The organism is Arenibaculum pallidiluteum (assembly GCF_017355985.1).
GTDB classification, from domain to species: domain Bacteria; phylum Pseudomonadota; class Alphaproteobacteria; order Azospirillales; family Azospirillaceae; genus Arenibaculum; species Arenibaculum pallidiluteum.
Genome location: NZ_JAFIQU010000001.1, coordinates 1 through 55,627, shown reverse-complemented (window position 1 = coordinate 55,627; position 55,627 = coordinate 1). Strand labels below are relative to the sequence as shown.

General features: G+C 69.5%; 51 protein-coding genes, 1 tRNA gene, 1 rRNA gene and 1 pseudogene (1 of these 54 cut by a window edge). 29 read left to right on the top strand and 25 right to left on the bottom strand.

Features of this window, described 5'->3' with window-relative positions:
- Window positions 1-1,648, top strand: the 3' portion of a protein-coding gene (gene aspS / locus JUB13_RS00270; protein WP_207477387.1) for an aspartate--tRNA ligase. It extends 167 nt beyond the left edge of the window; 1,648 of the gene's 1,815 nt are visible here — the last part of the coding sequence; its start codon lies beyond the left edge, outside the window; the stop codon is at window positions 1,646-1,648.
- 39 nt (window positions 1,649-1,687) lie between these two features.
- On the opposite strand, the gene JUB13_RS00265 is transcribed toward aspS, so the two are convergent.
- Window positions 1,688-2,356 (bottom strand): GGDEF domain-containing protein, encoded by a 669-nt coding sequence (locus JUB13_RS00265; protein ID WP_207476196.1) that lies wholly within the window; start codon window positions 2,354-2,356, stop codon window positions 1,688-1,690.
- A gap of 128 nt (window positions 2,357-2,484) precedes the next feature.
- Entirely contained in the window at window positions 2,485-3,471 is a 987-nt protein-coding gene (locus JUB13_RS00260) for a 2-hydroxyacid dehydrogenase (RefSeq protein WP_207476194.1), read from the bottom strand.
- Between the two features lie 85 nt (window positions 3,472-3,556).
- Here JUB13_RS00260 and JUB13_RS00255 point away from each other — a divergent pair, with 85 nt between their 5' ends.
- Window positions 3,557-4,375 (top strand): cell envelope integrity EipB family protein, encoded by an 819-nt coding sequence (locus JUB13_RS00255; RefSeq protein WP_328702832.1) that lies wholly within the window; start codon window positions 3,557-3,559, stop codon window positions 4,373-4,375.
- Window positions 4,376-4,388: 13 nt separating this feature from the next.
- On the opposite strand, the gene JUB13_RS00250 is transcribed toward JUB13_RS00255, so the two are convergent.
- Window positions 4,389-5,660, bottom strand: coding sequence for a DNA polymerase IV (locus JUB13_RS00250; RefSeq protein WP_207477385.1), 1,272 nt, complete (start codon window positions 5,658-5,660; stop codon window positions 4,389-4,391).
- A gap of 185 nt (window positions 5,661-5,845) precedes the next feature.
- Here JUB13_RS00250 and JUB13_RS00245 point away from each other — a divergent pair, with 185 nt between their 5' ends.
- Both JUB13_RS00245 and JUB13_RS00240 read left to right on the top strand, forming a co-directional pair.
- Window positions 5,846-6,259: a response regulator gene (locus tag JUB13_RS00245; protein WP_207476192.1), complete on the top strand. Its 414-nt coding sequence runs from the start codon at window positions 5,846-5,848 to the stop codon at window positions 6,257-6,259.
- A gap of 32 nt (window positions 6,260-6,291) precedes the next feature.
- Window positions 6,292-7,689 (top strand): PleD family two-component system response regulator, encoded by a 1,398-nt coding sequence (locus JUB13_RS00240; RefSeq protein ID WP_207476190.1) that lies wholly within the window; start codon window positions 6,292-6,294, stop codon window positions 7,687-7,689.
- A gap of 116 nt (window positions 7,690-7,805) precedes the next feature.
- Here JUB13_RS00240 and rpmG read toward each other — a convergent pair whose 3' ends face one another.
- The 11 genes from rpmG to JUB13_RS00185 form a co-directional block, all read right to left on the bottom strand.
- Window positions 7,806-7,973 carry a 50S ribosomal protein L33 gene (gene rpmG / locus JUB13_RS00235; protein ID WP_207476188.1) on the bottom strand — a complete coding sequence of 56 codons (168 nt, stop codon included), beginning with the start codon at window positions 7,971-7,973 and terminating at the stop codon, window positions 7,806-7,808.
- A 199-nt stretch (window positions 7,974-8,172) separates the two neighbouring features.
- Window positions 8,173-8,571, bottom strand: a complete 399-nt coding sequence (locus JUB13_RS00230; RefSeq protein WP_207476186.1) for a DUF2852 domain-containing protein — start codon at window positions 8,569-8,571, stop codon at window positions 8,173-8,175.
- A gap of 112 nt (window positions 8,572-8,683) precedes the next feature.
- Entirely contained in the window at window positions 8,684-9,340 is a 657-nt protein-coding gene (locus JUB13_RS00225) for a TetR/AcrR family transcriptional regulator (RefSeq protein WP_207477384.1), read from the bottom strand.
- A gap of 146 nt (window positions 9,341-9,486) precedes the next feature.
- Window positions 9,487-11,025 (bottom strand): S41 family peptidase, encoded by a 1,539-nt coding sequence (locus tag JUB13_RS00220; RefSeq protein ID WP_207476184.1) that lies wholly within the window; start codon window positions 11,023-11,025, stop codon window positions 9,487-9,489.
- A 209-nt stretch (window positions 11,026-11,234) separates the two neighbouring features.
- Complete coding sequence (gene rnr, locus JUB13_RS00215; protein ID WP_207476182.1) at window positions 11,235-13,493, bottom strand: ribonuclease R; 2,259 nt, start codon at window positions 13,491-13,493, stop codon at window positions 11,235-11,237.
- A gap of 34 nt (window positions 13,494-13,527) precedes the next feature.
- A complete protein-coding gene (topA, locus tag JUB13_RS00210; protein ID WP_207476180.1) occupies window positions 13,528-16,353 on the bottom strand; it encodes a type I DNA topoisomerase in 2,826 nt (941 codons plus the stop codon).
- A gap of 41 nt (window positions 16,354-16,394) precedes the next feature.
- Entirely contained in the window at window positions 16,395-17,543 is a 1,149-nt protein-coding gene (gene dprA / locus JUB13_RS00205; RefSeq protein WP_207476178.1) for a DNA-processing protein DprA, read from the bottom strand.
- Window positions 17,544-17,617: 74 nt separating this feature from the next.
- The gene (plsY, locus tag JUB13_RS00200; RefSeq protein WP_207476176.1) at window positions 17,618-18,235 is read right to left on the bottom strand and encodes a glycerol-3-phosphate 1-O-acyltransferase PlsY; all 618 of its coding nucleotides are present in this window, start codon (window positions 18,233-18,235) and stop codon (window positions 17,618-17,620) included.
- The gene (gene pyrC / locus JUB13_RS00195; protein ID WP_207476174.1) at window positions 18,235-19,530 is read right to left on the bottom strand and encodes a dihydroorotase; all 1,296 of its coding nucleotides are present in this window, start codon (window positions 19,528-19,530) and stop codon (window positions 18,235-18,237) included. Before pyrC ends, plsY begins: the two co-directional genes overlap by 1 nt.
- Window positions 19,527-20,480, bottom strand: coding sequence for an aspartate carbamoyltransferase catalytic subunit (locus tag JUB13_RS00190; RefSeq protein ID WP_207476172.1), 954 nt, complete (start codon window positions 20,478-20,480; stop codon window positions 19,527-19,529). The genes pyrC and JUB13_RS00190 overlap by 4 nt, the downstream gene beginning before the upstream one ends.
- Before the next feature lie 112 nt (window positions 20,481-20,592).
- Window positions 20,593-21,021 (bottom strand): VOC family protein, encoded by a 429-nt coding sequence (locus JUB13_RS00185; protein ID WP_207476171.1) that lies wholly within the window; start codon window positions 21,019-21,021, stop codon window positions 20,593-20,595.
- Between the two features lie 136 nt (window positions 21,022-21,157).
- On the opposite strand from JUB13_RS00185, the gene gcvA reads away from it, so the two are divergent.
- Window positions 21,158-22,048 carry a transcriptional regulator GcvA gene (gene gcvA / locus JUB13_RS00180; protein WP_207476170.1) on the top strand — a complete coding sequence of 297 codons (891 nt, stop codon included), beginning with the start codon at window positions 21,158-21,160 and terminating at the stop codon, window positions 22,046-22,048.
- A 262-nt stretch (window positions 22,049-22,310) separates the two neighbouring features.
- Window positions 22,311-23,129: an alpha/beta fold hydrolase gene (locus JUB13_RS00175; RefSeq protein ID WP_207476169.1), complete on the top strand. Its 819-nt coding sequence runs from the start codon at window positions 22,311-22,313 to the stop codon at window positions 23,127-23,129.
- Between the two features lie 54 nt (window positions 23,130-23,183).
- Here the strand turns inward: JUB13_RS00175 and JUB13_RS00170 are convergent, their stop codons facing one another.
- Complete coding sequence (locus JUB13_RS00170; RefSeq protein WP_207476168.1) at window positions 23,184-24,074, bottom strand: transcriptional regulator GcvA; 891 nt, start codon at window positions 24,072-24,074, stop codon at window positions 23,184-23,186.
- Window positions 24,075-24,205: 131 nt separating this feature from the next.
- Here JUB13_RS00170 and JUB13_RS00165 point away from each other — a divergent pair, with 131 nt between their 5' ends.
- Window positions 24,206-24,412 carry a DUF1127 domain-containing protein gene (locus JUB13_RS00165; RefSeq protein WP_207476167.1) on the top strand — a complete coding sequence of 69 codons (207 nt, stop codon included), beginning with the start codon at window positions 24,206-24,208 and terminating at the stop codon, window positions 24,410-24,412.
- Between the two features lie 6 nt (window positions 24,413-24,418).
- Here JUB13_RS00165 and ruvX read toward each other — a convergent pair whose 3' ends face one another.
- Window positions 24,419-24,898 carry a Holliday junction resolvase RuvX gene (gene ruvX, locus JUB13_RS00160; protein ID WP_328702831.1) on the bottom strand — a complete coding sequence of 160 codons (480 nt, stop codon included), beginning with the start codon at window positions 24,896-24,898 and terminating at the stop codon, window positions 24,419-24,421.
- Window positions 24,899-25,113: 215 nt separating this feature from the next.
- Between ruvX and gatC the strand changes: the two genes are divergently transcribed.
- Genes gatC through JUB13_RS00135 form a run of 5 tightly spaced genes read left to right on the top strand, consistent with a single transcriptional unit; the run spans window position 25,114 to window position 30,276 of the window.
- A complete protein-coding gene (gene gatC, locus JUB13_RS00155) occupies window positions 25,114-25,401 on the top strand; it encodes an Asp-tRNA(Asn)/Glu-tRNA(Gln) amidotransferase subunit GatC (protein WP_207476166.1) in 288 nt (95 codons plus the stop codon).
- Window position 25,402: 1 nt separating this feature from the next.
- Entirely contained in the window at window positions 25,403-26,977 is a 1,575-nt protein-coding gene (locus JUB13_RS00150) for an amidase family protein (RefSeq protein ID WP_207476165.1), read from the top strand.
- Between the two features lie 16 nt (window positions 26,978-26,993).
- Window positions 26,994-28,442, top strand: coding sequence for an Asp-tRNA(Asn)/Glu-tRNA(Gln) amidotransferase subunit GatB (gene gatB, locus JUB13_RS00145; RefSeq protein WP_207476164.1), 1,449 nt, complete (start codon window positions 26,994-26,996; stop codon window positions 28,440-28,442).
- Window positions 28,443-28,472: 30 nt separating this feature from the next.
- Complete coding sequence (locus JUB13_RS00140; RefSeq protein WP_207476162.1) at window positions 28,473-29,633, top strand: trans-sulfuration enzyme family protein; 1,161 nt, start codon at window positions 28,473-28,475, stop codon at window positions 29,631-29,633.
- A gap of 22 nt (window positions 29,634-29,655) precedes the next feature.
- The gene (locus JUB13_RS00135; protein ID WP_207476160.1) at window positions 29,656-30,276 is read left to right on the top strand and encodes a glutathione S-transferase N-terminal domain-containing protein; all 621 of its coding nucleotides are present in this window, start codon (window positions 29,656-29,658) and stop codon (window positions 30,274-30,276) included.
- A 43-nt stretch (window positions 30,277-30,319) separates the two neighbouring features.
- On the opposite strand, the gene JUB13_RS00130 is transcribed toward JUB13_RS00135, so the two are convergent.
- A complete protein-coding gene (locus tag JUB13_RS00130; RefSeq protein ID WP_207476158.1) occupies window positions 30,320-31,510 on the bottom strand; it encodes an MFS transporter in 1,191 nt (396 codons plus the stop codon).
- Window positions 31,511-31,635: 125 nt separating this feature from the next.
- Here JUB13_RS00130 and JUB13_RS00125 point away from each other — a divergent pair, with 125 nt between their 5' ends.
- The 4 genes from JUB13_RS00125 (at window position 31,636) to JUB13_RS00110 (ending at window position 34,865) form a co-directional block, all read left to right on the top strand.
- The gene (locus tag JUB13_RS00125) at window positions 31,636-31,959 is read left to right on the top strand and encodes an ArsR/SmtB family transcription factor (protein ID WP_207476157.1); all 324 of its coding nucleotides are present in this window, start codon (window positions 31,636-31,638) and stop codon (window positions 31,957-31,959) included.
- A gap of 147 nt (window positions 31,960-32,106) precedes the next feature.
- Window positions 32,107-32,199 (top strand) — tRNA-Ser (locus JUB13_RS00120).
- A gap of 191 nt (window positions 32,200-32,390) precedes the next feature.
- Complete coding sequence (locus tag JUB13_RS00115; RefSeq protein ID WP_207476156.1) at window positions 32,391-33,020, top strand: NnrU family protein; 630 nt, start codon at window positions 32,391-32,393, stop codon at window positions 33,018-33,020.
- Window positions 33,021-33,173: 153 nt separating this feature from the next.
- Complete coding sequence (locus JUB13_RS00110; RefSeq protein ID WP_211115439.1) at window positions 33,174-34,865, top strand: methyl-accepting chemotaxis protein; 1,692 nt, start codon at window positions 33,174-33,176, stop codon at window positions 34,863-34,865.
- Between the two features lie 69 nt (window positions 34,866-34,934).
- On the opposite strand, the gene JUB13_RS00105 is transcribed toward JUB13_RS00110, so the two are convergent.
- From JUB13_RS00105 to JUB13_RS00080, 6 genes are all read right to left on the bottom strand, one after another.
- The gene (locus tag JUB13_RS00105; protein WP_207476155.1) at window positions 34,935-35,222 is read right to left on the bottom strand and encodes a DUF1858 domain-containing protein; all 288 of its coding nucleotides are present in this window, start codon (window positions 35,220-35,222) and stop codon (window positions 34,935-34,937) included.
- 51 nt (window positions 35,223-35,273) lie between these two features.
- On the bottom strand, window positions 35,274-36,479 hold the full coding sequence (locus JUB13_RS00100) for an NnrS family protein (RefSeq protein ID WP_207476154.1): 1,206 nt from the start codon (window positions 36,477-36,479) through the stop codon (window positions 35,274-35,276).
- 103 nt (window positions 36,480-36,582) lie between these two features.
- The gene (locus JUB13_RS00095; RefSeq protein WP_207476153.1) at window positions 36,583-37,314 is read right to left on the bottom strand and encodes an amino acid ABC transporter ATP-binding protein; all 732 of its coding nucleotides are present in this window, start codon (window positions 37,312-37,314) and stop codon (window positions 36,583-36,585) included.
- A complete protein-coding gene (locus JUB13_RS00090) occupies window positions 37,292-37,951 on the bottom strand; it encodes an amino acid ABC transporter permease (protein ID WP_207476151.1) in 660 nt (219 codons plus the stop codon). Before JUB13_RS00090 ends, JUB13_RS00095 begins: the two co-directional genes overlap by 23 nt.
- Entirely contained in the window at window positions 37,948-38,619 is a 672-nt protein-coding gene (locus JUB13_RS00085) for an amino acid ABC transporter permease (protein WP_207476148.1), read from the bottom strand. Before JUB13_RS00085 ends, JUB13_RS00090 begins: the two co-directional genes overlap by 4 nt.
- A 66-nt stretch (window positions 38,620-38,685) precedes the next feature.
- Window positions 38,686-39,471 (bottom strand): transporter substrate-binding domain-containing protein, encoded by a 786-nt coding sequence (locus JUB13_RS00080; RefSeq protein WP_207476147.1) that lies wholly within the window; start codon window positions 39,469-39,471, stop codon window positions 38,686-38,688.
- Between the two features lie 413 nt (window positions 39,472-39,884).
- On the opposite strand from JUB13_RS00080, the gene JUB13_RS00075 reads away from it, so the two are divergent.
- Window positions 39,885-40,781, top strand: coding sequence for an NAD(P)/FAD-dependent oxidoreductase (locus JUB13_RS00075; RefSeq protein ID WP_207476145.1), 897 nt, complete (start codon window positions 39,885-39,887; stop codon window positions 40,779-40,781).
- A 52-nt stretch (window positions 40,782-40,833) separates the two neighbouring features.
- Here the strand turns inward: JUB13_RS00075 and JUB13_RS00070 are convergent, their stop codons facing one another.
- Window positions 40,834-41,757 carry a LysR family transcriptional regulator gene (locus JUB13_RS00070; RefSeq protein WP_207476143.1) on the bottom strand — a complete coding sequence of 308 codons (924 nt, stop codon included), beginning with the start codon at window positions 41,755-41,757 and terminating at the stop codon, window positions 40,834-40,836.
- A 104-nt stretch (window positions 41,758-41,861) separates the two neighbouring features.
- Here JUB13_RS00070 and JUB13_RS00065 point away from each other — a divergent pair, with 104 nt between their 5' ends.
- From JUB13_RS00065 to JUB13_RS00055, 3 genes are all read left to right on the top strand, one after another.
- Window positions 41,862-42,788, top strand: a complete 927-nt coding sequence (locus JUB13_RS00065) for an SDR family oxidoreductase (RefSeq protein ID WP_236024637.1) — start codon at window positions 41,862-41,864, stop codon at window positions 42,786-42,788.
- 125 nt (window positions 42,789-42,913) lie between these two features.
- Window positions 42,914-43,309: a hypothetical protein gene (locus tag JUB13_RS00060; RefSeq protein ID WP_207476141.1), complete on the top strand. Its 396-nt coding sequence runs from the start codon at window positions 42,914-42,916 to the stop codon at window positions 43,307-43,309.
- Window positions 43,306-44,208 carry an alpha/beta fold hydrolase gene (locus tag JUB13_RS00055; RefSeq protein ID WP_207476139.1) on the top strand — a complete coding sequence of 301 codons (903 nt, stop codon included), beginning with the start codon at window positions 43,306-43,308 and terminating at the stop codon, window positions 44,206-44,208. Before JUB13_RS00060 ends, JUB13_RS00055 begins: the two co-directional genes overlap by 4 nt.
- 121 nt (window positions 44,209-44,329) lie before the next feature.
- Here the strand turns inward: JUB13_RS00055 and JUB13_RS00050 are convergent, their stop codons facing one another.
- Entirely contained in the window at window positions 44,330-45,049 is a 720-nt protein-coding gene (locus JUB13_RS00050) for a Crp/Fnr family transcriptional regulator (protein WP_207476137.1), read from the bottom strand.
- Between the two features lie 226 nt (window positions 45,050-45,275).
- Here JUB13_RS00050 and nirK point away from each other — a divergent pair.
- From nirK to JUB13_RS00005, 9 genes and pseudogenes are all read left to right on the top strand, one after another.
- Window positions 45,276-46,274, top strand: a pseudogene (gene nirK / locus JUB13_RS00045) (copper-containing nitrite reductase); the annotation flags it as partial.
- A 229-nt stretch (window positions 46,275-46,503) separates the two neighbouring features.
- The gene (locus JUB13_RS00040) at window positions 46,504-48,780 is read left to right on the top strand and encodes a nitric-oxide reductase large subunit (RefSeq protein ID WP_207476135.1); all 2,277 of its coding nucleotides are present in this window, start codon (window positions 46,504-46,506) and stop codon (window positions 48,778-48,780) included.
- Between the two features lie 51 nt (window positions 48,781-48,831).
- Window positions 48,832-49,035 (top strand): (2Fe-2S)-binding protein, encoded by a 204-nt coding sequence (locus JUB13_RS00035; RefSeq protein ID WP_236024635.1) that lies wholly within the window; start codon window positions 48,832-48,834, stop codon window positions 49,033-49,035.
- Window positions 49,036-49,218: 183 nt separating this feature from the next.
- Window positions 49,219-50,214 (top strand): alpha/beta fold hydrolase, encoded by a 996-nt coding sequence (locus tag JUB13_RS00030; RefSeq protein WP_207476133.1) that lies wholly within the window; start codon window positions 49,219-49,221, stop codon window positions 50,212-50,214.
- Between the two features lie 354 nt (window positions 50,215-50,568).
- Entirely contained in the window at window positions 50,569-51,618 is a 1,050-nt protein-coding gene (locus JUB13_RS00025) for a TRAP transporter substrate-binding protein (protein WP_207476131.1), read from the top strand.
- Between the two features lie 10 nt (window positions 51,619-51,628).
- Window positions 51,629-52,141, top strand: a complete 513-nt coding sequence (locus tag JUB13_RS00020) for a TRAP transporter small permease (protein ID WP_207476129.1) — start codon at window positions 51,629-51,631, stop codon at window positions 52,139-52,141.
- Window positions 52,138-53,457: a TRAP transporter large permease gene (locus JUB13_RS00015; RefSeq protein ID WP_207476127.1), complete on the top strand. Its 1,320-nt coding sequence runs from the start codon at window positions 52,138-52,140 to the stop codon at window positions 53,455-53,457. Before JUB13_RS00020 ends, JUB13_RS00015 begins: the two co-directional genes overlap by 4 nt.
- 227 nt (window positions 53,458-53,684) lie before the next feature.
- Window positions 53,685-54,893, top strand: coding sequence for a 4-hydroxybenzoate 3-monooxygenase (locus tag JUB13_RS00010; RefSeq protein ID WP_207476125.1), 1,209 nt, complete (start codon window positions 53,685-53,687; stop codon window positions 54,891-54,893).
- A 666-nt stretch (window positions 54,894-55,559) separates the two neighbouring features.
- Window positions 55,560-55,627 (top strand): 16S ribosomal RNA (locus JUB13_RS00005); the annotation flags it as partial.

Genomic DNA, 55,627 nt, shown 5'->3' with positions numbered 1-55,627 from the left:
CCCGACCATGAAGCGCCTCGAGGAGCTGCGGGTCGAGAGCGTGATCACGGTGACCGGGCAGGTGGTCAGGCGGTCGGACGATACCGTCAACGACAAGCTGCCGACCGGCGAGATCGAGGTCCGCGTCCGCGAGCTCGTGGTGCAGAGTGCGGCCGACCAGGTGCCGCTCCAGGTCAACAGCGACCAGGATGCCGGCGAGGAGATGCGGCTGCGCTACCGCTTCCTCGACCTTCGCCGCGAGAAGATGCAGCAGAACATCGTCCTGCGCTCGCAGGTGATCGCCTCCATGCGGCGGCGGATGATCGAGCAGGGCTTCACAGAGTTCCAGACGCCGATCCTGACGGCATCGAGCCCCGAGGGCGCGCGAGACTTCCTGGTGCCCAGCCGGATGCACCCCGGCAAGTTCTACGCACTGCCCCAGGCGCCGCAGCAGTTCAAGCAGCTCCTGATGATCGCCGGCTTCGACCGGTACTTCCAGATCGCGCCCTGCTTCCGGGACGAGGACAGCCGCGCCGATCGCTCTCCGGGCGAGTTCTACCAGCTCGACTTCGAGATGAGCTTCGTGACGCAGGAGGACGTCTTCGCGGCGATCGAGCCCGTGCTGCACGGCGTCTTCGAGGAATTCGGGGCCTTCCGCCGCCCGACCCAGCCGGCGATCACGCCCTATCCGTTCCCGCGGATCCCCTTCGCGGAGTCGATGCTGAAATACGGCAACGACAAGCCGGACCTGCGGAACCCGCTGGTGATCACCGACGTCACCGAGGTGTTCGCGCGCAGCGACGTCGAGTTCAAGGCCTTCCGCTCGGTGATCGACCTGGGCGGCGTGGTCCGCGCGATCCGCGCGCCGAAGGTCTCTGAGCGGCCCCGCAGCTTCTTCGACAAGCTCAACGATTGGGCCCGTGGCCTGGGCGCGCCCGGCCTCGGCTACATCGTCTTCGAGGCCGCGGGCGGGAAGGGGCCCATTGCCAAGTTCGTGCCCGAGGCCGCCCAGGCGCGCCTGCGCGAGGTGGCGGGCTGCGAGGACGGCGACGCCGTCTTCTTCGTCTGCGACAAGGAGGCCGCGGCTGCCAAGCTTGCCGGCTTCGCCCGCACGCGCATCGGCGAGGAGCTGGACCTCATCGAGAAGAACGCCTTCCGCTTCTGCTGGATCACCGACTTCCCGATGTACGAGCGGGACGAGGAGACCGGGAAGATCGACTTCAGCCACAACCCGTTCTCCATGCCCCAGGGCGGGCTGGAGGCGCTGGAGACGATGGACCCGCTCGCGATCAAGGCCTTCCAGTACGACATCGTGTGCAACGGAATCGAGCTGTCCTCGGGCGCCATCCGGAACCATCTGCCCGAGGTCATGTACAAGGCCTTCTCGATCGCCGGCTATTCGGCGGAGGAGCTGGAAGCGCGCTTCGGCGGCATGCTGTCCGCGCTGAAGCTGGGGGCCCCGCCGCACGGCGGCTCGGCCCCGGGCGTCGACCGTATCGTGATGCTCCTGGCCGAGGAGCCGAACATCCGCGAGGTCATCGCCTTCCCGCTGAACCAGAAGGCCGAGGATCTCCTGATGCAGGCGCCGTCGCCCGTGGCGCCCGAGCGCCTGCGCGAGCTCCACATCAAGCCGGACCTGCCGAAGCCCCGCAAGGACGGCGCCGCCTGACAGGCGGCGCCCCTCCGCAGGGGGCGTGTCGTCCGATCCTCAGCCGCCGCGCTTGGCCACCACCATGGCCAGGTCGGCGGCTGCCAGCACCGAGGCGGCATCGTCGCCGGCGCCGTAGTGGCACCAGCCGAAGGTCGCGCGCAGCGGGATTTTCTCCCCCTCGATCGTCAGCTCTGCCGCCTCGAACCGGCGGATCAGGTCCTGGGCCAGGCGAATGCCCGGCGCCTTGTCCACGCGCGTCAGCAGCACGCAAAACTCGTCGCCTCCGATCCGCGCCACGATGTCCGTGGGGCGGGCGGCGGCACACAGGGCCTGGGCGCTGCGCAGCAGGAACGCATCGCCCGCGGCGGCGCCCATCCGGGCGTTCAGCAGATGCAGATCGTCGAGGTCGAGGACCAGCGCGAGGCCACCGTCGCCCGGCGCCGCGCCCGCCTGCCCGATCTCGCGCTCGAGTTCCGCCAGCAAGGCTCGGCGGTTGTAGAGGCCAGTCTGATCGTCGGAATAGAGCTGCGCCTCGAGCTGAGCGACGCGCAGCCGGAGCTCGCTGATCGTGCGCTCGGCCTCGTCAGCCCGGGACAGCGCACGGGTGAGCCGCAGCCAGCGCGCCGAGCCGGGGCTGGGAAGCGCCTCGACCTCCTCGTCGACGGTCTCGCCCAGCGGCAGGACGGCCTCGTGCAGGAAGGCGTGAGCGGGCTGTAAAAGGGTCATGATGCTCCCTCGCTTGTCGGGGGAGCAGCAAAGCAAGGCCCGTACCAGATGCCGGAGCCGCGAGCTGCCTCGGGTCCGGCACGGTGCAGGGCAAAAGCTGCCGGGGAGGAGGGACGAATCCTGCCCGGTCAGGCCACCGCGTCGGGAGGTTCCTGCCCCCTGAAGAAGGCGTCGAGATTGTCCAGCGCCCGGAAGCCCATGGCATTCCGCGTCTCGATCGTTGCGCTGCCGAGATGGGGTAGCAGGAAGGTGTTCGGCAGGGTGGGGTAGGCGGGGTCCAGGGCGGGTTCGCCGGTGAAGACGTCCAGCCCGGCCGCTGCGAGCTTGCCGCTGCGCAGCGCCGCGATCAGCGCCGCATCCTCGATCACGGGACCGCGCGCGGTGTTGACGACAATGGCGCCGTCCGGGAGCAGCGCAATCCTCCTGGCGTCCAGCCAGTGCCGCGTCTCCGGGGTGAGCGGAAAGTGGATCGTCAGGAAATCCGCCAGGGGCAGCATGGCTTCTGCCTCTGCGTGGAAGACCGCGCCCTGCTCCTCGGCCGGCGGAAGCCGGCGCCGGTTTGAGTAGTGGATCTCCATCCCGAAGGCCCGCGCCCGGTGCGCCACCGCCTGGCCGATGCGGCCCATGCCGAGCACCGCCAGGCGCTTGCCCGTGAGCTGCACGCCCAGGAGCTGGGTCGGCGTCCAGCCGGTCCAGGCGCGCTCGCGGATCAGCCGCTCGCCCTCGTGGGCGCGGCGCGCTGCGCCCAGCATCAGAAGCAGCGCGATCTCGGCCGTGGCCTCGGTCAGGACGTCCGGGGTGTTGGTGACACGGATCCCGCGGGCGCGGGCGGCGGCGAGGTCGATGTGGTCGGTTCCCACGGAGAAGGTCGCAAGGATGCGCACGCTCTCGGGCAGCGCCGCCACGGCCGCCGAGTCCAGCCGGTCGCCCGCCGTCACCAGGATTCCGTCGCAGCCCGCCGCGCGCGCCGCCAGCGCCGCGCCGTCCAGCGCCACGTCCTCGCGGTTCGGGATCGCGTCGTAATCGCGCGCGGCGCGGGCCTCGACCGCGTCGGGCAGCCGGCGGCTCAGCAGAAGGCGCGGCTTGGCCGCTCGGCCGTTCGGGTTAGCGGACATCGGTCGGGACCTCCCCTCGAAAAAGCATTGCGCCGGTCGAATCTTGAACGCGACAATAGCAGCGTCCCCGACTGGATCCATCGACGTGAAGATCAGCAGACCCGACCGCATGCCCGTCAAGCCCGCCGCCGTCCTGGCGTGCCTGCTGGCGTTCACCGCGCCCGCCACGGCCGTCGAGATCGCGCCGCACCGGGCGGTCTACAAGATGAGCCTGACCTCGGTGCGCAGCAGCGCCAACGTCGCCGACGTCCAGGGGAAGATGCTCTTCGAATGGGCCGACGCCTGCGACGGCTGGACCATCGACCAGCGCTTCCAGCTCGACTTCGCCTATGCCGAGGGCGACCGCGTCGCCATGACGACCAACTACGTCACCTGGGAGGCCAAAGACGGGTCCGCCTACCGCTTCAACGTCCGCAAGCTCGTGAACGGCCAGCTCGACGAGGAGCTGCGCGGCGAGGCCGAGATGGGCGCTGAGGGCGGCGTCGCGCGCTATGCGAAGCCCAAGGAGGCAGAGGTGCGGCTCCCGGCCGGGACCATGTTCCCGACGCTCCACACCATCGCGATGCTGCGGCATGCCATGGCCGGGGACAAGGTCTTCGGGACCATGGTCTTCGACGGCTCCGACGAGGAGGGGCTGACTGAGATCAACGCCGCGGTCGGCCTGGGTGTCCAGGGACAGGCCCCGCCCGAGGGCGTCGAGCCGAGCGATCTGCTGCAGGGCCGCCACTGGCCGGTCCGCTTGGCCTTCTTCCCGCCGTCGAGCACCGCGGCGGCACCGGAATACGAGATGAGCATGGACCTGCTCGAGAACGGCGTCGCTCGCTCGATGCAGATCGACTACGGCGACTTCACGGTCTCCGCCAAGCTCGAGAAGGTCGAGAGGATCGGCAAGCCCGGCTGCTGATGGCGCGGCGTGCTCAGCGCGGCTTCGTCGGAGGCAGGGACCGCCCCTTGACGATGGCCGCTTCTCCCTGGCGGGCGCGGATCGCATCCATGGCGTGCTCGACCCGTGCCCGGCGGTCGCGCTCGGCATCGAGCAGGTCGCCGAGCCTGCCGGGCGCGCCATCATCAAGATCCGTGCAGCCGACGCCGATGAGCCTGAAGGCACGCCCGTCGGCCTCCTTTTCCAGGAGCGGAAGGGCCGCGCGGTAGATCTCCTCGGCGAGCTGCGTCGCGGTATCCAGTCGGCGCGAGCGCGTCAGCAGGTGGAAATCCGCGGTCTTCAGCTTCAGCACCACGGAATGGCCGTGATGGCCGCCGGCCTTCATCCGGCGGGCGACGGTCTCGCACAGCGGCCAGAGCCGGCGCGCAAGTTCCTCGGCATCGGTGAGGTCGCGGTTGAAGGTCGTTTCGGCCGAGACGCTCTTGGTAGCCTCGTCGGGTTCCACGCGGCGGTCGTCCTGGCCGCGGGCGAAGCGGTGCAGGCGCCGCCCCATCGCGCCGAAGCGCGAGACCAGCCAATGCTCGTCCCGTTCGCGGATGTCGCCGATGGTCTCGATTCCCTCGATCTCCAGGCGGCGCTCCAGCGCCTTTCCGACGCCCCAGATCAGGGAGACCGGCTGCGGCGCCAGGAAGGACTCGGCCTCGGCGCGGCCGATCGCGCGGAAGCCGCGGGGCTTGTCGAGGTCCGAGGCGATCTTCGCGAGGAACTTGTTGTAGCTGAGCCCGATGGAGGCGGTGATGCCCAGCTCCTGCTCGAGCCGGCGCACCAGACGAACGAGGCTTCTGGCCGGGCTGCCGCCGAGCAGCCGCTCGGTGCCCGAGAGGTCCAGGAACGCCTCGTCGATGGAGATCGGCTCAACCAGGGGGGTCAGCGCGGTCATCATGCCGCGCACCTGCCGGCCCACCGCGGCGTACTTGCGCATGTCCGGGGGGATCACCACCGCATCGGGGCAGAACTCCAGGGCCTTGAACATCGGCATTGCGGAGCGCACGCCGTAAAGGCGGGCGACGTAGCAGCAGGCCGCCACCACCCCGCGGCGCCCGCCGCCGACGATCACCGGCTTGTCGGCGAGCTTGGGGTTGTCGCGCTTCTCGACGCTGGCATAGAAGGCATCGCAGTCCACATGGGCGATGGCGAGGTCGTCGAGCTCGGGATGGCGCACGGTGCGGCGGCTCCGGCATGCAGGGCAGCGTGAGCCGGGGCCGGCGGCGAAGGCCGCCGCGCAGTCCCGGCACAGCGTCGGCATGGAGGAGTCGGAAGCGGCTGGCGAACCGGTGTTCATCAGGGCATGATGCCATGGCTGCGGACCGCGTGCATGGGCCCGCAAAGATTCGTTAGGTAACCTCGCCTTAACCTTCACTCCTTAGAACGATCTGATGGGTTGTTTATAGCCGGCCCGGCGTGAATCGCCGCGGATCGGAGGAGGGGCGGATGTCGGTTGAAGGGCACGGCGGCGCCGGCACCGCAGAAGCGGTTGCAGGCACCAAGCGCGTCCTGATCGTGGAGGACAACGAGCTCAACATGAAGCTCTTCCACGATCTGCTCGAAGCCCATGGCTATGCCACCCTCCAGACGAAGGACGGCATGGAGGCGCTTCGGCTCGCGCGCCAGCACCGGCCCGATCTGATCCTGATGGACATCCAGCTGCCCGAGGTGTCGGGGCTGGAGGTCACGAAGTGGATCAAGGAGGACGACGAACTCCGCAAGATCCCCATCATTGCCGTCACCGCCTTCGCAATGAAGGGCGACGAGGAGAAGATTCGGGAAGGCGGCTGCGAGGACTACATCGCGAAGCCCATCTCGGTCGCCAAGTTCCTCGAGACGGTTCACCGCTTCCTGAGCTGACCGCTCGGGAGTAGCGCCAGCGCTGAGGTCCAATGTCGGCTCGCGTTCTCGTCGTCGATGACGTCCTGCCCAACGTGAAGCTGCTCGCGGCGAAGCTGATGCGCGAGTACTTCGACGTCGTCACCGCCTACAACGGTCCCGAGGCGCTGGAGCGCATCAAGCGCGACGCGCCGGACATCGTGCTGCTCGACGTGATGATGCCGGGCATGGACGGCTTCGAGGTCTGCGAGCGCATCCGTAACGATCCCGCCACCATGCACATCCCGGTGGTGATGATCACCGCCCTGTCCGATGCGGCCGACCGCGTCCGCGGGCTGGAGGCCGGCGCCGACGATTTCCTGACCAAGCCCGTGAACGACGTGGCCCTCTTCGCCCGCGTGCGTTCGCTCGTCCGGCTGAAGATGATGATGGATGAGTGGCGCCTGCGCGAGAGCACCTCGGGCCAGTTCGGGATCCTGGACAATGCGCCCATGGTCGGCGCCGAGACGCCCAACGGCGCGCGGGTGCTGGTCGTCGAGGACAGCGCCATCGACTTCGACAAGGTGGCCGAGACGCTGAAGCGCGACGATGATTCCGTCGTTCCAGCCGAGACCTGCGCCCACGGTCTAGATCTCGCGCTGGGCGAGGAGTTCGACCTGATCGTGATCAGCCTGACGCTGATCGAGGAGGACGGGCTCCGCCTGTGCTCGCAGCTGCGGAGCCACGAGCGCACGCGTCAGACGCCGGTCCTGCTGATCGCGGACGAGGGCGACATGGGTCGCGTCGCGAAGGGGCTGGAGCTTGGCGCCAACGACTACCTGCTGAAGCCCATCGACCGCAACGAGCTGCTGGCTCGGGTTCGCACCCAGGTCCGGCGCAAGCGCTATCACGACCGCCTGCGCCAGAACTACGAGCAGAGCCTTTCCATGGCGCTGACGGACAGCCTGACGGGCGTGTTCAACCGACGCTATCTCAGCGCGCACCTGCCGCGTCTGCTGGAGCGCAGCCGCGAGAACAACAAGCCCGTCGCCTGCCTGATGTTCGACATCGACCACTTCAAGCTCGTCAACGACTCCTACGGCCATGCCGTCGGCGACGAGGTGCTGAAGGAGGTCGCGAACCGTGCCAATCGGAACCTCCGCAACTTCGACCTGGTGGCCCGCACCGGCGGCGAGGAGTTCGTCGTGGTGATGCCGGACGCCGACCGGGACACGGCCGTGACGGTCGCCGAGAGGCTGCGCCATCGCATTGGGGACGAGCCCATCGTCGTGACCGCGCCGGTGGGCCGCATCACGGTGACAATCAGCATCGGGGTCGCCGTCACCCACGACGTCTCCGATTCCGTCGAGATGCTGATGAAGCGGGCGGACGACGCGCTGTACCAGGCCAAGCGCGAGGGCCGGAACCGGACCGTCTCGGCGGGCGAGGGGACCGTGGTCCTGCCGGCCTGAGGGATCCGCGCCGGCGCGCTGTCGCCGGCCGCCGGGAAGGCACCCCGGAGACGAACGCCAGAAACACGAAAGGCCGCCCCGAAGGGCGGCCTTTCGCGTTCGTACGGAGAGGAAGCTTACTTGATCTTCGCTTCCTTGAACGGCACGTGCTTGCGCACGACCGGGTCGTACTTGCTGAACTCGAGCTTTTCGGTGGTCTTCCGAGGGTTCTTCTTCTTGACGTAGAAGAAGCCGGTGCCCGCCGAGCTCACGAGCTTGATCAGAACGGTGTTCGCTTTCGCCATGACTGAGAATCCCGTGTTCGGCCGCACGATCCCAGGCTAGCGCAGACCCGGCGGAACGGCGTAGAGCGGGGAAAATACCCAAGGGCGCCTGGAAGTCAAGCCCAAGAGGGCCGAAACGGCTCGAATCCCGCGCATTCGACAGGCATGGACGGCGGCAAGTCCGCCGCCGTCCCGCCGCCGTTCGGCTCTGGAACCCGCATCAGCCCTGCGGCTGCGGTTCCGGCCCCGACTCCGGTCCCTCGGAGCGGCGCCGCCGCTCGGCCAGGAACTCGTCGAACTCGGCCTTGTCGCGCGCGAAGCGCAGGCGGTCCAGGAACTCCCTGAACTCCCGCTGCTCGTCCTCAAGGCGCCGCAAGGTCTGCTCGCGGTACTCGTCGAAGGCGCGGTTGCCGCTCGACCGGCCATGGCTACTCCAGCCGTGGGCCGAGTGCCGCCACCCGTTGCCCCAACGGCCACGCTTCCAGCATCCCATCCTTCCGCTCCATATCAAGTAGGCCAGGATCGCGAGGCCTACGGGCCAGAACACGGCGAAGCCGAGGATCATGAGCCCGATCCAGGCGGGCTTGCCGATCTCGTCCAGTCTCGCGGCCAGTTCCATCGTCGCCTCACCATGTAAATGTTAATCACATTCACATACTTGGCCCCGTGTCGCCCCCTGTCAAGGGACGGGCACGAGAATCCGTGGAAATCCGCCCGGCCTGTCCTTCAGATCAGGGGGAGGCTGGAGATTCGGGCGCGCCCTGGGATGCGCCCCGGGAGTCGCCGAGGCCTAGCCCCTGCAGGTAGACCAGCACGCCGGCCTCCAGCAGGTCCTCGGGGCTCATCGGCAGCGAGCGCCGCGCGGCGTCGCCCCGGCTGAAGAGAGAGGCGATGCCGTGCGATAGCGCCCAGGCGTGGAGTGCCACCATCATCGCCGGGGGGCGGCTGGCCTTGGGCATGCGGGCGCAAAGGACCTCGGCGGCACGGCGCAGCACCGCGAAGGCCTTGTCGCCGGCCTGCAGGAGCTCGGGATGGGAGGCCAGCGGCAGCCCAGCCTCGAACATGGCGGAATAGTGGGCGGGCTCCTCCCGCGCGAAGGCGAGATAGGCGTGGCCGAGCGCCGCGAAGGCGGTCATCGGGTCCGGCCGCCCCTCGTCCCAAGCGCGGACGAGGCGCGTCTCGAAACGCTCGAAGCCCTGGCGCGCCACGTCGGCCATCAGCTCGTCGCGGTCGCGGAAGTGCCGGTACGGGGCGGCCGGGCTGACGCCGGCCGCGCGGGCCGCTTCGGCGAAGGTAAAGCCCGATGGGCCCTTCTCGGCGATGAGGTCGAGCGCCGCCCGGATCAGCGCTTCCCGCAGGTTGCCGTGGTGATAGCCGCGGCGCTCCATCTCGCTCACCGTGCCTGACGTGGGGAGAGCCCCCGATGTGAAGGGCTCTTACATGAACGCAGGCCGCTGCGCAGCAGGCAATCTTGCCGTGCCGCCGGGTAGCCGGAAGGGAACGGAGGATCGTGGCCTGCCGGCGGCCGCAGCGCTCAGCGCTCGGCCACCATCGGCATGGACATGCGGACGGCCCGCTGGTAGAGCGGCCCGTCCATCAGCAGGCGCTTGGCGACCTGCACGTCGAGCTCCGCCTCGTGGCTCTTCCACGGGCAGGTCTCGCGCAGGCGGGCCAGCGCCGTGTCGTCGTCCGCCGCGGCGGCGCGCCAATGGGCCAGCAGCGAAGGCGGCGCCTGCTGTCCGGCCCGCAGCTCGCCGATAACCTGGGCCGCATCGCGCTGCTCGCGGCTGGTGCAGATCGTGGGCGTGACGCCCTGCCGGTGCAGGGTGTAGCCGGAAGGGGCGTAGATCCGCGACCAGGTCAGCAGCAGCTCGCCGTCATTGGGCAGTCGCGTCACCGTCTGCACGCTTCCCTTCCCGAAGGACGAGGCGCCGACCACCACCGCGCGGCCGCTGTCCTGCAGGGCCGCCGCGACGATCTCCGATGCGGAGGCGGTCCGTCCGTCCAGCAGGACCACCATGGGAAGTCCCGCCGCGATGTCGTCCGAGGTCGCCTCGAAACGCTGCACGCTGTCGGGATGGCGGCCGATGGTCGAGATGATCCGCCCGGCCGGGATGAACAGGTCGGCCACGGCGACTGCCTGGTCCAGCAGGCCGCCCGGATTGCCACGCAGATCGAGCACCAGGCCCTGCATGCGCGGTCCGATCTGCGCGCGGGCGGATTCGACGGCCTCGCGCAGGTTCAGGGCGGTGGCCGCGTTGAAACGCTCCAGCTTCAGAACCGCGACGGTTCCGTCCACCGTCAGCTGCACGGCGTTGTGGATTACCCGCTCGCGGCGCAGCGACACGCGGCGTGGCTGGCCGCCGTCAGAGGCGAAGGACACGGCGATGCTGCTGCCGCTTGGCCCGCGCAGGCGCTCGCTGAGGTCGCGCAGCGGCATCCTGTCTGCGCGCTCGCCATCCACCGACAGGATCGCATCCCCGACCCGGATGCCGGCTCGGCTCGCCGGCGAATGAGGGACGACCTCGACCACGACGGGCCGCGCCTTGCGCTCCTCCAGCTCGATCCCGATGCCGCCGTAGCCCTCGCGCTGGGCGCGCTCGTTCACCGCCTTGTTGGCACCCGTGTAACGGGAGTACCCGTCGAGATCGCCCATGATGCGGTCGAAGACTGCGGCGTAGATCTCCTCGGCCGAGGCCTGCCGCAGTGTCGGTGAAAGGGCTCGGGCGCGCTCCACGATCCGGGACGCCAGCGACGCCAAGCCTGTCGCGTCCAGGCTCGCGGGGGCGGAGAATTCCGCGATCACGGCGCCGTGGCTGCGCAGCGAGAACCTGCTGCCCTCGCGCTGAACGGAGACGGCGGGATCGAGGCTGTGAAGCCCGTTCAGCCCGTTGACGGTGAGCTGGGCCAGGTCCACCGGCTTCAGATAGGTCTCGGCGATCCGGCTGAGGCCCACGGAGAAGACATGCTCTGACACGGCCGACGCGGCCTGGCCGGCCAGAAGCGGTGTCGCCCAGAGGAGGCCCGCCGCAAGGCCAATTGCTGCCGGAAGGCCGCGAAGGGCGCGGACCATGGATCTATCCGTGGCTGCCATGGCGCTCCGGCCCGGTGGCCATAGCGTTCGGACGGGCGCATTCGCGCCGGTGTGTCCGGCCACCCGGCCCCGAAGGACCCGCGGCTTCGGAGACGGCTATCGGACCGTTGATGCGCGAGACGGGCATGACAGGGCAAGGATGGCCCCAAGCCGGCCCTGGATGCAAGCAGGCGATCGACTTATCGCGTTCAAACCCGCCGGCGCGCCGAACGCCCGCCGCGTCCCGGCCGGTCCGCGCGGGCTCCGGGTCGGGTTCCGGGCCGCGGCGCTGGAAGCCCCGGCAGGTCGGCTCCGTCGGGCTCCAGGAGGGCGAACAGGGTGCTGGCGGTCAGCGGGTCGGCTTCCTCGACGCGGACGCGCACCCGGGCTCCCAGGCGGAAGACCCGGCCCCAGCGCGCGCCGACCAGGGCATGGGCCGCCGGGTCATGCTCGTAGCGGTCGTCGGGCAGCGTGCTCGCGGGCACGAACCCCTCCACCCCGGCGCTGTCGACCCGGACGAAAAGCCCGAAGCGGGTTGCTCCCGAGATGCGGCCCTCCATCACGGAGCCGATACGCTCAGCCAGCCAGGAAGCGGCGTAGCGGGCGGCGGCGTCCTGCTCGGCGGCAGCGGCCCGCCGCTCGGTCGCCGAGACGTGGGTGCCGATCTCGTCGAGCCTGGCCGCCTCGTTCTCGGTAAGCCCGTCCTCTCCTCCACCCTCGCCGAGAGCATAGGCGCGGATCAGGGAGCGGTGGACGATCAGATCGGCATAGCGCCGGATCGGCGAGGTGAAATGCGCATAGCGGCGCAGCGCCAGCCCGAAGTGCCCGATGTTCTCCGGCGCGTAGGCGGCCTGCGCCTGGCTGCGCAGCATCACCTCCGACACCATGTCGGCCTCGGGCCGTCCCTTGAAGCGATCGAGGGTGCGGGCAAGGTCGGCGGCCCGCAGGACGCCCTTGGCCAGCGGCTGCCCCAGGCTTCCCAGGAACTCGCGCAGCGCCTCCAGCTTCTCCTCGGAGGGCTGGTCATGGACGCGGTAGAGGCAGGGCGCGCCGCGCGCCTCCAGCGCCTCGGCTGCCGCGACATTGGCGCAGATCATGAATTCCTCGATCAGACGGTGGCTGTCGAGGCGCTCGCGCGGCGCGATCTCGGCGACGCGGCCGCGCTCGTCGAGCCGCACCTTTCTTTCCGGAAGATCCAGCTCCAGCGTGCCGCGCCGCCGCCGCGCGGCCGCCAGCGCCTGGTACGCTCCGTAGAGCGGCCGCAGGACCGGTTCCATCAGGGGGCCGGTGGCGTCGTCGGGCCGGCCGTCCAGCGCCTCCTGGACCTGCTCGTAGGTCAGCCTTGCGGCGGAGCGCATCAGGCCGCGCAGGAAGCGGTGGCCCGTCAGCTCGCCTCCGGCGTCCACCAGCAGCTCGACGGCGATGCAGGCTCGGTCCTCGCCGGGCTTCAGCGAGCACAACCCGTTGGACAGCGCCTCGGGCAGCATCGGCACCACGCGGTCCGGGAAGTAGACCGAGTTGCCGCGCTCGAAGGCCGCCCGGTCCAGGGGGCTGCCCGGCCGCACGTAGGAGGCGACGTCGGCGATGGCGACGAGGAGGCGCCAGCCCCCCGGGACGTCGGCGTCGGGTTCCGCCCAGACGGCATCGTCGAAATCCCGCGCGTCGGCACCGTCGATGGTGACCAGCGGAACACGGCGCAGGTCCGTCCGGCTGCCCAGCGCGGGCGGAGCGGCGCGCTCGGCCTGCTCGACGGCGCTTGGCGGGAACAGCGTCGGAATGTCGTTGCCGTGGATCGCGATCAGGCTGATGGCGCGCGGCTCGGCGCTGTCACCGAGGCGCTCTATGACCCGGGCACGGCGCAGGCCCAGCCGCGTGGCCGGCATCAGTTCGGCGAGCACGAGCTCGCCATGGACGGCGCCGTCGGATTCATTCGGCAGGACGACGAAATCGGCCTTCTGCCGGCGGTCCGTGGGGCGCAGCCGCGGACCCTCGGATGTATCCTCGTAGATCCCGAGGATCCGCGCCTCGGCGGCCCCTTCGAGCCGGCGCATGGCGCGGCCGAAATAGGTTCCGTCGGGGCTGCGCCTGAGCTGCGCCAGCACCCGGTCGCCCGCTGCCGGCGCCGCCATGCCGCGCCGCTCCTCCAGCAGGTAGATGCGCGGCGGCGGCTCGTCGTGGGGCCAGGACAGCGGACGCGCCAACGCCTCGCCGTCGGCATCGGTGCCGATGATCTCGACCACCGTGACCTCGGGCAGGGCGCCCGGGGGCGACAGCCGCTTGCCCCGGTTGCGCTCCAGCGCGCCCTCCTCCTCAAGCTCGCGCAGCAGCGCCTTGAGCTGCAGGCGCGCGTCGCCTTTCAGCCGGAAGGCCCGGGCGATCTCGCGTTTGTCGACGGCACCAGGGCTCTCGCGGATGAAGCGCAAGATCTCCTCGCGCGGAGGCAGGCCGGGGTGGCGCGGATCCGTCATCGTGGCCGGTGCCCGGTGTCCCGCACGGCCGTGCTCATTCGGCCGAGGCGACCTTGCGGCGCGCCGGGGTCTCGTCCGTCTCGGCTTTCCCGGCGGGCGCCTTCTTCGCCGTCGCCTTCGCGGGGGTCTTGGTTCCCGACGTCTTGGTGACCGCCTTCGCCCCAGTCGCCTTGGCCGCAGCCGCCTTGGGCGCCGCCTTACCCGTGACCTTCCCCTCCGCCTTGGCTGCCTTGGCGGGGGCGGCGTCGGCGGTCTCGGCCGCCTTCTTGGCCCGGCCGCGGGCAGGGGCCTTGCCGCCGCCCTTCGCGGCCTTGGCCGCCAGAAGCTCCACCGCGGCCTCCAGCGTGAAGCTCTCGGGCTCGGCCGAGCGCGGCAGGGACGCCATCAGGCTTCCGTGCTTCACATAGGGTCCGAACCGGCCGGAATGCAGCATCACGGGCTTGCCGTCGGCCGGGTGGTCGCCGAGGGCGCGGCCGGGGACCGCGGCGGCGCGCTTCGCGGCCTCGCCCAGGAGGACGACGGCGCGGTTAAGCCCGATCTCCAGGACATCGTCGTCCGCGGGGAGCGACTTGTAGACGCTGCCATGCTTGAGATACGGCCCGAACCGGCCGATGCCGGCCGAGATCATCTCGCCGGTCTCCGGGTGGGGGCCCACGTCGCGCGGCAGCGCAAGCAGCTTCAGCGCCGTCTCGAGGTCGATCTCGGCGGGGTTCATGGCCTTGGTCAGCGAGACGCGCTTGGGCTTCTCGGCGGTCGAGCCCTTGCCGCGCTTGGGCTTGGGCTCCTCCTCGGCGCCCGGCGCCGGGCCGAGCTGGACATAGGCGCCGTAGGGGCCGCGACGCACGCTGACGGGCAGGCCGGTGGCGGGATCCTCGCCCAGGATCCGCGGGCCGTCGCCGACCCCCTCCTGCGCGTCCTCGGCGCTGGGGACGGCGAGGGGCCTCGTGTAGCGGCATTCCGGGTAGTTGGAGCAGCCGATGAAGGCGCCGGTCCGGCCCAGGCGCAGGCCCAGGCGGCCATTGCCGCAGACCGGGCAGGTGCGCGGGTTCGTGCCGTCGCCGCGCTCGGGGAAGAAGTGGGGGCCGAGATCGGCATCGAGGGCGTCGATGACCTGGGTGATGGTCAGGTCCTTCGTGTCCTCGACGGCGGCCGAGAAGGCCTTCCAGAACTCGTTCAGGACGGTCTTCCAGTCGATACGGCCGCCCGAGATGTCGTCGAGCTGCTCCTCCAGCGCGGCGGTGAAGCCGTACTCGACGTAGCGCTCGAAGAAGCTCGACAGGAAAGCCGTGACGATGCGCCCGCGGTCCTCTGGGACGAAGCGGCGCTTGTCCAGGCGGACGTATTCGCGGTCCTGCAGGACCTGCATGATCGAGGCATAGGTGGACGGCCGGCCGATGCCGAGCTCCTCCAGCCGCTTGACCAGGCTCGCCTCGGTGTAGCGGGGCGGAGGCTGGGTGAAGTGCTGCTCGGGCGTGATCTCCCGCCGGTCCATGCGCTCGCCCTCGGCGACGGCGGGCAGACGGGCCGAGCCCTCGTCGCCCTCCTCCTCGACGCTGTCGTCGCGTTCCTCGGCATAGACCTTCAGGAAGCCGTCGAACAGCACCACCGTGCCGGTCGCCCGCAGCACGGCCTCGCCGCCGGGAGATGCGATGTCGACCGCGACCTGATCGAGCAGCGCGCTCTCCATCTGCGAGGCCAGGGTGCGCTTCCAGACCAGCTCGTAGAGCCGCAGCTCGTCACGGTCCAGGTACTTCGCCACCTGGTCGGGCGCGCGGCCGAGATCGGTCGGGCGGATCGCCTCGTGGGCCTCCTGAGCGTTCTTGGCCGCGCTCTTGTAGACCCGCGGCTGGGCCGGCAGGTAGCGCTCGCCATAGGTCTCGCCCACGACCCTGCGGGCCTGGTCGATGGCCTCGGCCGAGAGCTGGACGCCGTCGGTCCGCATGTAGGTGATCAGGCCGACGGTCTCGCCGCCGATATCCACGCCCTCGTACAGCTTCTGGGCGATGCGCATGGTGCGTGTCGCGCCCAGGCCCAGCTTGCGCGAGGCCTCCTGCTGCAGGGTCGAGGTCGTGAAGGGCGCATATGGGTTGCGCCGGACCTGCCGGTGCTCGACCGCCTTGACGGCATAGCTCAGCGGCTTCAGCCGTGCGACCGCGGCCTCGGCCGCGCCCTGGTCGCCCAGGGTGAACTTCTCGAGCCTGCGGCCGTCGAGCTGCGTCAGCCGAGCGCGTATCGGCTGCCCGTCGGGGGTCTGGAAGGTGACTTCGATGGACCAGTATTCCTGCGGGCGGAAGACCTCGATCTCGCCCTCGCGCTCGCAGATCAGGCGCAGCGCGACGGATTGCACGCGCCCTGCCGAGCGGGACCCCGGCAGCTTGCGCCAGAGCACGGGCGAGAGGGTGAAGCCCACGAGATAGTCCAGCGCGCGCCGGGCCAGATAGGCCTCGACCAGCTCCTGGTTCACCTCGCGCGGGTTCGCCATGGCCTCGAGCACGGCCGACTTGGTGATCTCGTTGAAGGTGACGCGCTGCACCTCGACCTTGCCCAGCAGCTTGCGGTCGCGCAGCAGTTCCTTCACGTGCCAGGCGATCGCCTCTCCCTCGCGGTCCGGGTCGGTCGCGAGAAAGACGCGCTTGGCGCCGCGCACGGCGCGGGCGATGTCGTCGATGTGCTTCTTGGAGCGCTCGCCGAGCTCCCAGGACATCGCGAAATCCTGCTCGGGCAGGACCGAGCCGTCCTTGGCCGGAAGGTCGCGGACGTGGCCGTAGCTCGCCAGGACCGTGAAGTCCGAGCCGAGATACTTGTTGATGGTCTTCGCTTTGGCCGGGGACTCGACGATGACGACGTTGGATTCGGTCAAGGTCTCTGGCCTTCCGTTCGTACGATGGCGGCGGTTGCGCTTCAGGGGATCGGCCGGATCAGGACCACCCGGTTGCCCGGAAGCCGCTGGATGTGCCCGGCGATCTCCAGCTCCAGCAGCAGGATCTGCGCCGCAGGGGGAGACAATTGGCACCCCCGCACCAGTTCGTCAACCGGCACGGGGGAGGGGCCCAGCAGTTCCAGGAAGGCGGCGCGCCGGCTTCCCGCCTCCCTTTCAGGGTCGCCGCCGGGGCTGCCCTGCCGTCCGCGGCCCTGCGTGCCCGCGGCGAATTCCGCAGGTCCCGGCTCGGCCAGTCCGCCCTGCGCCTCCAGCACCCGCAGGACGTCGTCGGCTCCTTCCGTCAGGGTCGCGCCCTGGCGGATCAGGTCGTTGGTCCCGCGGGCGCGCGGGTCGAGAGGTGAGCCGGGCACGGCGAAGACCTCGCGTCCCTGGTCCAGCGCGAGCCTCGCGGTGATCAGCGAGCCCGAGCCGGGCGTCGCCTCGACCACCGCGATGCCGCGCGAGAGGCCCGAGACGATCCGGTTCCGGCGCGGGAAGTGCCGGGCCTGGGGCGACAGGCCGACCGGCATTTCGGCGACCAGGGCGCCCGCTTCGGCGATGCGGGCCTGCAGCGCCCGGTTTTCCTCGGGGTAGATGCTGTCGGGCCCGCCCGCGAGGACGGCTACCGTTCCCGTCTCGATGGCCCCGAGATGCGCGGACGCATCGATCCCGCGGGCCAGCCCCGAGACGACCACCCAGCCCGCGCGGCCGAGGTCGCGGGCCAGTGCCTCGGCGAAGCGGCGACCGTTGGCCGAGGCGTTGCGCGCGCCGACGACCGCGACGCTCGGCCGGCCAAGAAGGGCGGCGTCGCCGCGCACGAAGATCAGCGGCGGGCAGTCCTCGATGGCGGCAAGAGGCCTTGGAAAGGCGGGCTCGCAGGAGGCCAGGGCGACGGCGCCGATGCGCGCTGCGGCCGCCAGCTCCCGCTCGGCCTCGGACCGGGAGGCGATGCGCAGGGATGCGCGCCCACCCCGGCGTGCGAGGCCTGGCAGCGCGTCGAGTGCAGCGGCGGCCGTGCCATAGCGCTCGATTAGCTTGTGGAAGGTGACGGGACCGACATTCTCGCTGCGGATCAGCCGTAGCCAGTCGATCCGTTCGCCCTCGGGCAATACGCGCGTTGGTTGCATCATGCCGGCCCATGATGCACGCGGCCGGCATGCCGTCAACGGCCGGCGGGATCAGGTCCCGGGATCAGGCCCCGGGATCAGGCTTTCTTGGCGCCGATGCGGGGCTCCTCGCCCCGGAGCAGCCGGCGGATGTTCGAATGGTGCCGGAGGAAGACCAGCACCGCGATGAACAGGGCGAGCTGCGCGATCGCCGGCCCACCGAAATACCAGCCGACCAGCGGCGACAGGCCGATCGCAACCAGGGCCGAGAGCGACGAGATCCGGACCACGAGCGCTGTCAGCAGCCAAAGGGCGCAGGCGGCGAGGCCCGTCGGCCAGGACACCGCGAGCAGGACGCCCAGCGCCGTCGCGACGCCCTTGCCGCCCTTGAAGCCCAGCCACACAGGGAAGGTGTGCCCGAGCATTGCGCCGGCACCGGCGACGATCGCCATCTCGGGTCCGTAGAGCCCGGCGAGCAGGGCCGCGAAGGCGCCCTTGCCGCTGTCGAGCACAAGCGTCGCCGCGGCCAACGCCTTGTTCCCGGTCCGCAGGACGTTGGTCGCCCCGATGTTGCCGGAGCCGATGTTGCGGATGTCCCCGTAGCCGAACAGCCGCGACAGCACGAGGCCGAAGGGGATGGATCCCAGCAGGTAACCGAGGACGGCGGCTGCCAGAAGATGGGGGCCGCTCAGGGACCAGGTGATCGCGTCCGGCATCAGGCCTCGTCGAGCGTGAAGACGGTGCGGCCGTCGACCAGGGTGCGGGTGACCCGACCCGTGACCGGCCTCCCGTCGAAGGGCGAGTTCTTGGACTTGCTGCGGAGCGCCGCCTTGTCGACCCGCCACAGCCGGTCGAGATCGACGACGGCCAGATCGGCCGGTGCGCCCTTGCGCAGGCGGCCGGCCTCCAGGCCCAGGATCTCGGCAGGCCGGCAGGTCAGCGCGGCCAGAGCCGGCAGCAGCCCGACGCGCCCGTTGTGCACGAGTTCCAGCGTCAGGGGAAGCAGTGTCTCGAGCCCGATCACCCCGTGCGCAGCCGAGGAGAATGGCACGCGCTTGCTGTCCTGATCCTGCGGCCGGTGGTCGGAGGCGATCGCGTCGATGGTGCCGTCGGCCAGACCCTCGACGATCGCGCGGCGGTCCATCTCGCCGCGCAGCGGCGGCGAGACCTTCGCGAAGGTGCGATAGTCGCCGATGTCGGTTTCGGTGAGGGCGAAGTAGTGCGGTGCGGTGTCGCAGGTGACCCTCAGCCCGCGGCGCTTGGCCTGCCGGATCGCCTCCACCGCGGCGCCGGTCGAGACATGGGCCGCGTGGTAGCGTGCGCCGGTGAGCTCGACCAGACGCAGGTCGCGCTCGATCATCATCACCTCGGCCTCGCGGGGGATGCCTGCAAGGCCCAGGCGGGTCGCGATCTCGCCGGCGTTCATCTGTCCGCCGGCGGCGAGGCTCGGCTCCTCCGGGTGCTGGATCACCAGCAGCCCGAAGGTGCTGGCGTAGCTCAGCGCCCTGCGCATCACGAGCGCGTCCGAGATGGCGCGGTTGGCGTCCGTGAAGCCCAGCGCGCCAGCCTCGGCCAGGAGGCCCATCTCGCTGAGCTCGCGGCCCTGCAGGGACTGGGTCGCGGCCGCATAGGCGTAGACCTTGACCAACTTGGCCTCGCGGGCGCGGCGCGCGATGAACTCGATGCCCGCCACATCGTCGATCACCGGGTCGGTGTCGGGCAGGCACACCATGGCCGTGACACCGCCTGCCGCCGCGGCGCGGCTGGCGGTCAGGATCGTCTCCTTGTGCTCCTCGCCGGGCTCGCCGATGGAGACGCGCATGTCGACGAAGCCGGGCAGCAGCGCCTGGCCGCCGAGGTCCACGACCGGGATCCCATCGGGCACGCCGCCCGCGAAGAGGCCGGGGCCGAGATCGGAGATCGCCTCGCCCTCGACCAGCAGCGCGCCGGGCGCGTCGAGCCCAGTCGCCGGATCGAGGAGGCGGGCGTTCACAAAGGCGGTGCGGCTCATGGCGCGACCTCGTGGCGGGCCAGGACGTCGAGGACAGCCATGCGCACCGCGACGCCGAGCTCGACCTGGTCGAGGATCACGCTGCGGTCGATGTCGTCGGCGAGCTCGGAATCGATCTCCACGCCGCGGTTCATGGGGCCCGGATGCATGATCAACGCGTCCGGGCGCGCGACCGCCAGCTTGGCGTAGTCGAGCCCGAAGAAGTGGAAGTATTCCCGGATCGACGGGACGAACTGGCCCTGCATGCGTTCGGTCTGCAGCCGCAGCATCATCACGATGTCGCAGTCGCGCAGCCCGCGCCGCATGTCGTGGTGCACGTCCACGCCCAGCCTGTCGATGTCGGTCGGCATCAGCGTCGGCGGCCCGATCACCCGGACCCGTGCGCCCATGGCGTTCAGCAGGTGGATGTTCGAGCGGGCGACGCGGCTGTGCAGGATGTCGCCACAGATCGCGACCTGCAGCCCTTCGATGCGGCCTTTGCGCCGGCGGATCGTCAGCGCGTCGAGCAGCGCCTGGGTCGGGTGCTCGTGGGTGCCGTCGCCGCCGTTGATCACGGCGCAGCGGACCTTATCGGCCAGCAGCTTGACCGCGCCCGATTCGGGATGCCGCACCACCAGCGCGTCCGGCTGCATGGCGTTCAGCGTCATCGCCGTGTCGATCAGCGTCTCGCCCTTCTTCACCGAACTGGCGGAGGCCGACATGTTGATCACGTCGGCGCCCAGCCGCTTGCCCGCGAGCTCGAAGGAAGTGCGGGTGCGGGTCGAGTTCTCGAAGAACAGGTTGATGACGGTCCGGCCCCGCAGCAGAGCGGACTTCTTCTCGGGGCGGCGGTTCTGCTCGACATAGCCGTCGGCGAGGTCGAGCAGCGGCGTGATCTCCGCTGCCGTCAGCCCCTGGATGGCCAGGAGATGCCGGGAGGGGAGCGCGGCGCGTCGGGGTGCGGGTTCCATGGCGGCCGGATGATAGGGGCGGGTCCGGGGACGCGCAACGGGCGCACGCGCGCTGCCGCACCATCCCCTGACCGGGCCCCTGACCGGGCCCCTGACCGGACCGCGTCCGACCCTACTTCGCGAAGAGCTGCGACATGTCGGCGAAGGCCTTGAACTCCAGCGCGTTGCCGGCGGGGTCCAGGAAGAACATGGTCGCCTGCTCGCCGACTTGGCCCTTGAAGCGGATGTAGGGCTCGATCACGAACCTGATCCCGGCGCCGCGCAGCCGCTCGGCGAGCGTGTGCCACTGGTCCATCTCCAGCACCACGCCGAAATGTGGGACCGGCACGTCATGACCGTCCACCGGGTTGTGGTGCAGGTTGTCCTCGTTCGCCGCGCCCGGCTTCAGATGCGCCACGATCTGGTGGCCGAAGAGGTCGAAATCGATCCACTGGTCCGAGCTGCGCCCCTCCGGGCAGCCGAGCACCGTGCCGTAGAAATGGCGCGCGGCGGCGAGGTCGTTGACCGGGAAGGCGATGTGGAAGGGTGTCACTTTGGTCATGGAGAATCCCTGGTGCGCAGTGCCGGTGCGGGCGCTTTGCGTCGGCCCCGCAGGCCGCTGATCTACGGATTTCGCGCCAATCTTGACAAACGAGTAATACGGTTCGATTCATGAGGTGGCCTCATGGATCGAACCGATGGACGAGCACCGTCTGCCTTCGCTGAACGGAATCCGCAGCTTCGTCGCCGCGGCGCGGCATCTGAGCTTCACGGCGGCGGCGCGCGAGCTGAACGTCACCCAGGGCGCGGTCAGCCGGTCCGTACAGGCGCTCGAGGCCGAGCTGGGGGTGCCGCTGTTTCGCCGCGTCGGCCGCGCAATCGAACTGACTCCGGCGGGCGCCATCTTCTACCCGCAGGTCGCCGAGGCGATGGGCCGCATCGCGGCGGCGTCGCAGTCGCTGCGGCGGCTGGAGGAGGGCGGCGTCCTCTCGATCAGCCTGCTGCCGACCTTCGCCCTGCGCTGGCTGGTGCCGCGGCTGCACCGGTTCCAGCAGCGCCATCCCGATATCCTGGTGGACGTCTCGACCTCCGAGCACGTGGTCGACTTCGCGTCCGAATCCATCGACCTTGCCCTGCGTTACGGCACCGGTCAGTGGCCCGGGGCCGAGGCGACGCTTTTCATGAGGGAGGAGATGGGCGTCTTCTGCGCGCCGGGCGTGCCGCAGCAGATCCCCCTGAACGTTCCCGCCGATCTGCGCGCTCACCGGCTACTGGTGCACACCTCGCGCTCGGAGGCCTGGGCGGAGTTCTTCGCCACACACGGGGTGGTGGCGCCGGACAACGTCCCGTCTCCGGGGTTCGAGCACTTCTTCATGATCGCGGAGGCTGCGGCCCTTGGCATGGGCGTCGCGCTGCTGCCGGTCTTCCTCGTCCGCGAGGAGGTGGCACGTGGCCGACTGGTCCAGCCCTTTCCGCAGGTGCTACGGCCGGCCAAGGCCTACTACCTCCTGCATGGGCCAGGCCGGATCCGGTCCCGCAAGATCAGGTTGTTCAAGGAATGGCTGCTGGAGGAGGGCGCCTCCGCCTGACGGTAAAGGCCCGGCATTCCCGCAGCCAATCCGCTCCGTCCGGAGCAATCACCTGGCGCGCCGCGCTCGCGCGCCAGGGTCGACGGTTCAGGGCCAGGAACTCACGGTGACTGCGGATGCAAGAGAAGCATACGTGAGTAATCATGGTTGTGTATGAAATACAAACCACCTCCACGATTGACCGCCCCATGGAGGCTGTTGAATTCTCCGCCGAGAGCATTATCGGATGTCAGCTGATTTTGCGCGTGGGGAGGCGGTTTGGATGAGCAGTCTGCGTCACAGGCTGGTGAGTACATCGCATGGATTGATCGCTGTCGAAGATGATGGTGGGGCGGGGGTGCCGTTTGTGCTAATTCACGGCAACTCGGCCTGCCGCAGCGTCTTCGTGCGTCAGGCCGAAAGCGAGCTGGCCAGGAAGGCCCGGCTCATCACCTTCGATCTGCCGGCGCATGGCCAGTCCGACGATGCGTTGGAACCCGCGCGCAGCTACACGCTGCATGGACTTGCGGACGCGACTATCGAGCTGCTCGCGGAGCTCGGCGTCAGCGAGGCCGTCGTCCTCGGATGGTCGCTCGGCGGGCATATCGGGATCGAGATGCTTTCCCGCTTTCGCGGGATCCGGGGGCTTGTGATCACCGGCACGCCGCCCATCCCGAAAGGCGGCTTCGCCGAAGGCTTCGTCGGTTCGCCTCATCAGAGCCTGCCGTCGCGCAGGCACCTGTCGCATGACCAGGTCGACGCGTTCGCGCGGATGATCTTCGGGGACCCCGTCGAGCCGTTTCTCCGCGAGGCGATCGCCCGTACCGACGGGCGGTTTCGCGAGCAGCTGTTCCAGTCCGCACTCGCCGGGGAGAATGTGGATCAGCGTCTCGCGGTCGAAGGCAGCCGGGTTCCCATCGCCGTAATCAACGGCTCCGCCGATCCCCTGATCAAGCTCGACTACATCGACAGCGTTGCCTACGGGAACCTGTGGGACGGGCGCTGCCACCGCCTTAAAGGCGTGGGGCACGCTCCATTCTGGCGCGCGGCCTCGGAGTTCAACGCCGTCGTCGGGCGTTTCCTGGACGACCTCATGGCCTGATCGGGCCGCCTGCCCCGGCTGCAGTCGGCTCAGGTGATCTCGACCCGGCGATGCCTAGTCCGTGCGGGCGGCCTCGGCGAACAGCCAGTCCCGGAAGGCGCGGACCTTGGGCCGCCGCAGGTAGTGCGGCGGGCATACCACCCAATAGGCGAGCTCGCTGGGCAGCGCGAGGTCGAATAGCCGCACGAGGCGTCCTGCGGCGAGATCGTCCGCGATCAGCGCGCTGCGTGCCAGCGCAACGCCCTGGCCTGCAAGGGCGGCCTGGATGAGGTGGCCCGAATCCGTGTAGCGCGGCCCACGGCTGACATCGACGCCGTCGACGCCTGACAGGCGCAGCCAATCCGCCCAGTTGATGGTGAAGTCGTCGTGCAGCAGCGTGACGCCCCGCAGGTCCGACGGGTGCCGGATCGGCGGCGGCCCGTCGCGCAGCGCCGGCGTCGCGACCGGGAACACGTCCTCGCGCAGCAGCCGCTCGACCGCGAGATCGGGCCAGTGGCCGCGCCCGAAGCGGATCGCGATGTCCACGTCCTGCTGGGTGAAGTCCACGAGGCGGGTCGAGGAGGACAGGCGCACGTCCACCGTCGGGTGCAGCGCCTGGAAGCGCGGAAGGCGGGGCACCAGCCATCGCGCCGCGAAGGACGAAATCGTGCTGACGGTCAGCACGCCCTGGTTCTCGGCCTGGCGCAGCCGTGCCGTCGCCTCGGCGATCAGGTCCAGGGCCTCGTTCAGCGGAGGCAGGTACGACTGGCCGGCCTCGGTCAGCACCAGCGCCCGGTTCAGCCTGCGGAACAGCGGCACGCCCAGCGTCTCCTCGAGCCCCTTGATCTGGTGGCTGATCGCCGCCTGGGTGACGTTCAGCTCCGCCGCGGCGCGCGTGAAGCTGAGATGGCGCGCCGCGGCCTCGAAGGCGCGGACGGCGTTGAGCGGCGGCAGACGGCGGCCCATGGATGCCTTCTTCGAATTAGGAAAGCTAATGAGTTTATGAGGAGTCCTCGTTTGTCCGCAAGGGTCCGAGGGAGCATTTTCATTAGGTACGAAACGCGGAGTGCTTTCCGCTTCGGATTAGGAGAGCAGAGATGAGCATCGCAGTCTTCCGCACCGACCGGCCAAGCCGCGGCGGCGAGGGTTGGGCAACCCAGGCCGTCGACCTGCTGCTGTGCTGGCAGGAGCGCGCCCGCGAGCGCCGTCACCTCGCGGAGCTGCCGGACTACCTTCTGAAGGATGTGGGCCTGAACCGGAGCGACGTGGAGCGCGAGGCGGGCAAACCGGTCTGGCGGCGCTGAGCCCCCTCAGCCGCGCGGCAGCGAGGCCAGGAAGTCGTCCAGGATCACGGCCGCCGCAGCCGCGTCCACATGCTCCTGCCGCCGGCGCGCCGAAAGACCGGCGCTGGCCATCCGGTCCTCGGCCTCGAAGCTGCTGAGCCGCTCGTCCCACAGCGCGACGAGCGGCTCCGCCGTCGTGACGCCGGTGCTCTTCACGAGCTCGTCCGCGAAGCTGCGCGCCCGGTCGGCGGCCGGGCCCCAGCTTCCGTCCATGTTGAGCGGCAGGCCCAGCAGAAATCCTCCGGCATCCCATTCCCGGACATGGCGCGCCAGCGATGCCAGGTCCGCCACGAGCTTCGTGCGGCGTATCGTGCCGACCGGTGCCGAGCGCGTCAGCCCGGGATCGGAGACCGCCATGCCGATGGTGCGCGTGCCCAGGTCGAGCGCCATGAGACGCGTGCCACGGGGCAGGGCGGCGGGCAGCTCTGCGGGTTTCACGATGGGCACGACGGCGATTCCGGCTGGTGGTCCGGGCGGTTCCGGGAGCCCGAGGATAGGGCGTGCGGGGGCGGGTTGAAAGCGCGCGCGACGCTGGATCACCGGCGTTGCGGAGCCAGGGGGCGGGTGCTAGCTTCCGCGTCCTGATTTCCGGACATTCCCGAGTTCGGGGCACGGCGGCGGGGCGGCCATTCCCGCTGCAACCAGCGGACGGAGAGCCCCTCATGTCGATCGACAAGGCCACCGTGGCGAAGATCGCCCACCTGGCCCGCATCAAGGTACCCGAGGACGAACAGGAGCGGCTCGCCGGCGAGCTCAACCAGATCCTGCACTGGGTCGAGCAGCTTGCCGAGGTCGATACCGAAGGCGTCGAGCCCATGACCAGCGTCGCGGCGCAGACCCTGCGCCAGCGCGAGGACGTGGTCACCGAGGGCGACATCCGCGACCAAGTGCTTGCCAACGCCCCGGACCGTGCCGCGGGCTTCTTCGCCGTTCCCAAAGTGGTGGAATGAGATGACGGACCTGACCCGTCTCAGCGCCGCCGAGGCCCTCGATGGCCTCGCGCGCAAGGACTACAGCGCGGTCGAGCTGACCGAGGTCCATATCCGCGCGGTCGAGGCCGCCCGGCCCCTGAACGCCTTCGTGGTCGAGACGCCCGAGCTCGCCCTCGAGCAGGCCCGGGCCTCGGATGCGCGCCGCGCGCGGGGCGAGGCCGGCCCCTTCGACGGCATTCCCATCGGGGTCAAGGACCTGTTCTGCACCAAGGGCGTCCAGAGCACGGCGTCGAGCCGCATCCTGGAAGGCTTCGTGCCGCCCTACGAGTCCACCGTGACGGCGAACCTGTTCCGCGACGGCGCCGTGATGCTGGGCAAGCTGAACATGGACGAGTTCGCCATGGGCTCGGCCAACATCACGAGCCATTTCGGCCCGGTGGTGAACCCCTGGAGCCCCGGCACGCTGGCGCAGCACGACGAGGCCTTCGCGGCCGAGGGCGCAGCCGCCGAGCTGGTGGCCGGCATGGGCCAGCCGCGGCCCCGGCAGGAATGGACCTTCACGCGCAAGCTGGTGCCCGGCGGCTCGTCGGGCGGCTCGGCGGCGGCGGTCGCCGCGCGCTGCGTCATGGCCGCGACCGGCACCGACACCGGCGGCTCGATCCGGCAGCCCGCGGGCTTCGTCGGCATCGTAGGCCTGAAGCCGACCTACGGGCGTTGCTCGCGCTGGGGTATCGTGGCCTTCGCCTCCTCGCTCGACCAGGCGGGGCCGATGACGCGCACCGTCAGGGACGCGGCCGTCATGCTGCGCTCCATGGCCGGGTTCGACCCCAAGGACAGCACCTCGGTCGACATGCCGGTGCCGGACTTCGCGGCGGCGCTGACGGGCGACATCCGCGGCCTGCGCGTGGGCATTCCGCGCGAGTACCGGATGGACGGCATGCCGGCCGAGATCGACCGGCTGTGGGAGAAGGGCGTCGAGATGCTGCGCCGGCAGGGCGCCGAGCCGGTCGATATCAGCCTGCCGCACACCAAGTACGCGCTGCCGACCTACTACATCGTCGCTCCGGCCGAGGCCTCGTCGAACCTCGCCCGGTACGACGGCGTGCGCTACGGGCAGCGCATCGACGGCACGAGCCTGAAGGACATGTACGAGAACACCCGAGCGGCCGGCTTCGGCGCCGAGGTGCGCCGGCGCATCCTGATCGGCACCTACGTCCTGTCGGCGGGCTACTACGACGCGTACTACCTGAAGGCCCAGAAGGTCCGCAGCCGGATCAAGCAGGACTTCGACGAGGCGTTCAAGCGCTGCGACGTGATCCTGACGCCGACGGCTCCTTCGGCCGCCTTCGGGATCGGCGAGAACACCGACGACCCGATCCAGATGTACCTCAACGACGTGTTCACGGTGACCGTGAACCTCGCGGGGCTGCCCGGCATCTCGGTGCCGGTTGGGCTGTCGGCTGACCGGCTGCCGCTGGGCCTGCAGCTCATTGGCCGGCCCTTCGACGAAGAGACCCTCCTGCGCGCGGCCGAGGCGCTGGAGCGGGCGGCCGGGTTCGAGGCCCTGCCGCCCTTCATGGCCGGTGCGGTTTGAGGACGGGACGACAGACATGCTGATCAAGGGTGAGACGGGCGACTGGGAAGTTGTGATCGGCCTGGAGGTCCATGCCCAGGTCATCTCGAACGCCAAGCTGTTCTCGGGCGCGGCCACCGCCTTCGGGGCGGATCCGAACACGCAGGTGGCGCTGCTGGATGCCGGCCTGCCGGGCATGCTGCCGGTGATCAACCGGTATTGCGTCGAGCAGGCCGTGCGCACGGGGCTGGGGCTGAAGGCGCAGATCAACCTGCACTCGGTCTTCGACCGCAAGAACTACTTCTATGCGGACCTGCCGCTGGGCTACCAGATCAGCCAGTACACGCAGCCTATCGTGGGCAAGGGCTCGATCGTCCTGGACCTGCCCGACGGCTCGTCCCGGACGGTCGGCATCACGCGCCTGCACCTGGAGATGGATGCCGGCAAGAGCCTGCACGACCAGCACCCGTCCAAGACCTATGTGGACCTGAACCGGGCCGGCGTCGCGCTGATGGAGATCGTCTCCGAGCCGGACATGCGCTCGCCGGAGGAGGCTGCGGCCTACCTGCGCAAGCTGCGCGCAATCCTGCGCTATCTCGGGACCTGCGACGGCAACATGGAGGAGGGCTCCATGCGCTGTGACGTCAACGTCTCGGTGCGCCGACCGGGCGGGCCCTTCGGGACGCGCACCGAGACCAAGAACGTGAACTCGATCCGCTACGTGATGATGGCGATCGAGTACGAGACGAACCGCCAGATCGAAATCCTCGAATCCGGCGGCACGATCGACCAGGAGACGCGCCTGTTCGATACCGTCAAGTTCACGACGCGCTCCATGCGCTCCAAGGAGGAGGCGCACGACTACCGCTACTTCCCGGATCCCGACCTGCTGCCCCTCGTGCTCGACCAGGCCTGGGTCGACGAGATCCGCAGCACGCTGCCCGAGCTGCCCGACGAGAAGAAGGCGCGGTTCATGGAGCAGTACAAGCTCAGCGCCTATGACGCCGGCGTGCTGGTCGCCGAGAAGGCCTCGGCCGACTACTACGAGGCGGTGGCGAAGGGGCGGGATCCGAAGATCGCGTCGAATTGGGTGACGGGCGAGCTGTTCGGCGCGCTGAACCGGCTGGGCAAGTCGATCGAGGAGAGCCCGGTCTCCGCGGCCGACCTCGGCGGGCTGCTCGACCTGCTGGCCGACAATACGATCTCGGGCCGCATCGCCAAGGATGTCTTCGCAGCGATGCTGGAGACCGGGAAGTCGGCCGCCGTCATCGTCGAGGAGCAGGGCCTGCGCCAGGTCACCGACACCGGTGCCATCGAGGCGGCGATCGACGGCGTGCTCGCCGCGAACGCCGACAAGGTCGCCGAGTTCCGCAGCGGCAAGGACAAGCTGTTTGGCTTCTTCGTGGGCCAGGTGATGAAGCAGACCCAGGGCAAGGCGAATCCCGCCCTGGTGAACGAGATCCTGCAGGCCAAGCTGAAGGGCTGAACGGCAGAGGCCCGGGAAGGAGACGGCGGCATGGCCGCGGACGAGAGGGATCCCAGCCCCGAGACGCTGGCTGCCCAGGCGCTGGGGTCGGTGGATGGCGCGACCGGCGCCGTGGTGCCGCCGATCCATCCCAGCACGACGTTCCTGAGGGACGCCGACAACAGCTACGCGACCCACGGCCGGGTCTACAGCCGCGCCGACAACCCGACCTACGATCAGGTCGAGGCGTTGCTGAACCGCCTGGAAGGCGGGCAGGGGGCGCTGGTCTTCGCCTCGGGCATGGCGGCGGCCACCGCCCCGGTAATGGCGCTGCGGCCGGGCGACCATGTGGTCGCCTCCTCGGTCATGTACTGGGCCTTCCGCAACTGGCTGCAGGACTACGCGACGGGCTGGGGCATCGAGGTCGACTTCGTCGCCACCGAGGATCCCGTGGCGCTGGCCGGCGCCCTGCGACCGGGGCAGACACGGCTGGTCTGGATCGAGACGCCGGCGAACCCGCTCTGGACCGTGACGGACATCCGCGGCGCGGCCGAACTCGCCCATGGCGCTGGGGCGCTTCTTGCCGTCGACAGCACGGCGGCGAGCCCGGTGCTCACGCGGCCCATCGAGCTCGGCGCCGACCTGGTGATGCATTCCGGAACCAAATACCTGAACGGGCACAGCGACGTCGTCGCCGGCGTGCTGGTGACGGCGCGCGACGACGCCTACTGGCAGCGCATCAATGCGGTCCGCAAGAACCTGGGCGCGGTGCTGGGGCCATTCGAGGCCTGGCTGCTGCTGCGCGGGCTGCGCACGCTGTTCCCCCGCGTGCGCACCCAATGCGCGAACGCGCTGGACATCGCCCGCGCGCTCGATGGCCATCGCGGGGTGCGCGAGGTTCTCTATCCCGGCCTAGCCGGCCATCCGCAACATGCCCTGGCGGCCCGCCAGATGCAGGGCGGCTTCGGGGGCATGCTGTCGGTCCGGGTCGAGGGCGGCATGGCTGCCGCCGTGCGCGTCGCGGCGAAGACGCGTCTGTTCCACAGGGCCACGTCCTTGGGCGGCGTCGAGAGCCTGATCGAGCATCGCGCCAGCATCGAAGGCCCGGGGTCCCCGGTGCCCGACGACCTGCTCCGGCTCTCGGTCGGGATCGAGGCGGTGGAGGATCTGATCGACGACCTGGTCAGGGCACTGGACCTCGCCCATCGCTGAGGCCCGCGAAAGAGGGAAGCAGATGATCCGCCTCTACACCTGGAAGACGCCGAACGGCCGCAAGGCCTCCATCATGCTGGAGGAATGCGGGCTGCCCTACGAGACGCACCCCGTCAATATCGGCCGGGACGAGCAGTTCGCGCCGGAATTCCTGAAGATCAACCCGAACAACAAGATCCCGGCGATCGTCGACACCGAAGGTCCCGGCGGGCGCGAGATCACCGTCTTCGAATCGGGCGCCATCCTGACCTACCTCGCCGAAAAGACTGGTCGCTTCCTGCCCAAGGACGGCGCCGCGCGCTACGACGTACTGCAATGGCTGAACTGGCAGATGGGCGGCCTCGGGCCCATGCTGGGCCAGGCGAATCATTTCCGCCACGCCGCCCCCGAGAAGATCGAGTATGGGATCAAGCGCTACACCGACGAGATGAACCGCCTGTTCCGGGTGATGGACGGCCGGCTCTCGGACCGCGAGTTCCTGGCCGGCGAGTATTCCATCGCCGATATCGCCTGCTATCCCTGGGCCGATCGGTGGCAAGCCATCGGCGGCCTCGATATCGCGGCCTATCCCAACGTGAAGCGCTGGCTGGCCACCGTCGCGGCCCGTCCGGCGGTCCAGCGCGGGATGACGGTTCCCGCCTGACGACGCAGCCTCCGCCGCCGCGCCGGGCACGGGCATTCCCGTCTCACGAACGGGCCCGTGACGGCGCCAGCGCCGTCCCGACTGCCTCCAGCGGCAGGGTCGCGCGGCGGCGGGTGCGCAGGAGCAGGAGCAGCGCCGCGAACTCGCACAGCGCGCCGAGCAGGCCCAGCCGTGGGGACAGTCCGGCCGCCACGACGAGGCTGCCGAACAGCGAGCCCAGCGCCGATCCCAGGTAGATGCCCGAGGCCTGAAGGGACAGGCTGATCTGCGCCAGCGCGGGCTCGGCCATGATCAACCGTGTCTGCTGGGCCGGATTCACCGCCCAGCCGGCGACGCCCCACACCATGGTCAGGCCGACCGCAAGCACCGGCATGTCCTCGACGAAGGCCAGGCCCGCCAGGGCCAGCGCCGAGACCGTCAGCCCCCAACCTGCGACGCTGCGTGCGCCGAACCGGTCCACCACCCTGCCGCCGACCACCGAGCCGAGGCAGGCCGCGACGCCCCAGGCCAGCATCAGCGCGGGCATCTGCACGGGGCCGATACCGGCGGAATGCGCCATGACTGGCGCTATGAAGGTGTAGACGGCGAAGGCGCCCGAGCTCCACAGGACGGTTGTCGCCAGGATCTCGCGGATCGGCCCGCGGCGCAGGACCGAGAGACGTGCGACGACCGACGCTCCCGGCACGCCGGGACGCCGGGGCACTCCGATCAGGATGCCGGCGATCGCGACGGCCGCCAGCGCCGCCACGGCGACGAAGGGCCAGCGCCAGCCGCCGACCGTGCCGATCCAGGTGCCGAGGGGCACCCCCAGCACCAGCGATGCGGTGATGCCGCCGCCCACCAGCCCCAGGGCGCGGCCGCGGTCCTTGGCTGGAACCGCGGCACCGGCATAGGCCATGGCTGCCGGCATGTAGAGGCCCGCGGCCACCGCGGTCACGAGCCGCGCGGCCACGAGCGACGCAAAATCCGGCGCGATCGCGCAGGCGAGATTGCCGAGGGCGAACACGGCCAGGCCCAGCACCAGGACGCGCCGCCGCTCGAACGAGGCCGACAGAGCGGCGGCCAGCGGGGCCGTGACCGCATAAGTGGCCGAGAAGCCGACGACCAGCCAGCCTGCGGTCGAGAGACCGAGGCCGAGATGGTCCGCAATGGCCGGGAGAAGGCCTGCGATCATCAGGCCCTCCATGCCGACCGTGAAGGCGCCAAGCGCCAGCAGGTACAGGAACGGTCTCACCGGATGTCCTCCGTCGCGCCGCTTGTTCAAAAAATATTGAACATAAGGCGGTGGGGAGGACGTGCTGTCAAGCCCCTAGTTCAAGACTTGTTGAACCAAGGTGCAAGCCCTATTGTGCGGGGATCATGGAGACCATTCCCCATCCCGAGATCGACGCCGTGCAGCTCAGCACTGTGCTTACGGCGCTCAGCGATCCGACCCGGCTGGCGATCGTGCGGCGCCTGGCCGAGGCGGGGTGCGAGATCGCCTGCAGCGGCCTCGGCGACGCTGCCTACAAGACGAAGCTGTCCTATCATCTGCGGATCCTGCGCGAGGCGGGATTGACCCGCACCCGGGCAGAGGGCACGTCCCGCCTTGTATCGCTGCGCAGTGCCGAGATCGACTCGCGCTTTCCCGGCCTGCTCGCAGCGGTGCTGCGCGCGGAGCGCGAGCCTTCGGACCTGATTTGACCAGTTCGGCGGGTCCGGAATCGTCTTCTGCGTGCCCTTCCCGGCCACCATGCCGCGCCCATGCTCCGCACCTGCTAAATGCCACGGCATGCGCACGGATTTCCGCTTGCCGGGCTCGGGGGCCCTCCCTATAGTCCGCGCCAGGCCGGTCGGGTGGGTGAGCGGCTGAAACCAGACGTTTGCTAAACGTCCGTACCCTCAAAAGGGGTACCGAGGGTTCGAATCCCTCCCCGACCGCCACTTGCCGCCGTTCCGGCGCGGCCCAATCCCGAGATATCCCCCCGTCAGCGTGCCGGCATCGCCGCGAAGGCGTTCTGCCGGCATTTGTTCCAGGTCAAAAAACTTCAAAAGCGCCGGCATTATGATGCACGCGCGCCGGGTATGCGCTGCGCAGCCGACGCACGCTTTGAACCGGCCTGGAAGCTGGATGGATGATCGAACTCTCCGCTGCCTTAGTCCTGCTGGTCGCGAGCCATGTGATCCCGTCGCGGCCCGGGCTGCGCGAGCGGCTCCTGGCCGCGCTGGGCCGGCCGGCCTTCGTTGCGGTCTATTCTGCGATCTCCGTGCTGGCGCTGGCGGCCGTGATCGTTGCCTACGGCCAGGCCGATCCGACGCTTCTTGTATGGAGCCCACCCTTCGAGGGGCGCTATGTCGCCTTCGCCGCGATGCCGCTGGCGATGGTGCTGCTGGTCTGCCGGCTGACCCAGGGCCCCGGCGCGGCGCCCCACGGCATCTACAGGGTCACGACCACGCCCGGCAGCCTTGCGGTCCTGGTCTGGAGCCTCGTCCACCTGCTGAACGTCGGGGCGGCCCGCACGATCCTCGTGTTCCTCGGCATGTTGGCTATCGCGCTCTGGGCGCTGCTGCGGAACGCCGCCCGCGCCACCCCGCCCGGCCCGTACGGTGTCTTGCCCTTCGCGCGGATCGCAGCGGGACGCGAGCGGCTGGCCTTCAGTGAGATCGGCTGGTGGCGGCTGCTTGCCGCGCTGGTCCTGACGGCGGTCCTGCTGCTTCTCCATCCGGTGGTGATCGGGGTCGATCCCCTGGCTGGCGTGCTGTGAATTCGCCGGTGCAGGGGACCGGGGGGCCGGAGCCTTGCACACATCGGGAAGGCGATACGCGTCAACACTTTTCAACGATTGTGACGACATGATCCGGCTCCGGCCTCCGGTGCTTCCGGCAACGGCTGGCGCGGCCAAAGGGGGAGAAGAGCCTTGCTTCGCGTCTTCAACGACATTCCGATCCGCATCAAGATCGTCTTCGCCTTCGCGTCGGCGATTTTCGTCGTGGTGGCGCTCGGCGGCTTCGCCGTGACGCGGCTTTCGGCGGTCAACGACGCGGCGGCCGAGATCCGGGACGACAGGCTGCCGGCGATCGTAGGCATCGCGACTTTCTCGGCGGCGACGGAGCGATTCCGCGCGACCGAGGCGACGCTCCTCCTGGCCGGGACCGAAGCCGCGCAGAAGGCCGCGGCCGAGACCTTCCGCGAGACCGCGGATCAGCGCGATAAGGCTTGGCAGGCCTATCGGGCGACCGTGAGGACCGAGGAGGAGCTCCGGATGCTGGAACCTCTGCTGGAGCACTGGAAGGCCTATGCCGAGGCGAGCGCGCGGGCCCTTGCGCTGGTGCAGCAGGGCAAGCGCGACGAGGCCTCGCAGCTCTTCGTGACGGGGATGCTCGACAGCTTCCGGCAGGTGCGCGCCGCGCTGGCCAGGCTCGTCGATCTGAACCTGCGGGAGGGCCGCATCTCCGCCGAGCAGGGGACGTCGATCTATGCCTCGACCTGGAACTGGATCGCCGCCGGCATGGTGTTCGCGACGCTCTCGGCCATGGTCATGGGCGGGATGATCGTGTTCGGCGTCACGCGCCCCATCGATGCCACCACCGAAGCGATGAAGCGCCTTGCCGCGCGCGACATGACGGCACCGATCCTCGGCCTCGGGCGCAAGGACGAGATCGGCCACATGGCCGAGGCGCTGCACGTCTTCAGGGACAGCATGATCGAGGCCGCACGGCGCGCGGCCGAGCAGGAGGCCGAGCAGACCTCGAAGGAGCGCCGCACGGCTGCGGTGGAGCAGATGATCCACGAGTTCGACCGCACGGTGGGGAACGTGCTCGGGGGCGTGGCCTCGGCCTCGACCCAGCTCAGCACCACCGCCGAGAGCATGGCCGAGCTCGCGGAACAGACCAACCGGCAGGCTAGCGCCACGGCCGCGGCGGCCGAGCAGACGTCGGCCAACGTGCAGACCGTGGCTTCGGCCGCCGAGGAGATGGCCGCCTCGATCCAGGAGATCGGCCGCCAGGTGACGCGCTCGACGGAGATCGCATCGCAGGCCGTCGAGGAGGCGCGTGAGACCACGGAATCGGTCCGCAACCTCGCCGGCGCGGCCGCGCGCATCAACGAGGTCGTGAAGCTGATCCAGGACATTGCCGGCCAGACCAACCTGCTGGCCCTGAACGCGACGATCGAGGCCGCGCGCGCCGGCGAGGCCGGCAAGGGCTTCGCGGTCGTCGCCTCCGAGGTGAAGGCGCTGGCGAACCAGACCGCCCGCGCAACCGAGGAGATCGCGACGCAGATCGCGGGCGTCCAGACGGCGACGCAGGAGACCGTGCAGGCGATCACAGGGATCGGCAGCACCATCACCACCATCAACGAGATCGCCGCCGCCATCGCCGCGGCGATCGAGGAGCAGGGCGCAACGACGGGCGAGATCACGCGCAGCGTCCAGCAGGCGGCCGAGGGCACCGGGGCGGTGAGCGAAAACATCGTCCAGGTCAGCCATGCGGCGACGCAGACCGGCACTGCGGCGGCGGATGTCCTCGACGCTTCCAAGGGGCTGGCCCGCCAGGCCGAGGAGCTGCGCCGCGAGGTCGAGACTTTCCTGTCCGGGATCCGGGCCGCCTGAATGAGGAGGCGGCGCCGGGACAGGTCCGGCGCCGCCGTTCCGGAGATTCCCGCCGTGCGGGGACCAGAATCACGAATGCCCGGCCGCACGATGGGGCAGCGGCGGCGGGAAGGGGCCGCCAGGCACCGCGCCGGCCACAGCAGCCCCCAGCTCCGCCGTCAGCTCTAAGGGCGAGAAGCCGTAAGCCCTGGCCGCATCGCCCAGGGTCATGAACGGCGCCATGGCACAGCCGGGGCAGGCCATTCCGCGGCTGAGGAACACGGCGACGGCGGCTGGCCAGCGCTCCAGCACGTCCGAGACCATCTCGACTTCGCTCAGCGGCTTCGAGGAGCGGGGCGTTTCGCTGCAGGCGTCCATGGGTGCCTCCTGGACGCCGCCGACCGGCGGCGCCCGGCATCACGGGATGGTTCAGTCGGTCCGCCCGTCGGCGCGCGGCTGCACCAGGATCGGCACGTAGTCCCAAAGGAAGAGCAAGAAGGTGAGGGCCCACAGCCCGCCCGCCGCGGCCAGCGCCGCCGGGTAGAGCTCGCCGGGCAGCGCCGGCGCGGCGACCCGCGCGAGGACGGAGAGCGTGAGCACCCCGTAGGCCGCCACCGTCGCGGGCGGCGTGACGAGGGCCCGGCCGGTATGCCCGAGGGCCGCGCGGCTCATGACGGCCAGGATCATGGTTCCGAAGCCGCCCGCGGTCAGCGCGTGCATCCAGGCGGCGCCGGCGACGCTGCCGCCCAGCAGCGCGGTTGCCTTGAGCGCGAGGGCGAGCGGGATCCAGAGATATCCCAGATGCAGGATCCACAGGATCGGCATGCGCAGCGTCCGCGCGCCGCCCCAGAAGGCGAGGCGACCGGCATGGGTGAGGGCGGCGGCCGCGGCGACCGCGCCGGAGGCGGAGCTGCCGGGCATCGCCAGATCGACCGGAATCATCGCGAGCGTCAGGCCAAGCGTGGCGAGCTCCAGTGGCTTCGGCGCCCCGAGGTCGACATCGTGGGCGCGCGTGCGCAGCGCGTTCCGCGTGAAGGCAGGAACGATGCGCCCGCCGATCACGGTGGTCATCATCAGGACGACGCCGACCGAAAGGACGATCCCCTGCGCGGCGGCGCCGGGAGCGAGGTCGAGCCAGTCCATCCTGAAAAGCAGGTTTGCAAGCGTGAGCAGGAGGAGCAGCACGAGGAAGGCAGCATTACGCGCCTTGCCCGCGCGGATCAGCGGCAGCGCCACGGCGGCGCCGACGGCCGGGAAGAACGCGAGGTCGATCACGGCGGCCAGCGGCGCGTCCGAGACCGAGGGGAGGGAGGCGACCCGTCCCGCGACCCAGAGCGCCGCGAGCCCGCCGAGCGGCCAGCCCGAGACCGGGCGGCAGCCCGTCCAGTTGGGCACGGCCGTCAGCATGAAGCCGCCGACGGCGGCGCCGACGAAGCCGAACAGCATCTCGTGCGCATGCCAGGAGACCGGCGCCGCGGTACCGTCGAGGGTCAGGCAGCCCGCAAGGTTCAGCAGCCAGACCGCGACGAAGGCCGGTGCCGAGAGCGCCGCGAGCAAGAAGAAGGGGCGGAGGCCGACCGACAGCACCGGCGGGATGCCGGGTCCGCTGCGGGCGTTCAGGGCTGGAGCGGTCATGGTGATCTCTGAATCCGGAGGAAGCCGTTGTCCGGACCCTAGCCCCTCATCACCCCTCCTTCGTTGCGCGGGGACAAACAGCGCGACGGAACCCGGGCGGCCGTCAGTGCGCGGTCGACCCCAGGAACTGCCGCAGCTCCGGCGTCCGAGGGGCGGAGAAGAGCTCGTCCGGAGGGCCGATCTCGTGGATGCGCCCCTGGTGCATGAACACCACCCGATCGCAGACCTGGCGCGCGAAGCGCATCTCGTGCGTCACCATCATCAGCGTCATGCCGTCGGCCGCGAGTTCGCCGACGACCGCCAGCACCTCGTTCACGAGCTCGGGATCGAGGGCGGAGGTGATCTCGTCGCACAGCAGCGCCAGAGGCTGCATGGCGAGCGCGCGGGCGATGGCGACCCGCTGCTGCTGGCCGCCGGAGAGCTGGTCGGGATAGGCGTCGAACTTCTGGCCGAGCCCGACGCGGTCGAGCATCCGCCGCGCGAGGTCCTCGGCCTCGCCCACGGGCATCTTTCGCACCACCATGGGCGAGAGCATCACGTTGCGGCCGGCGGTCAGGTGCGGGAACAGGTTGAACTGCTGGAAGATCATTCCGACCTTCAGCCGCAGCGCCCTGAGCTGCTGGTCCTCCGACGACACATGGGTGCCCGCGACCAGGATCGAGCCGCCGTCGATGGTCTCCAGCCCGTTGACGCAGCGCAGAAGCGTGCTCTTCCCGGATCCGCTGCGGCCGATGATGGCGCAGACCTCGCCGGCCGCGACGTCGAGATCGATCCCCTTGAGCACCTCGTTCGCGCCGAAGCGCTTTCGCACGTCAGTGATGGCGATGAGGGGCATTCAGCCTCCGTTCGAGGAAGCGGCTCGCCACGGAAAGCGGCCAGCACAGGACGAAGTAGAGCAGTGCCACCAGGGCGTAGACGGTGAAGGGCTGGAAGGTGGCGTTGGTGATCATGGTCCCGGCCTTCGAGAGCTCGACGAACCCGATGATCGAGGTGAGGGCCGTGCCCTTCACCACCTGGACCGAGAAACCCACGGTTGGCGGCACCGCGATCCTGAGGGCCTGCGGCAGGATCACGTGCCGCATCTGCTCGAGATATCCCATCCCGAGGCTTGCCGAGGCCTCCCACTGTCCCCGGGGGATCGCCTCGACGCAGCCCCGCCAGATCTCCGCCAGGAAGGCGGCGGTCCACAGGACCAGGGCCAGGCCGGCGGCGAGCCAGGGCGGCATGTTGATCCCGACCAGCGACAGCGCGAAGAAGGCCAGGAAGAGCTGCATCAGCAGCGGCGTGCCCTGGAAGAGCTCGATGAAGCCCAGGGCGAACCGCCGCGGCAGCGGCCGGCGCGCGGTCCTCATGACCAGGACCAGCAATCCCGCCAGGCCGCCGCCGAGGAAGGCGACGGCCGAGAGCAGGACGGTCCACCGGGCCGCCAGCAGCAGGTTGCGAAGGATGTCCCAGGTCGAGAACTCGATCACTGCGCCCGCCCCCGCGAGAACAGCCGCTCGCCCGCCAGCCTGAGGGCCTGCCGCAGGATCACGGCCAGCGCCAGGTAGAGCAGGATCACGACGAAGTAGACTTCGAACGACCGAAAGTTCCGGGACTGGATGAAGTTGGCGGCGAAGGTCAGGTCCTCGGCCGCGATTTGCGAGACCACCGATGAGCCGAGCATCACGATCACGACCTGGGACGAGAGCGCGGGCCAGATGCGCCGCATCGCCGGGCCCAGCACGACGTGGCGGAAGACCTGCAGGCGCGACATCGCGAGGCTCAGCCCGGCCTCGACCTGCCCGCGCGGCGTCGCCTCGATCCCGGCCCGGATGATTTCGGCGCCGTAGGCGCCGAGATTGACGACCATGGCGAGCATGGCCGCCTGCATCTCGCCGAGCCGCAGGCCGGCCGAAGGCAGGCCGAAGAAGATGAAGAAGAGCTGGATCAGGAAGGGCGTGTTGCGGATCAGCTCGACATAGGCGACGACCGGTACGCGCAGCCAGCGCGGGCCCTGCGTGCGGATCCAGGCGCACAGCGTCGCGAGCGCAAGGCCGGCGCCGGCGCCGACCGCGGTCAGCGCGATCGTGACGGCGATCCCCTTCAGGAGAACCGGCGCGTATTGCAGGATCCAGGTGAACTCGAAGACGTAGGCCATGGCCATCCCCCCAGGCACGGGCGCTCCGCGGGTTCCGCCCGCGAAGCGCCCGCGGGCAATGCCGGATCAGAGATCCTTGGGCAGGTCCGCTCCGAGCCACTTCTTCGCGATGGCGTTCAGCGCGCCACTGGACTTCGCCTCGGCCAGGATCGCGTTCACGCGGGCCAGAAGCTTGGGCTCGTTCTTGTTCAGCCCGACATAGCAGGGCGAGTTCTTGATCAGGAACTTGGATTCCGGCCGCTTCGGCGGGTTCCGCTCCAGGATCGCGGCGGCGACGACGTTGCCCGTCGCGACGAGCTCGACCTGGCCCGACAGGAAGGCCGAGATCGTGCCATTGTTGTCCTCGTACCGGCGGATCGTCGCGCTGGCGGGGGCGATCTTCGTCAGCTCCAGGTCCTCGACCGCGCCCCGCGTCACGCCCACGGTCTTCCCGGCGAGATCGTCGGGTCCGTTCACGGCGGCGTCCGCGGGTCCGAAGACACCGTTGAAGAAGGGCGCATAGGCCTCGGAGAAGTCGATCACCTTCTCGCGCTCGGCATTCCTGCCGAGGCTCGAGATCACGAGATCGACGCGGTTCGTCTGCAGGTATGGAATGCGGTTGGCGCTCGTCACGGGGACGATCTCCACCTTGACGCCGAGCTTGTCGCCGATCAGGCGGGCGACGTCGATGTCGTAGCCCCGGGGCTGCAGGTCGGGTCCCACCGTGCCGAAGGGCGGAAAGTCCTGCGGCACCGCGATCTTGATCGTGCCGGCGCCGAGTATGGTGTCCAGCGCCTCGGCCGAAGCCGGCGAGACGAGTCCGCAGAAGGCGAGCGCCGCGACGAGGGCGCCGGCGAGGCGGCGGTTGTACATCCTGTCCTTCCTTTCCTAGGCATTCCGGCGAGCCAGTTCCATCGGGATCGCTGGCCGCCGGGTGGTGGTTTCGCGGGCGCGGCGCCGGATCGTGCAGGGCGCGGCGGCCGCTTCGGCGCGGCGGGCGTGCCATCGCAGTTATCGTGCCAGCCCCGCGAGCCCGGGGAAGGTGGAGCCCAGAGGCAGTGCGGACGGCGTCGGCGCGTGCAAATGCCTTCCGAAGGGGCAGAACCAGACGGACTGCCGCCTCGCGACAGTTGCGTCTTATGTTACAAATGAAGTTGCATGATCGTTGATCCCCGTTCGGCACCTCGCTTAGGGTTCCGGGGCCGGATGCGCAGGCGGCAGCGCCGCAGAGCAGGGGGCGGCATCGCCGCCGCGTCCGGGCCAAAGTCCAGCAGGGGATGGCAATCATGACCTACAATGCGATCATCATCGGCGGCAGCTTTGCGGGGCTGTCGGCTGCCCTCATGCTCGGCCGCGCACGCCAGCGCGTCCTTGTGATCGACGAGGGAAACCGCCGCAACCGCTTCGTCGCCGCCTCGCACGGCTTTCTCGGGCAGGATGGGCGCGCCCCCGGCGACATCATCGCGGATGCCCGCGCTGAGGTGATGGCCTACCCGACGGTGGAATGGGCCAACGGCCATGTGGAGCGCGCGGAGAAGATCGGACGCGTCTTCCGCGTCACCGAGGCGAGCGGCGAGGTTCACGAGGCGCAGCGCCTGGTGCTGGCGATGGGCGTGGTCGACGAGCTGCCGGCCGTGCCGGGCCTCGCGGAACGCTGGGGACGGTCCGTCTTCTATTGCCCCTACTGCGATGGCTACGAGCTGATGAACGGGAAGGCCGCCGTGCTTGCGACCTCGCTGATGGCGATGCATCAGGCCGTGCTGCTTCCCGACTGGGCTGAGACGACGCTCCTTCTGAACGACGTCTTCGAGCCGGACGCCGAGCAGCGCGCGCAGCTCGCGCGCCGCGGGGTGACGGTGGTGGCGGGAGGCGTCCGCGAGATCACCGGCGACAGGGCCGACGTCGTTCTGGCGGATGGGCGCGTCCTGGCCTTCCAGGCGCTGTTCGTCGAGCCTCGGCCGCGGATCGCCAGCCCGATCGCGCAACAGCTCGGCTGCGAGCTGGAGGACGGAATGATCGGTCCCATCATCAAGACGGACATGATGCGGGAAACGACGGTGCCGGGCGTCTTCGCCTGCGGCGACGCGGCTACGCTCGGGGCGGCCGTCGCGCTGGCGGTCGGCACCGGGGCGATGGCCGGCGTGATGGCGCACCAGTCGCTGGTTTTCCGAAGCGACGCCTGAGCTGCGCGGGCAGCCGCGAGACGGGTCCCCGGCTCGATGCGCCGATCGCGCGTTACGCCACCAAGGGGTCGTCCTGCCAGGAACGGCCGGGCGCGGACGACTGCTTCAGGAAGTCGACGAACGCCCGGACCGTTGCCGAGAGCTCGCGGTTGCTCGGGAACACGGCATGCACTTCGACCGGCTGCGGCCGCCATTCGGGCATAAGCCGAACGAGCCTGCCGGCGGCGATGTCCGGCGCGCAAAGGTAGCCGGAGAGGCAGCCCAATCCCGCCCCTTTCGCCACGGCCCGATGGATCGTCAGTGCGTCGTTCACGCATAGCCGGGGTTTGGTCTCGACCGTGACCGTCCGTCCGGACGGGTCGCTGAACGCCCAGGGCCGGGGCCGTCCGTCCGCGCTCGGCATCTCGACGGTGTCGTGCGCGCGCAGGTCCTCCAGGCCTTGGGGAACGCCCCGCCGATCCAGGTATGCGGGCGCCGCGCAGAGGTAACGACGGATCACGCCCAGCTTCGTCGCGACGAGGCGCGAGTCAGGCAGCGGACCCATGCGGATCGCGACGTCGATGTTGTCCGCGATGAGCTCGGCGATCCGGCTGGTGAGGTCGACATGGACCTCGACCTGCGGGTAGCGCTCCAGGAACTCAGGCACGAGCTCGGACAGGACGTTGACGCCGAAGCCGATGCCGGCGCTCACGCGCAGCGGGCCGCGCGGCGTTCCGCCCAGGCCGCCCACATAGTCCGTCATCTCTGCCACGCGTCCCAACAGATCCGCGCAGCGCTGGCGCAGCATCTCGCCCACCTCGGTCAGCGCCACCTCGCGGGTGGAGCGTTGAAGGAGGCGTGTCCCGAGCTCCCCCTCCAGCCGTGCGATGCTGCGGCTGACGCTCGACTTGGGCAGTCCCAGGGCGCGCGCGGCCGCCGTGAATCCGCGCAGCGCCGCCACGCGCTCGAAGACGCGCAAGTCGTTGAGGTCGAGCATGCCGCACCGTCACACGGACCGGAGCGGCTGTCCATGGGTGGCGGGCTGGAACGCTGTGTTCCCGTGAATGAACGATCCGGATCGGCCCCGAGCCGTTGATCCCCATGAGCGACATGAGCGACATGGGAGGAGCGATCATGACGGTGCTGGCCGTCGGAGGCACGGGCAACATCGGCTCGCTGGTCGTGCGCGAGCTGGCGGGCCGGGGAACGAGGGTGCGGGCGTTAAGCCGGGACCCGGACAAGGAGGCGTTCCCGTCCGGCGTCGAGCCGGTCAGGGGTGACATGATGGACCCGGATTCACTCCGGGGCGCGCTCGACGGCGCGAGCACCATGTTCCTGCTTAGTCCGGTCGCGCCGACGGAGCTCGGCATGGCGCTCGTGGCGCTGGCGCTCGCCAGGGATGCGGGCGTGCGCGGCGTGGTCTACTTCTCGATGATCAACGCGAACCGTTTCCTCGACTGCCCGCACGCGGCCGCCAAGAACGCGGCCGAGCTGGCCATCGCGCGCCTGGATCTGCCGGCGACGATCCTCAGGCCCAACTACTTCTTCCAGAACGACCTCATGATCAAGGACGCGATCCTCGGCGGCACCTACGCGATGCCCATCGGGAGCGTCGGCGTGGAGATGGTCGACGCCCGCGATATCGCGGAGGTCGCCGCGCGCGAGCTGATGCGCCGCGAAGAGGCGGCAGGGCCGCTGCCGCGCGAGCTGATCGAGATCGTCGGGCCCGAGCGCATGACGGGCGACATGGCGGCGTCGATCTGGTCGGAGGTGCTGCAGCGCAGGGTCGCCTATGCCGGCGACGACATCAGTGGGCTCGAGGCGAAGGTCGGCGCGATGAACGGCCCCTGGATCGCCTACGACCAGGTGCTCATGTTCCGCGGCTTTCACCGTGAGGGCATGCTCGGTTCGGCCGGGTCGGCGGATCGTCTGACCGCCATGCTCGGCCGTCCCTTGAGGCGCTACCGAGATTTCGCCACCGAGACCGCGCGCGAGTGGGGCAGGCAGCCGCCCGAGGCCACCTGCTGACTTCTCCGAGATGAGCGCGGACGATGGGCGAAGGATCATTGACAATGACCTGGCCGACACTGCGTCGACGACCAAGGCGGTTGGGCGGAAACTGCTTGATCTGAAGGTTGATGGAGGGACCGAAGATGACGGACCGGAAGCGCGTGCTGATCATCGGCGAGGAGCCGGGCATGGTCGACTTTTCCGACCCCGCCATTCCGCCTGGCATGGACGCCGATAAGATCCGTGCCGGGTTGAACACGGCCATGGACGAACTGCGGGCGAACGGCCGCGAGGTCGACCTCGTGCTCACGACGAGCGAGGATGCCGCGGCGGGCGAGGTCGCGGCTGCGCTCGAAGGTAAGGCGTACGACTGCATCGTCGTGGGCGCCGGACTCCGGGTCGTGCCCAGGATGACGGGCACCTTCGAGGCGGTCCTGAACGCGGTGCGCGAGCATGCGCCGCAGGCGCGGCTCGCCTTCAACTCGGCCCCCGAGGACTCCGCTCCGGCGGCCGAGCGCCAGCTGGCCCGGATCTCATGACCGCGGCGCGGGACTGGGAGGAATTCCGGGTCGAACGCGTGAGCGTCGAGGGCGGCGCGTTGACGGTCCGCGTCGGCGGTTCCGGGCCACCCGTCGCCTTGCTCCACGGGTTCCCGCAACACTCTCTTATGTGGCGCACGGTGGCACCGGTCCTCGCCGAACGGTTCACCGTGATCGCGCCCGACCAGCGCGGCATGGGCACGTCGGTCCTGCCCGATGTCCGTTTCACCAAGACTGACATGGCGCGCGACCTCGCCGTCGTGCTCGACGCGCTCGGGCACGAGCGTGCCCATGTCGTCGGATACGATCTCGGCGCCGGCGTCGCGGTCGCCTTTGCGCGCGAGTATCCGCACCGTGTGGAGCGCCTTGGCGTGATGGAGTTTGTCGCGGCCGGGTTCGGGCTCGAGGAGGCGATGGCACCCAGGAAGGGCTGGAACGTCGAATCCAACTGGCACTTCTCCGTCCTGGCTGCCCCGGACGTCGCCGCCTGGCTGTTTCGCGGCCGTGAGCGCGAGCTGCTCGACTGGTTCTTCGGGCACGAGTCCCACCAGGGCGCGACCGCGGTGTCTTCCGGCGATCTCGACACCTACGCCCGTCTGCTTTCGCGGCCGGGGGCGCTCCGCGCGGGCGCGCAGTACTACGCCTCGATCTTTCAGGACGGCGAGGACAATGCCTCGCTCCGGGCGCGGCCGCTCGCCATGCCCGTGCTCGCCGTCGGCGGTGCGTCGCATGCCGGACCGCTTCTCGCAGGGCTCTGGGGTCCGGTCGCGACCATGCTCGAAACGGCGGTCATCCCTGCGGCCGGCCATTGGCTGTGCGACGAAAACCCGGCCGCGACCGCCGAGGCTCTTCTGAAGTTCCTCCGGAGCGAAGGTGGTCTGCGAGCCCATAGGCCCTGAGCTGCTCCAACGGAAGCGGTCCGCCCGTTGCCGAGCGAGGGCCCGCACTGGCTCGGGCCACCAGCAGCGTCCCGCAACGAGCAAGACTGGCGGGACATCAGGACCAGCTGCGAGCGCAGTGCTACTCCTTCCCGTCCCTCGGCTCGGGCAGGTCCTCGGCGATAGCGACGAGGTCGTGGGGCCGGCGGATCACGATGTGGCGCCGGGTGCTCTCGACGATGCCGCGCTCCTCCCAGGCCGAGAGCGTCCGGCTCACCGTGTGGAGCGTGCTGCCGGTCATGGAGGCAAGGTCCTGGCGGGTGATCGGGAAGTCGATCTCGACGCCCTCGGGGACCCGCTTGCCTGCCTGGCGGACCAGACGCAGCAGGGCATGTGCGATGCGCCGCTCGACCTTGGCGGAGGCAAGCTCGCGCAGCGACGCCTGCATGTCCATCATGCGGCCGCCGACGATGCGGCTCGCGTTCAGCCCGATGCGGGGGTGGATCTCCATCAGCTCGCGCATGGCGGCGTCGGACCAGTAGACCTCGACGCTGTCGACCACGGCGACGGCATCGGCGGGGTAGGGCCGCTCCATGAGGACGGCCAGCGTGCCGTACATCTCGCCCGGGCCGATGAAGCGCAGAACGACCTGGGTTCCCTCGGGCGTCGTCTGGACGATCTTGACCCGACCATCCACCAGCGCGTGGCATGTCGCCGGCGGATCGCCCTGGCGCAGGACGCGGGTATCCTTCGGCAGGCGCCGCGCGTGGCCGCGGCGCAGGACATCGTCTAGCTCCTCGGGCCCCAGACCGACGAAGAGTTCCATGCCCTGCAGGATCGATCGGTCGGGGGCCAGCGGCATCTGAGGGATCCTGTGGTCGCCGGAACTGCGTGCGCCGCGTGCGCGCGCTCCATCATAGCCGCTAGGGTCGCGGCACGCGCTCCGAGATGCAAGGCGGCCTCGCGTCGCGGACCGTCGCGCCGCCTGCGCAATTCGCCCGCGAGTTTGTCGGGCGACAAATTCGATAGCACGAAGCGCGGGTACACAGACTCATCGAAACGAGAAACCGCCCCTGGAGGGCAAGTCGATGAGGTCCATTCCCAAGCTGTTCGGCTCCGCCGCCACCGTCGCCCTTCTGGCCGGCGCCCTCGGAATGCTCAACCCCGCCGCGGCGGGCAACGATGCCGCTCACGCCCATCCTGGCGCGGCCGGCCCGGTCGACATCTCCCGTTCGGCAATGGACCTGCCGGCGCCCCCCGCAAAGCGTGCGCCCCAGAAGGTGACGGTGAACCTCGAGACGGTCGAGGTCGACGGCAAGCTCGCTGACGGCGCCACCTATCACTACTGGACCTTCAAGTCGGTCGACGAGCAGACCCCGAAGGTCCCGGGTCCCTTCGTCCGCGTCCGCGTCGGCGACACCGTCGAGGTGAAGCTGAAGAACCACGCGGACAGCGCGATGAACCACAACATCGACTTCCACGCGGTCACGGGTCCGGGCGGCGGCGGCGTCGCCACGGTGGCAGAGCCCGGGCAGACCAAGGGCTTCACCTTCAAAGCCCTGAACTCCGGCCTCTACGTCTACCACTGCGCCGTTCCGCTCGCGGCCCAGCACATCAGCAACGGGATGTACGGGCTGATCCTGGTCGAGCCCGAAGGCGGCCTGCCGAAGGTCGACCGCGAGTTCTACGTGATGCAGGGCGAGATCTACACCGAGCAGGCCTTCGGATCCGCCGGCGAGCTGACCGAGAGTTATGAGAAGCTCATGGCCGAGCAGCCCGAGTACTACGTCTTCAACGGCGCCGCCAACGCGCTGACCGGCGCCAACGCGCTGAAGGCCAAGGTCGGCGAGACCGTGCGGATCTACTTCGGGGTGGGCGGTCCCAACAAGACCTCGAGCTTCCACGTGATCGGCGAGATCTTCGATCGCCTCTATCAGGAAGGCGACCTCAGCTCGCCCCCGCTGAAGAGCGTGCAGACCACCATGGTTCCCGCCGGCGGCGCGGCCGCGGTGGAGTTCAAGCTCGAAGTCCCCGGCAACTACATGCTGGTCGACCACTCGCTGAGCCGGGCCGCCCGCGGCCTGATCGGGATGCTGGCCGTCGACGGCCCCGCCAACCCCGAGGTCTACAGGGCGCACCAGCCGCCTGCCCAGACGGCCGAGAACGTCCACTGAGCGCAGACCGGAGGAGGGGGCCCGCAGGGTCCCCTCCTTTCCGCATGGGCATTTCCCGGGGCGCGTGACGGGTCCGGCCTCCGGCCGGCCGTCTTCCCGCCCCGCCCCACGGCCTCACACGAGGTCAAAGCAGGAAAATGAAATGGCTGAGATAAAGCGACTTTGGCTTGTCCTGGCCCTGGTGATGGCGGCGTCGTTCGTCGCCCTGGGGCTGATGGGCCGGCAGATCCACCGTGAGGCGCCGCCGGAGCCCGCGCGCATCGTCGCGGCCGATGGCGCCGTGCTCTACATCCTCGACGACATCCGGCAGGGCCGCCTCGCATGGCAGTCCATGGGCGGCATGCAGGTCGGCTCCATCTGGGGCCATGGCGGCTACGTCGCGCCCGACTGGTCGGCCGACTGGCTGCACCGGGAGGCGCTGGCGCTGCTCGATGTCTGGGCGGCGCGCGAGCACGGAAGGGCTTTCGCCGCGATCGGCGCCGAGCAGCAGGCCGCGCTCCGCGAGCGCCTGCGGGCCGAGATGCGGGCCAACACCTACGACGCGGCCTCGGCGACGATCGCGGTCTCCGCCGACCGCGCCGCGGCCATCCGGCAGGTCGCACGCCACTACGAGGCGCTGCTGGGCGACGATCCCGCGCTTTCGCCCCTGCGCGAGCAGTACGCGATCGCCGATCGCGCGGTCCCGGATGCCGGCCGGCGGGCGGACATCGCGGCCTTCTTCTTCTGGACGGCCTGGGCTGCGACCACCGAGCGGCCCGGCGAGGACGTGACCTATACCGCGAACTGGCCGCACGAGCCGCTGGTCGGAAACTATCCCTCCACGCCGAACGTGATGTGGTCGGTCCTCAGCGTCGTGCTGCTGGTCGCCGGCATCGGGGCGCTGGTCTGGTATCATGCGCGCAGCCCCCACGACGAGCATGTGACGCCGCCCGCGGCCGATCCGCTGCTCGCCCTGAAGCCCACGCCCTCCATGAAGGCGACGGGCAAGTACTTCCTGACGGTGATCGGCCTGTTCCTGGCCCAGATCACCCTGGGCGCAGTGACAGCGCACTATGCGGTGGAGGGCCACGATTTCTACGGCATTCCGCTCAGCCAGATCCTGCCCTATGCGGTGACGCGCACGTGGCACACGCAGCTCGCGGTGTTCTGGATCGCCACCGCCTGGCTGGCGACCGGCCTCTACATCGCGCCCGCGATCTCCGGACACGAGCCGCGCTTCCAGCGTCTCGGCGTCAACGTGCTGTGGGCCGCACTGGTCCTGGTGGTCGTCGGCTCGCTGTTCGGGGAATGGCTCGGCGTGCAGCAGGTCCTGGATCTCGACGCGAACTGGTGGTTCGGCCATCAGGGCTGGGAATACGTCGATCTCGGCCGCTTCTGGCAGATCCTGCTCTTCATCGGCCTGATGCTTTGGCTGGTCCTCGTCGGTCGCGCCCTGTGGCCGGCCCTGACCCGATCGGACGAGAGCAAGCCGGTTCTGCTGGTGATGTTCCTGTCCACCATCGCGATCGGCCTCTTCTATGCGGCCGGCTTCATGTGGGGCAAGCACACCCACATCAGCATGGTCGAGTACTGGCGCTGGTGGGTCGTCCACCTGTGGGTCGAGGGCTTATTCGAGGTCTTCGCGACGGCCGTGATCAGCCTTCTCTTCGTGCGCCTGGGGCTGGTGCGCGCCCATACCGCGAACGTCGCGGTCCTTGCGAGTACGATCGTGTTCCTCTCGGGCGGCGTGCTCGGCACGGCGCACCACTGGTACTTCTCCGGCACGCCGGTCTCGGTGATCGCGGTGGGCGCGGTGTTCTCCGCCCTCGAGGTGGTTCCGCTGGCGCTGGTCGGCGGCGAGGCCTTCGAGACCTACCGGCACAGCAAGGCGGCGCCCTGGGTGCAGACCTACAAGTGGCCGATCCTGTTCTTCGTCGCGGTGTCGTTCTGGAACCTGCTCGGCGCCGGCGTCTTCGGCTTCCTGATCAACACGCCGATCGCGCTCTACTACGTGCAGGGCATGAACCTGACGGCGAACCACGGGCACACCGCGCTCTTCGGCGTCTACGGCATGCTGGGCATCGGCCTCATGCTCTTCTGCCTGCGCGGCCTGGCGAGCCGCCTCGCCTGGAACGACGGCCTGCTGAAGGCGACCTTCTGGCTGCTGAACTGCGGGCTGGCGATGATGTCCTTCCTGTCGCTGTTCCCGGCCGGGGCCTACCAGGCGTGGCACAGCATCACGATCGGCACCTGGTACGCCCGCTCGGCGGAGATCATCCACTCTCCGACTATGGAGACGCTGGTGTGGATGCGCGTGCCCGGGGACATCGTCTTCAGCATCGGCGCCCTGGTGCTCGCCTACTTCGCCTACCGGCTGGTCCGGGGCGGGAAGGGCAGGGCCAAGGCCCGCATCCCGACGGCCGTCCAGCCGGCCGAGTGACGCATGGGGGAGGGGCCTTGCACGGCCTCTCCCCTTCTTTCCCGGAACACCATGGCTCCGCCCATGTATGTCTGCATCTGCAACGCGCTGACGGAGCGCCGCATCCGTGCCGCCATCGCCGAGGCTTCACCCCGCACCGTCGCCGGGGTCTATGCCGCCTGCGGCGTGCGCCCGCAATGCGGGAAATGCGCCCCGGCCATCGCCGACCTGCTGGACGAACACGCATCCTCCGCCCTCGCGATCGCCGCCGAATAGCGGACCCCGAACTCAGGAGACCCTGCCCGTCCGACGGCACCGGGCCGACGGCACGCCGCGGCGGTTCGAGCGGCAGCGACCCGCGCTCGGAACCATCGGGGGGCGTTTCGGTTCCCGACTGCGGCCCCATCCGGGGCAAAGGCAAATGGGACGGCACCGTGCCGGACCCGCAGGGGAGTAGGAATGCTCAGGAACCGGAATACCCATCGGTCCGGCTGGGGCTTGGCGGCGGGCATCGGCGCCGCTGCCTTGCTCGGCGCGGCAGCCCTCTATGTCAGGCGGGAGACGCGCCGTGCCGAGCGTGCGCATCCGCCGACCGGGAAGTTCGTCGAGGTCGACGGCGTGCGGCTGCATTTCGTCGACACCGGCGGCGGCGGGCCGGTGCTGCTGGTTCTGCACGGCAACGGGGCGATGATCGCCGACATGGAGATCAGCGGGCTCGTCGATGCGATGGCGCGCCGCTACAGGGTCATCGTCTTCGACCGGCCCGGCTATGGCCACAGCGACCGGCCACGCGGCCGGCTCTGGAGCGCCGCCGCCCAGGCCGCCCTGGTGGACGCGGCCCTGGAACGGCTCGGAATCGAGCGTGCCCTGCTCCTCGGCCATTCCTGGGGGACGCAGGTTGCGCTCAGGCTGGCCCTGGACCACCCGCAGCGTGTCGCCGGGCTGGTCCTCGTCTCCGGCTACTATTTCCCTACCTTGCGCGCCGACACCTTCCTGCTGACGCCGCCCGCCATTCCCGTCATCGGTGACGTCATGCGCCACACCGTCTCGCCTCTGCTCGGGAGAGCGCTGGCGCCCAAGCTGATCGCGAGGATGTTCGCGCCCCAGCCCGTGCCCGAGCGATTCGCAGCCGAATTCCCGCTCGGCCTCTCCCTGCGTCCGGGGCAGCTCCGCGCCAGTGCCGAGGAGACCGCGCTGATGGTCTCCGGGGCGGCGGGGCTCGAGGCGCGCTACGGCGAGCTGCGGCTCCCGGTGGTGATCGTGGCGGGCACGGATGACAGGATCGCCACCTTCGAGCACCACGCCGCCCGCCTGCACGAGGCCATCCCGGGCAGCGAGCTCCGGGCCCTGGGCGGCCGTGGACACATGCTGCACCATTACGAGTCCGACGAGATCGTGGACGCGATCGACACGGTGCGCGAGCGGGCCGCCGAGGCGCGTATCGCGGCCGAATGAGGCGGCGAGTGCGACGGCGCCGTCCTGCGGCGATCCAGGACGGGGGGGCCGGGCCGGCCTTGACACGCCCGTTGGCCTGACTGAATGTTCGAAATAGAAACATCGGTACGATAAGCGCCCGCCGTGCCGGCACAACGCGCGGCGGAAGGGCACCGGATGCCGCCGGTGGGCCGCCCGTGGAACGGGCTCCCACCGGCGTGGGAATGGGGTAGTGTCGTCGGGCAAGGGTCCTCCGCGGGAGAGCTTCTTCTCCTTGAGGCGGGACCGTAACGAAAAGCCTGGCGCGACCTGGGCGGGCCTTCCGCCCGGGGCGCGACACGGGCGCAGGGACCATGGTTTCAGGGAGGATCGTCCATGAAGGTCAGCCGTCGCAGTTTCCTGTCCATTGCCGCTGGCGCCGTCGCCGCCCCGGCCGTGCTGCGCGAGGGTTATGCCCAGGCCGCGCAGGTCACGCTGAAGCTCCACCATTTCCTGCCGCCGGCCGCCAACGTGCCGACGAACTTCCTGGCCCCGTGGGCGCGCAAGGTCGAGGAGGATTCGGCCGGGCGGCTGCGCATCCAGCTCTTCCCGTCCATGCAGCTCGGCGGAGCGCCGCCGCAGCTCTACGACCAGGCCCGAGACGGCGTGGTCGACCTGGTCTGGACGGTGCTCGGCTACACCTCCGGACGCTTTCCGCGCAGCGAGGCCATTGAGAGCCCCTTCGTCTCCCACCGCAGCTCGCGCGTGAACTCTCTGGCTTTCCAGGAGTATGCCGAGAAGCACATTGCGGACGAGTTCCGCGAGGTCCGTCCGATCTGCCTCTTCACCCATGACCGGGGCGTCTTCCACACGGACCGCAAGGTCGAGAGGATGGAGGATCTCAAGGGGCTGAAGATCCGCTTCCCGACGCGCGTCGCCGGCGAGGCCCTGAAGGCGCTCGGCGCGACGGCGGTCGGCATGCCGGTGCCGCAGGTGCCGGAGTCGATCTCCCAGCGCGTGATCAACGGCGCCGTCGTTCCCTGGGAGGTCGTTCCCTCGGTGAAGCTGGACGAGCTCGTGAAATTCCACACCGAGCTGCCAGGGCAGCGCTCCTTCTACAACACGGCCTTCATCCTGGCGATGAACAACGCCAAGTTCGATTCCCTGCCGGCGGACCTGAAGGACGTCGTCGTCAGGAACTCGGGGCAGGCGGCGGCGCGCATGGCTTCCGTCGCCTTCGACAACAGCACGCCGAAGGTGATCGAGCAGGTGAACCGCAAGAGCGGGACGATCGTCACCCTGAGCGAGGCCGAGACCGCGCGCTGGGAGGCGGCGACGCGGCCGGTGGTCGAGGACTGGGCCAGGCAGATGAAGGAGCGCAACGTCGACGGTCCCAAGCTTCTCGAAACCGTGCGCGAGCTGATCGCGAAGTACGAGAAGGCGTGAGGGACGGGGGGTGGTCTCGGACGATCTTCCGGAGGAGCGTGCAGGCGTCCTCGGCCGGGGCCTCCGCGCCCTGGCCGAGGGGCTTGCCCTGGCGGGCGGCGTGCTCATGCTCGCGGTGGCCTGCCTCGTCACGGCCAGCGTCCTGATGCGGTGGCTTCTCGACGAGGGGATCTCCGGCGACTTCGAGATCGTGCAGATCTCGACGGCGGTCGCGGCCTTCTCCTTCCTTCCTCTGTGCCAGGCCGCCCGCGGCAACATCATCGTGGACAGCTTCACGGGACGCCTGCCCCGGCGCGCGCGAGACCTGCTGGATGCCGTCTGGGACATCGTCTACGGCATCGCCGCCGTGCTGATCGCTTGGCATCTCCTGCTCGGAGCCCGCGACAGCCTGGCGAGCGGGACGACCTCCATGGTTCGGCAGCTTCCCATCGGCTATGCCGTGGCGGCCTGCTCCGCCATGGCGGCGGTGCTTGCCGCCGTGGCCTTCGTGACGGCCACGCGCCTGGCCAAGGGATCCCGATGAACGGTCTAACGATCGCGGCGTTCGGATTTGCCGGAATGCTGGGGCTGATGGCGATCCGCATGCCGGTCGGCTTGGCCATGCTGGTGGCGGGCAGCGCGGGCTATGCCTATCTCGGCGGCGTCCCGGTCTTCCTGAACTACCTGAAGTCGACGCCCTACTACCTGTTCTCCAACTATACGATCTCGGTGATTCCGCTCTTCATCATGATGGGCGCCTTCGCCGAGCGTTCGGGCCTTGCCACCGACCTGTTCCGGACCGCCAGCAACTTCGTCGGGCACCGGCGCGGCGGTCTCGCCATGGCGGTGATCGGGGCTTGCACCGCCTTCGGCGCCATCTGCGGCTCCTCCGTCGCCACCACCGCCACCTTCGGCCGCGCGGCGCTTCCCGAACTGCGGCGTTTCAACTACGGCAAGGGACTCTCCACCGGTACGATCGCGGTGGGCGGCACGCTGGGAATCCTGATTCCGCCCTCCGTGATTCTCGTGGTCTATGCGATCACCACCGAGCAGAACATCGCAAAGCTGTTCCAGGCGGCGCTGATTCCGGGAGTCCTGGCCGCGCTGTCCTATATCGCCGTGATCGCGCTCGTGGTGCGCCGGGATCCCGGGGCGGGTCCCGCCCATCCGCCGGTGGGCTGGGTCGAGCGAAGGAGCTCGCTGCTCAGGATCTGGCCGGCGATCCTCGTCGCCGTGATCGTCGTGGGCGGCATCTACGGCGGCATCTTCACCCCGACCGAAGGCGCGGCGGTGGGGGCCGTTTCCATGTTCGCGATCGGTCTCCTGCGCGGAACGCTGCCCTGGCGCGAGGTCCGGGCGAGCCTGCGCCAGACGGCCGAGACCTCGGCGATGATTTTTCTGATCCTGCTGGGGGCCGAGGTCTTCAACGCCTTCCTCGCGCTCTCGCAGCTTCCGGCCGAGACGGCAATGCTGCTGGCGGATGCGGCGCTGCCGCCCTACCTGATCCTGGCGCTGATCCTTGTCTGCTATATCGTGCTCGGAGCCGTGATGGACGAGCTGGCGATGATTCTGCTGACCCTCCCGGTGTTCTTCCCCATCATCTCGGCGCTGGATTTCGGCATGCCCCCCGATGATGTCGCGATCTGGTTCGGCATTCTCGTGCTGATGGTGGTGGGCATCGGGCTGACGGCGCCGCCCATCGGGCTGAACGTCTTCCTGATCAGCGCAATCGCACGCGACGTGCCGATCGCGGAGACCTATCGAGGCGTCATGCCGTTCCTTGCCGCGGACCTGCTGCGCCTGGTCATGGTCGCGCTGTTCCCGGTGCTGGCACTGGCCCTGGTGCACGCCTTCGCCTGAGCGACCCAGCCCGAAGCCCAGCCCGAAGCCCAGCCCGAAGCACTGTCGACGCAGTCGCGAACCACCTCGACGAATTCGCGAGGCGCTGATCCCGTAGCGCGATGCGCCTGCCCCGGGCTTTTCACCCATTCACCTCCTGCCCCTCAGAGTCTATCATTGGCATCACAATCAGCGCACGGATTGTTGGCATCATAAACAATGATGTGCGTTGCGGGAGGAGCGGAGCAATGGGGATTCGCAGGACGCGCACGCAGGTCGGCATCGTGGGCGCCGGGCCCGCGGGGCTCTTCCTCGCCCATCTGCTGCACAGGAGCGGAATCGAGGCGGTCATCCTTGAAAGCCGGGCGCGCGAGGAGATCGAGGGGACCATCCGCGCGGGCGTGCTGGAGCAGTGGACCGTAGACCTGATGAATGCCATGGGGCTCGGCGCGCGGATGATGCGCGAGGCGCATTTCCACGACGGGTTCACGTTGCGCTTCGCGGGCGAGAGCCACCATGTGGATGTCCGCGATCTCACGGAGGGCAAGCGCGTCACCGTCTATGCACAGCACGAGGTTCTGAAGGATCTGCTTGCGGCCTGGCTCGAGAGCGGCGGGCGGATCGTCTTCGGGGTCCGCGACGTGGTCCTGAACGGGATCGAGTCCGAGCTGCCCAGCATCGCGTTCCGCCATGGCGGGGAGGGCGGGGGCGAGGCCGAGGCCGAGGAGCTCCACTGCGACTTCCTCGTCGGATGCGACGGGTTCCACGGCCCCAGCCGCCAGGCGATCCCCGCCGGGGCGCGGACGGAATACCAGAAGGTCTACCCTTTCGGCTGGCTGGGCATCCTGTGCGAGGCGCCGCCCTCGCATCATGAGTTGATCTACGCCCGGCACGAACGCGGCTTTGCCCTGCTGAGCACGCGCTCGCCGGACATCCAGCGCCTTTATCTCCAGTGCGATCCGCATGACGATATCGCGAACTGGTCCGACGACCGGATCTGGGCCGAATTGCACCGCCGGCTGGAGACTGCCGCGGGATGGCGCCTCGTGGAGGGGCGGATCTTTCAGAAGAACATCGTGTCCATGCGCAGCTTCGTCTGCGAACCCATGCAGCATGGCCGCCTGTTCATCGCCGGCGACGCTGCGCACATCGTTCCGCCGACCGGTGCGAAGGGGCTGAACCTCGCTGTCGCCGACGTCCTGGTGTTGTCCCGTGCCCTGGAGGGGCACTATCGAGCCGGGCGCCGGGATCGCCTGGACGCATACGGGGCGACGGCGTTGCGCCGCATTTGGAAGGCCGAGCGCTTCTCCTGGTCCATGACGACGATGCTGCACACGAACCCGGAGGAGACGAGCTTCGAGCAGCGGATCCGCATGGCCGAACTCGACTATCTCGTGCACTCGCGGGCTGCGCTGACCGCGCTGGCCGAGAACTACGTGGGCCTGCCCTTCGACTGAGCGCGGCGCAGGCCGTCTGGACCCGGACCGTCGAATGCCCCTTTACAGACGGTGCCGGGACCGCATATAAGCCCGCTTCCGCGACTGAGCCCCTTTGGTGGGGTCTCGCCGCGGACCAAGTCAAAAATCATCGGTTGCGCGAGGGTGTCAATCACCGTGCGCCGATCCGATGAAGGCTTCGAATAACGTAAAATATCGTTGTTGTATCGGTCCGGTCGATCTGGCCGTCGGTACTGCAGTGAGATTTTATGTAATGCGTAGCGGACTTGGTGTCGGTGCAGATCGGTCGACGATTTCTGTGCTTGACGGGGTGGGACCGGGTTCCTATAAATGAGCTCATCCGGCGGCGACGCCGGGCGCGCCAGGAACTTCCGGTAAACGCCCTTGACGGGCAGAGCCGATGGGTCTACATAAGGCGCCCCTCGGACGGCAGCGATGCCGGACAGGGTGCGGCGGAGACGCCGCGGGATCTATGACAAGTGAACAGGATCGGAAGGGATGCGCGGGCGACGGTGCCTGCGGGATGTTCGGGTTCGGACGTCCAGCACGACCGTCGATCAGCGACATCTGCAGTAACATGCGTCTAGGACGAATGTGCTCAGGGATCGCGGTGGCGGTCATCGGATCTGCTGGGTTTGGGCTTTGTGCCTGGCCTGGTGGAGAACAGAACCTGAGAGTTTGATCCTGGCTCAGAACGAACGCTGGCGGCATGCCTAACACATGCAAGTCGAACG

Excerpts from the sequence above, each read along its gene's own strand:
- JUB13_RS00265 (WP_207476196.1), bottom strand. The coding sequence starts at position 2,356 with ATGACCCTTTTACAGCCCGCTCACGCCTTCCTGCACGAGGCCGTCCTG.
- JUB13_RS00260 (WP_207476194.1), bottom strand. The coding sequence starts at position 3,471 with ATGTCCGCTAACCCGAACGGCCGAGCGGCCAAGCCGCGCCTTCTGCTG.
- JUB13_RS00250 (WP_207477385.1), bottom strand. The coding sequence starts at position 5,660 with ATGCCGACGCTGTGCCGGGACTGCGCGGCGGCCTTCGCCGCCGGCCCC.
- JUB13_RS00245 (WP_207476192.1), top strand. The coding sequence starts at position 5,846 with ATGTCGGTTGAAGGGCACGGCGGCGCCGGCACCGCAGAAGCGGTTGCA.
- JUB13_RS00240 (WP_207476190.1), top strand. The coding sequence starts at position 6,292 with ATGTCGGCTCGCGTTCTCGTCGTCGATGACGTCCTGCCCAACGTGAAG.
- rpmG (WP_207476188.1), bottom strand. The coding sequence starts at position 7,973 with ATGGCGAAAGCGAACACCGTTCTGATCAAGCTCGTGAGCTCGGCGGGC.
- JUB13_RS00230 (WP_207476186.1), bottom strand. The coding sequence starts at position 8,571 with ATGGAACTGGCCGCGAGACTGGACGAGATCGGCAAGCCCGCCTGGATC.
- JUB13_RS00225 (WP_207477384.1), bottom strand. The coding sequence starts at position 9,340 with ATGGAGCGCCGCGGCTATCACCACGGCAACCTGCGGGAAGCGCTGATC.
- JUB13_RS00220 (WP_207476184.1), bottom strand. The coding sequence starts at position 11,025 with ATGGTCCGCGCCCTTCGCGGCCTTCCGGCAGCAATTGGCCTTGCGGCG.
- rnr (WP_207476182.1), bottom strand. The coding sequence starts at position 13,493 with ATGACGGATCCGCGCCACCCCGGCCTGCCTCCGCGCGAGGAGATCTTG.
- dprA (WP_207476178.1), bottom strand. The coding sequence starts at position 17,543 with ATGATGCAACCAACGCGCGTATTGCCCGAGGGCGAACGGATCGACTGG.
- plsY (WP_207476176.1), bottom strand. The coding sequence starts at position 18,235 with ATGCCGGACGCGATCACCTGGTCCCTGAGCGGCCCCCATCTTCTGGCA.
- pyrC (WP_207476174.1), bottom strand. The coding sequence starts at position 19,530 with ATGAGCCGCACCGCCTTTGTGAACGCCCGCCTCCTCGATCCGGCGACT.
- JUB13_RS00190 (WP_207476172.1), bottom strand. The coding sequence starts at position 20,480 with ATGGAACCCGCACCCCGACGCGCCGCGCTCCCCTCCCGGCATCTCCTG.
- JUB13_RS00185 (WP_207476171.1), bottom strand. The coding sequence starts at position 21,021 with ATGACCAAAGTGACACCCTTCCACATCGCCTTCCCGGTCAACGACCTC.
- gcvA (WP_207476170.1), top strand. The coding sequence starts at position 21,158 with ATGGACGAGCACCGTCTGCCTTCGCTGAACGGAATCCGCAGCTTCGTC.
- JUB13_RS00175 (WP_207476169.1), top strand. The coding sequence starts at position 22,311 with ATGAGCAGTCTGCGTCACAGGCTGGTGAGTACATCGCATGGATTGATC.
- JUB13_RS00170 (WP_207476168.1), bottom strand. The coding sequence starts at position 24,074 with ATGGGCCGCCGTCTGCCGCCGCTCAACGCCGTCCGCGCCTTCGAGGCC.
- JUB13_RS00165 (WP_207476167.1), top strand. The coding sequence starts at position 24,206 with ATGAGCATCGCAGTCTTCCGCACCGACCGGCCAAGCCGCGGCGGCGAG.
- gatC (WP_207476166.1), top strand. The coding sequence starts at position 25,114 with ATGTCGATCGACAAGGCCACCGTGGCGAAGATCGCCCACCTGGCCCGC.
- JUB13_RS00150 (WP_207476165.1), top strand. The coding sequence starts at position 25,403 with ATGACGGACCTGACCCGTCTCAGCGCCGCCGAGGCCCTCGATGGCCTC.
- gatB (WP_207476164.1), top strand. The coding sequence starts at position 26,994 with ATGCTGATCAAGGGTGAGACGGGCGACTGGGAAGTTGTGATCGGCCTG.
- JUB13_RS00140 (WP_207476162.1), top strand. The coding sequence starts at position 28,473 with ATGGCCGCGGACGAGAGGGATCCCAGCCCCGAGACGCTGGCTGCCCAG.
- JUB13_RS00135 (WP_207476160.1), top strand. The coding sequence starts at position 29,656 with ATGATCCGCCTCTACACCTGGAAGACGCCGAACGGCCGCAAGGCCTCC.
- JUB13_RS00125 (WP_207476157.1), top strand. The coding sequence starts at position 31,636 with ATGGAGACCATTCCCCATCCCGAGATCGACGCCGTGCAGCTCAGCACT.
- JUB13_RS00115 (WP_207476156.1), top strand. The coding sequence starts at position 32,391 with ATGATCGAACTCTCCGCTGCCTTAGTCCTGCTGGTCGCGAGCCATGTG.
- JUB13_RS00105 (WP_207476155.1), bottom strand. The coding sequence starts at position 35,222 with ATGGACGCCTGCAGCGAAACGCCCCGCTCCTCGAAGCCGCTGAGCGAA.
- JUB13_RS00100 (WP_207476154.1), bottom strand. The coding sequence starts at position 36,479 with ATGACCGCTCCAGCCCTGAACGCCCGCAGCGGACCCGGCATCCCGCCG.
- JUB13_RS00095 (WP_207476153.1), bottom strand. The coding sequence starts at position 37,314 with ATGCCCCTCATCGCCATCACTGACGTGCGAAAGCGCTTCGGCGCGAAC.
- JUB13_RS00085 (WP_207476148.1), bottom strand. The coding sequence starts at position 38,619 with ATGGCCTACGTCTTCGAGTTCACCTGGATCCTGCAATACGCGCCGGTT.
- JUB13_RS00080 (WP_207476147.1), bottom strand. The coding sequence starts at position 39,471 with ATGTACAACCGCCGCCTCGCCGGCGCCCTCGTCGCGGCGCTCGCCTTC.
- JUB13_RS00075 (WP_207476145.1), top strand. The coding sequence starts at position 39,885 with ATGACCTACAATGCGATCATCATCGGCGGCAGCTTTGCGGGGCTGTCG.
- JUB13_RS00070 (WP_207476143.1), bottom strand. The coding sequence starts at position 41,757 with ATGCTCGACCTCAACGACTTGCGCGTCTTCGAGCGCGTGGCGGCGCTG.
- JUB13_RS00065 (WP_236024637.1), top strand. The coding sequence starts at position 41,862 with ATGAGCGACATGAGCGACATGGGAGGAGCGATCATGACGGTGCTGGCC.
- JUB13_RS00060 (WP_207476141.1), top strand. The coding sequence starts at position 42,914 with ATGACGGACCGGAAGCGCGTGCTGATCATCGGCGAGGAGCCGGGCATG.
- JUB13_RS00055 (WP_207476139.1), top strand. The coding sequence starts at position 43,306 with ATGACCGCGGCGCGGGACTGGGAGGAATTCCGGGTCGAACGCGTGAGC.
- JUB13_RS00050 (WP_207476137.1), bottom strand. The coding sequence starts at position 45,049 with ATGCCGCTGGCCCCCGACCGATCGATCCTGCAGGGCATGGAACTCTTC.
- JUB13_RS00040 (WP_207476135.1), top strand. The coding sequence starts at position 46,504 with ATGGCTGAGATAAAGCGACTTTGGCTTGTCCTGGCCCTGGTGATGGCG.
- JUB13_RS00035 (WP_236024635.1), top strand. The coding sequence starts at position 48,832 with ATGGCTCCGCCCATGTATGTCTGCATCTGCAACGCGCTGACGGAGCGC.
- JUB13_RS00030 (WP_207476133.1), top strand. The coding sequence starts at position 49,219 with ATGCTCAGGAACCGGAATACCCATCGGTCCGGCTGGGGCTTGGCGGCG.
- JUB13_RS00025 (WP_207476131.1), top strand. The coding sequence starts at position 50,569 with ATGAAGGTCAGCCGTCGCAGTTTCCTGTCCATTGCCGCTGGCGCCGTC.
- JUB13_RS00015 (WP_207476127.1), top strand. The coding sequence starts at position 52,138 with ATGAACGGTCTAACGATCGCGGCGTTCGGATTTGCCGGAATGCTGGGG.
- JUB13_RS00010 (WP_207476125.1), top strand. The coding sequence starts at position 53,685 with ATGGGGATTCGCAGGACGCGCACGCAGGTCGGCATCGTGGGCGCCGGG.